This is a genomic window from Cryobacterium levicorallinum (genome assembly GCF_004402405.1).
In the GTDB taxonomy this organism is placed as follows: Bacteria; Actinomycetota; Actinomycetes; order Actinomycetales; family Microbacteriaceae; genus Cryobacterium; species Cryobacterium levicorallinum.
The window spans coordinates 1-53,283 of the sequence record NZ_SOFE01000030.1 but is presented as its reverse complement, the minus strand read 5'-3'; the positions used below and the strand labels follow the sequence as shown (position 1 = coordinate 53,283).

At 63.3% G+C, this 53,283-nt stretch carries 47 protein-coding genes; 25 read left to right on the top strand and 22 right to left on the bottom strand.

Annotated features, from left to right (window positions below; all coding sequences use genetic code 11):
* Positions 1–266 precede the first annotated feature (266 nt).
* From E3O11_RS16615 to E3O11_RS16595, 5 genes are read left to right on the top strand one after another with little or no spacing between them, the layout of a single operon-like run.
* Positions 267–500: a hypothetical protein gene (locus E3O11_RS16615; protein ID WP_092452553.1), complete on the top strand. Its 234-nt coding sequence runs from the start codon at positions 267–269 to the stop codon at positions 498–500.
* 2 nt (positions 501–502) lie between these two features.
* Complete coding sequence (locus E3O11_RS16610) at positions 503–1,261, top strand: SDR family NAD(P)-dependent oxidoreductase (RefSeq protein WP_092452556.1); 759 nt, start codon at positions 503–505, stop codon at positions 1,259–1,261.
* The gene (locus E3O11_RS16605; RefSeq protein WP_092452559.1) at positions 1,258–1,899 is read left to right on the top strand and encodes an acetyltransferase; all 642 of its coding nucleotides are present in this window, start codon (positions 1,258–1,260) and stop codon (positions 1,897–1,899) included. The genes E3O11_RS16610 and E3O11_RS16605 overlap by 4 nt, the downstream gene beginning before the upstream one ends.
* Positions 1,896–2,906 carry a 3-oxoacyl-ACP synthase III family protein gene (locus tag E3O11_RS16600; protein WP_092452562.1) on the top strand — a complete coding sequence of 337 codons (1,011 nt, stop codon included), beginning with the start codon at positions 1,896–1,898 and terminating at the stop codon, positions 2,904–2,906. The genes E3O11_RS16605 and E3O11_RS16600 overlap by 4 nt, the downstream gene beginning before the upstream one ends.
* Positions 2,884–3,921, top strand: a complete 1,038-nt coding sequence (locus E3O11_RS16595; RefSeq protein ID WP_277871293.1) for a 3-oxoacyl-ACP synthase III family protein — start codon at positions 2,884–2,886, stop codon at positions 3,919–3,921. The genes E3O11_RS16600 and E3O11_RS16595 overlap by 23 nt, the downstream gene beginning before the upstream one ends.
* 12 nt (positions 3,922–3,933) lie before the next feature.
* Here E3O11_RS16595 and E3O11_RS16590 read toward each other — a convergent pair whose 3' ends face one another.
* Genes E3O11_RS16590 through E3O11_RS16560 form a run of 7 tightly spaced genes read right to left on the bottom strand, consistent with a single transcriptional unit; the run spans position 3,934 to position 12,048 of the window.
* Entirely contained in the window at positions 3,934–5,124 is a 1,191-nt protein-coding gene (locus tag E3O11_RS16590; RefSeq protein WP_092452568.1) for a hypothetical protein, read from the bottom strand.
* Positions 5,121–6,251: a glycosyltransferase family 4 protein gene (locus tag E3O11_RS16585; RefSeq protein ID WP_170851600.1), complete on the bottom strand. Its 1,131-nt coding sequence runs from the start codon at positions 6,249–6,251 to the stop codon at positions 5,121–5,123. Before E3O11_RS16585 ends, E3O11_RS16590 begins: the two co-directional genes overlap by 4 nt.
* A gap of 53 nt (positions 6,252–6,304) precedes the next feature.
* Positions 6,305–7,258 carry an NAD-dependent epimerase/dehydratase family protein gene (locus E3O11_RS16580; RefSeq protein ID WP_092452574.1) on the bottom strand — a complete coding sequence of 318 codons (954 nt, stop codon included), beginning with the start codon at positions 7,256–7,258 and terminating at the stop codon, positions 6,305–6,307.
* 14 nt (positions 7,259–7,272) lie between these two features.
* The gene (locus E3O11_RS16575) at positions 7,273–7,944 is read right to left on the bottom strand and encodes a sugar transferase (protein WP_092452577.1); all 672 of its coding nucleotides are present in this window, start codon (positions 7,942–7,944) and stop codon (positions 7,273–7,275) included.
* Positions 7,941–9,074 (bottom strand): DegT/DnrJ/EryC1/StrS family aminotransferase, encoded by a 1,134-nt coding sequence (locus E3O11_RS16570; RefSeq protein ID WP_092452580.1) that lies wholly within the window; start codon positions 9,072–9,074, stop codon positions 7,941–7,943. The genes E3O11_RS16575 and E3O11_RS16570 overlap by 4 nt, the downstream gene beginning before the upstream one ends.
* A gap of 5 nt (positions 9,075–9,079) precedes the next feature.
* Positions 9,080–10,897, bottom strand: a complete 1,818-nt coding sequence (locus E3O11_RS16565; RefSeq protein WP_092452678.1) for a polysaccharide biosynthesis protein — start codon at positions 10,895–10,897, stop codon at positions 9,080–9,082.
* Between the two features lie 53 nt (positions 10,898–10,950).
* A complete protein-coding gene (locus E3O11_RS16560) occupies positions 10,951–12,048 on the bottom strand; it encodes an AAA family ATPase (RefSeq protein WP_166787615.1) in 1,098 nt (365 codons plus the stop codon).
* A 352-nt stretch (positions 12,049–12,400) separates the two neighbouring features.
* Between E3O11_RS16560 and E3O11_RS16555 the strand changes: the two genes are divergently transcribed.
* The 3 genes from E3O11_RS16555 (at position 12,401) to E3O11_RS16545 (ending at position 17,657) form a co-directional block, all read left to right on the top strand.
* Entirely contained in the window at positions 12,401–14,884 is a 2,484-nt protein-coding gene (locus E3O11_RS16555; protein WP_092452586.1) for a glycosyltransferase, read from the top strand.
* Between the two features lie 82 nt (positions 14,885–14,966).
* A complete protein-coding gene (locus E3O11_RS16550; RefSeq protein WP_134495663.1) occupies positions 14,967–15,545 on the top strand; it encodes an acyltransferase in 579 nt (192 codons plus the stop codon).
* A gap of 180 nt (positions 15,546–15,725) precedes the next feature.
* Positions 15,726–17,657 (top strand): DUF7657 domain-containing protein, encoded by a 1,932-nt coding sequence (locus tag E3O11_RS16545; protein ID WP_139226685.1) that lies wholly within the window; start codon positions 15,726–15,728, stop codon positions 17,655–17,657.
* Here the strand turns inward: E3O11_RS16545 and E3O11_RS16540 are convergent.
* Positions 17,654–18,565 carry a glycosyltransferase family 2 protein gene (locus tag E3O11_RS16540; RefSeq protein ID WP_092452594.1) on the bottom strand — a complete coding sequence of 304 codons (912 nt, stop codon included), beginning with the start codon at positions 18,563–18,565 and terminating at the stop codon, positions 17,654–17,656. The two genes, E3O11_RS16545 and E3O11_RS16540, sit on opposite strands and share 4 nt — an antisense overlap.
* Positions 18,566–18,635: 70 nt before the next feature.
* Here E3O11_RS16540 and E3O11_RS16535 point away from each other — a divergent pair, with 70 nt between their 5' ends.
* Genes E3O11_RS16535 through E3O11_RS16525 form a run of 3 tightly spaced genes read left to right on the top strand, consistent with a single transcriptional unit; the run spans position 18,636 to position 22,075 of the window.
* Complete coding sequence (locus E3O11_RS16535) at positions 18,636–19,901, top strand: lipopolysaccharide biosynthesis protein (protein ID WP_134495659.1); 1,266 nt, start codon at positions 18,636–18,638, stop codon at positions 19,899–19,901.
* A gap of 30 nt (positions 19,902–19,931) precedes the next feature.
* The gene (locus tag E3O11_RS16530; protein ID WP_092452600.1) at positions 19,932–21,101 is read left to right on the top strand and encodes a glycosyltransferase family 2 protein; all 1,170 of its coding nucleotides are present in this window, start codon (positions 19,932–19,934) and stop codon (positions 21,099–21,101) included.
* Complete coding sequence (locus E3O11_RS16525) at positions 21,101–22,075, top strand: glycosyltransferase family 2 protein (protein ID WP_092452603.1); 975 nt, start codon at positions 21,101–21,103, stop codon at positions 22,073–22,075. The genes E3O11_RS16530 and E3O11_RS16525 overlap by 1 nt, the downstream gene beginning before the upstream one ends.
* A gap of 40 nt (positions 22,076–22,115) precedes the next feature.
* On the opposite strand, the gene E3O11_RS16520 is transcribed toward E3O11_RS16525, so the two are convergent.
* The 7 genes from E3O11_RS16520 to E3O11_RS16490 form a co-directional block, all read right to left on the bottom strand.
* Positions 22,116–22,523, bottom strand: a complete 408-nt coding sequence (locus E3O11_RS16520; RefSeq protein ID WP_092452606.1) for a type II toxin-antitoxin system VapC family toxin — start codon at positions 22,521–22,523, stop codon at positions 22,116–22,118.
* Positions 22,520–22,771 carry a type II toxin-antitoxin system Phd/YefM family antitoxin gene (locus E3O11_RS16515; protein WP_092452609.1) on the bottom strand — a complete coding sequence of 84 codons (252 nt, stop codon included), beginning with the start codon at positions 22,769–22,771 and terminating at the stop codon, positions 22,520–22,522. Before E3O11_RS16515 ends, E3O11_RS16520 begins: the two co-directional genes overlap by 4 nt.
* 61 nt (positions 22,772–22,832) lie before the next feature.
* A complete protein-coding gene (locus tag E3O11_RS16510; RefSeq protein ID WP_092452612.1) occupies positions 22,833–24,116 on the bottom strand; it encodes an O-antigen ligase family protein in 1,284 nt (427 codons plus the stop codon).
* 22 nt (positions 24,117–24,138) lie between these two features.
* On the bottom strand, positions 24,139–25,710 hold the full coding sequence (locus E3O11_RS16505; RefSeq protein WP_198415615.1) for an O-antigen ligase family protein: 1,572 nt from the start codon (positions 25,708–25,710) through the stop codon (positions 24,139–24,141).
* 101 nt (positions 25,711–25,811) lie between these two features.
* Positions 25,812–26,249, bottom strand: a complete 438-nt coding sequence (locus tag E3O11_RS16500; protein WP_092452615.1) for an SRPBCC family protein — start codon at positions 26,247–26,249, stop codon at positions 25,812–25,814.
* Between the two features lie 85 nt (positions 26,250–26,334).
* The gene (locus E3O11_RS16495; RefSeq protein ID WP_092452618.1) at positions 26,335–27,792 is read right to left on the bottom strand and encodes a phytoene desaturase family protein; all 1,458 of its coding nucleotides are present in this window, start codon (positions 27,790–27,792) and stop codon (positions 26,335–26,337) included.
* A 177-nt stretch (positions 27,793–27,969) separates the two neighbouring features.
* Complete coding sequence (locus tag E3O11_RS16490; protein ID WP_092452621.1) at positions 27,970–29,148, bottom strand: acyl-CoA dehydrogenase family protein; 1,179 nt, start codon at positions 29,146–29,148, stop codon at positions 27,970–27,972.
* Between the two features lie 125 nt (positions 29,149–29,273).
* Between E3O11_RS16490 and manA the strand changes: the two genes are divergently transcribed.
* Positions 29,274–30,557, top strand: a complete 1,284-nt coding sequence (manA, locus tag E3O11_RS16485; protein ID WP_092452625.1) for a mannose-6-phosphate isomerase, class I — start codon at positions 29,274–29,276, stop codon at positions 30,555–30,557.
* 167 nt (positions 30,558–30,724) lie between these two features.
* Here manA and E3O11_RS16480 read toward each other — a convergent pair whose 3' ends face one another.
* Positions 30,725–31,681, bottom strand: coding sequence for a GlxA family transcriptional regulator (locus E3O11_RS16480; RefSeq protein ID WP_092452628.1), 957 nt, complete (start codon positions 31,679–31,681; stop codon positions 30,725–30,727).
* A 99-nt stretch (positions 31,682–31,780) separates the two neighbouring features.
* Here E3O11_RS16480 and E3O11_RS17780 point away from each other — a divergent pair, with 99 nt between their 5' ends.
* The 7 genes from E3O11_RS17780 to E3O11_RS16450 all read left to right on the top strand — a co-directional run bounded on the left by E3O11_RS17780 (position 31,781) and on the right by E3O11_RS16450 (position 40,813).
* On the top strand, positions 31,781–31,921 hold the full coding sequence (locus E3O11_RS17780) for a hypothetical protein (RefSeq protein ID WP_166787614.1): 141 nt from the start codon (positions 31,781–31,783) through the stop codon (positions 31,919–31,921).
* 46 nt (positions 31,922–31,967) lie between these two features.
* Positions 31,968–32,933 carry a UDP-glucose 4-epimerase GalE gene (galE, locus tag E3O11_RS16475; RefSeq protein ID WP_092452631.1) on the top strand — a complete coding sequence of 322 codons (966 nt, stop codon included), beginning with the start codon at positions 31,968–31,970 and terminating at the stop codon, positions 32,931–32,933.
* A gap of 204 nt (positions 32,934–33,137) precedes the next feature.
* Positions 33,138–33,455 carry a WhiB family transcriptional regulator gene (locus E3O11_RS16470; RefSeq protein ID WP_092452634.1) on the top strand — a complete coding sequence of 106 codons (318 nt, stop codon included), beginning with the start codon at positions 33,138–33,140 and terminating at the stop codon, positions 33,453–33,455.
* A gap of 225 nt (positions 33,456–33,680) precedes the next feature.
* Complete coding sequence (locus tag E3O11_RS16465) at positions 33,681–36,686, top strand: glycosyltransferase family 2 protein (RefSeq protein WP_092452637.1); 3,006 nt, start codon at positions 33,681–33,683, stop codon at positions 36,684–36,686.
* Complete coding sequence (locus tag E3O11_RS16460; protein WP_092452640.1) at positions 36,676–37,911, top strand: DUF5719 family protein; 1,236 nt, start codon at positions 36,676–36,678, stop codon at positions 37,909–37,911. Before E3O11_RS16465 ends, E3O11_RS16460 begins: the two co-directional genes overlap by 11 nt.
* Before the next feature lie 489 nt (positions 37,912–38,400).
* Complete coding sequence (locus E3O11_RS16455; RefSeq protein ID WP_092452643.1) at positions 38,401–39,477, top strand: MTAP family purine nucleoside phosphorylase; 1,077 nt, start codon at positions 38,401–38,403, stop codon at positions 39,475–39,477.
* Positions 39,478–39,565: 88 nt separating this feature from the next.
* Positions 39,566–40,813 (top strand): NAD-dependent epimerase/dehydratase family protein, encoded by a 1,248-nt coding sequence (locus tag E3O11_RS16450; protein WP_092452646.1) that lies wholly within the window; start codon positions 39,566–39,568, stop codon positions 40,811–40,813.
* Positions 40,814–40,923: 110 nt separating this feature from the next.
* Here the strand turns inward: E3O11_RS16450 and E3O11_RS16445 are convergent, their stop codons facing one another.
* Positions 40,924–42,072 carry a sensor histidine kinase gene (locus E3O11_RS16445; RefSeq protein WP_092452648.1) on the bottom strand — a complete coding sequence of 383 codons (1,149 nt, stop codon included), beginning with the start codon at positions 42,070–42,072 and terminating at the stop codon, positions 40,924–40,926.
* Positions 42,069–42,902, bottom strand: a complete 834-nt coding sequence (locus E3O11_RS16440) for a response regulator transcription factor (RefSeq protein WP_198415614.1) — start codon at positions 42,900–42,902, stop codon at positions 42,069–42,071. The genes E3O11_RS16445 and E3O11_RS16440 overlap by 4 nt, the downstream gene beginning before the upstream one ends.
* Before the next feature lie 264 nt (positions 42,903–43,166).
* On the opposite strand from E3O11_RS16440, the gene E3O11_RS16435 reads away from it, so the two are divergent.
* Genes E3O11_RS16435 through E3O11_RS16425 form a run of 3 tightly spaced genes read left to right on the top strand, consistent with a single transcriptional unit; the run spans position 43,167 to position 45,558 of the window.
* Entirely contained in the window at positions 43,167–43,925 is a 759-nt protein-coding gene (locus tag E3O11_RS16435; protein ID WP_092452651.1) for a glycosyltransferase family 2 protein, read from the top strand.
* Positions 43,922–44,722: a TIGR04282 family arsenosugar biosynthesis glycosyltransferase gene (locus E3O11_RS16430; protein ID WP_092452655.1), complete on the top strand. Its 801-nt coding sequence runs from the start codon at positions 43,922–43,924 to the stop codon at positions 44,720–44,722. The genes E3O11_RS16435 and E3O11_RS16430 overlap by 4 nt, the downstream gene beginning before the upstream one ends.
* The gene (locus tag E3O11_RS16425; RefSeq protein ID WP_241991174.1) at positions 44,719–45,558 is read left to right on the top strand and encodes a class I SAM-dependent methyltransferase; all 840 of its coding nucleotides are present in this window, start codon (positions 44,719–44,721) and stop codon (positions 45,556–45,558) included. The genes E3O11_RS16430 and E3O11_RS16425 overlap by 4 nt, the downstream gene beginning before the upstream one ends.
* 117 nt (positions 45,559–45,675) lie before the next feature.
* On the opposite strand, the gene E3O11_RS16420 is transcribed toward E3O11_RS16425, so the two are convergent.
* Entirely contained in the window at positions 45,676–46,212 is a 537-nt protein-coding gene (locus E3O11_RS16420; protein ID WP_134479010.1) for a hypothetical protein, read from the bottom strand.
* Between the two features lie 89 nt (positions 46,213–46,301).
* The gene (locus tag E3O11_RS16415) at positions 46,302–47,579 is read right to left on the bottom strand and encodes a molybdopterin-dependent oxidoreductase (protein ID WP_092452661.1); all 1,278 of its coding nucleotides are present in this window, start codon (positions 47,577–47,579) and stop codon (positions 46,302–46,304) included.
* Positions 47,580–47,689: 110 nt separating this feature from the next.
* Between E3O11_RS16415 and E3O11_RS16410 the strand changes: the two genes are divergently transcribed.
* Positions 47,690–49,072, top strand: coding sequence for a glycosyltransferase family 87 protein (locus E3O11_RS16410; RefSeq protein ID WP_092452663.1), 1,383 nt, complete (start codon positions 47,690–47,692; stop codon positions 49,070–49,072).
* A 255-nt stretch (positions 49,073–49,327) separates the two neighbouring features.
* Here E3O11_RS16410 and E3O11_RS16405 read toward each other — a convergent pair whose 3' ends face one another.
* The gene (locus E3O11_RS16405) at positions 49,328–50,014 is read right to left on the bottom strand and encodes a hypothetical protein (protein WP_092452666.1); all 687 of its coding nucleotides are present in this window, start codon (positions 50,012–50,014) and stop codon (positions 49,328–49,330) included.
* Positions 50,015–50,372: 358 nt separating this feature from the next.
* Positions 50,373–50,819, bottom strand: a complete 447-nt coding sequence (locus tag E3O11_RS16400) for a metallopeptidase family protein (RefSeq protein ID WP_092452669.1) — start codon at positions 50,817–50,819, stop codon at positions 50,373–50,375.
* A 40-nt stretch (positions 50,820–50,859) separates the two neighbouring features.
* On the opposite strand from E3O11_RS16400, the gene E3O11_RS16395 reads away from it, so the two are divergent.
* Entirely contained in the window at positions 50,860–51,084 is a 225-nt protein-coding gene (locus E3O11_RS16395) for a DUF3499 family protein (protein WP_092452672.1), read from the top strand.
* A 274-nt stretch (positions 51,085–51,358) separates the two neighbouring features.
* Positions 51,359–52,846, top strand: coding sequence for an adenosylhomocysteinase (gene ahcY, locus E3O11_RS16390; protein ID WP_092452675.1), 1,488 nt, complete (start codon positions 51,359–51,361; stop codon positions 52,844–52,846).
* The last annotated feature ends 437 nt before the right edge of the window (positions 52,847–53,283 follow it).

Below are 53,283 nucleotides of genomic sequence, written 5' to 3'. Positions count from 1 at the left end.
TCGAGCTGAGTCCTGTCATTCCTGCGTTCGTCAAGGGGAACTCCTTCCCCGCCCTCTACGACACTATTCGGGACGATCCCGGTGCCTTATCCAAGGTTGACAGAGAGGGCGAGAGTTCATGAAGCACCTGGTGACGTCTGTTGGGCGTGTCGTCGGCGCTGTAAGCGAGTGTTCCGCGCGGCGCAGGCCAAAATTTAGCACGAAGTGCACCTCGGCAGTAGTCTAGAAAAACAGAGTGTTGTTGATCAAAGATTGAGGTATGTAGCGTGGAAGTACACGATTTTATTCATCTCGTCGAGGAAACGCTGGAAGTTGACGCCGGTACGGTTTTGCTCACGGACAGATTGGCCGACATTGACTGGGATTCACTGGCAAACATTAGTTTCATTGCGGCCCTCGACATGAGCCACAACGCGGTAGTTGATGCGGACGCCCTCGGTCGCTGTGAAACTGTGCAGGATCTGTTTGCTCTCGCCGGGTCAGCGATCAAGGGCGAGTAGCTATTCCTGATTTTCTGAAGCTTGGTGGCAAGACCCTGCTGGTTACAGGTGCATCCAGCGGGATTGGCCGTGCGGTGGCGATCGAAGCAAGTAGATACGGTGCGCGTGTAGCGCTCGTGGCCAGAAACGAATCTCAACTTGAGGAAACTCATGCACAGATGTCGGGTGATGGGCACGTTAAGTTTTCGTTCGACCTGAGCAATTTGGATGGGATTGCGGACGTCGTGCGCAGCGCTGCCGTGGAGCTTGGGGGGCTTGACGGAGTCGTTCACGCCGCGGGGATGCATAAGACGGCTCCACTACGCGTCGTTCAGTCGTCGGATTACCATGAACTATTTGATCTCAACGTTGGTTCTGCCGTTATGGTGGCCAAGGCATTCCGGCACAAGCAGGTGCGGCGAGCGAATGGGTCTTTAATCCTCCTGTCTTCTGCAGTCGGAGTCGTGGGCCAACCGGGAGTGAGTTTATACGCCGCGAGCAAAGGTGCCATTTTGGCTTTGACGAAGTCGCTTGCCCTTGAGCTGGCCCGTGAGGGTATTCGGGTCAACTGTGTAAGTCCAGGAGTCGTCCAAACTGCCATGACGATGTCTTTGGCGGAAGCGATCGGAAGCCAAAACTTCGAGGAAGTTCGGGCGGCACATCCGCTCGGTCTGGGACTTCCAGAAGACGTCGCCGCTGCTGTGCTCTATTTACTCTCCCCGGCATCGAAGTGGGTCACAGGCGCATCGTTAGCCGTCGATGGAGGATATACCGCGCAATGAGCAGAATTGTTATCGTCGGCGCCGGGGGTTTTGGGCGAGAGATTTTCGCCTGGCTGCGGTCGTCGCCTAAATTTCTTGAGCGTGAAAAAATTGACAGCATCGTGTACATCGATGATCGAGACCATGTCAGCGGGCTGCCCGCACCGTGTATCGGCACGATTGAGGAATATGTGCCGTCCGGGAATGACAAATTGATCTGCGCTATTGGTTCACCGGAGGCACGGCAGCAGGTAGTCGAGAAGATTGAAGCACGTTCGGGAGTGTTCGTTCAGTTCCTTCACGATCTCGCTCTTGTAGGGATTAACGTAGTTGCAGACGCTGGCCTGGTGGTGTGTCCCAACGTCGTCATATCTTCAGATATCAGAATAGGACGCCACGTGCACATTAATTCAAATTGCACCATTGGCCATGACGTGGTGATCAGTGATTTTGCTACCCTCAGCTCCTCGTGCAATTTGACGGGCGCCGTGGAAGTTGGAGAGAGCGCTTTTCTCGGTACGGCTGTAACCGTCATACCGGGAAAGACGATTGGGGCGGGGGCCCTTGTCGGCGCGGGGAGTGTTGTCCTCCGTGATGTTCCTCCAGGGGTCACGAGTTTTGGGAATCCGAGCAAGTCTTATGGATTGAGGAATGTATGAACTCTCACCTGAATGGCATTGACTATTTTCTTCCGTCAGCGGTGTTGACGAATGCTGAAATAGATGCTGAATTTCCTGATTGGAAGATAGACAAGGTCGCCGCGAAAACGGGAATATTGGAGCGGCGCATTGCGGACAGTGAAGAATTCACGTCGACCCTTGCCGTCAATGCCGCACGGCGTTTATTCGCCTCAAAGGCGATCCACCCAGACGTTATTGAATACCTGATCGTTTGCACCCAAACTCCTGATTATTTTCTGCCCACGACGGCGTGCCTCGTTCAAGATGAGCTGGGCCTACGCACGGAAATCGGTGCCGTCGATGTCAATTTGGGGTGTTCTGGGTATATCTACTCGCTAGGATTAGCTAAGGGGCTCATTGAATCAGGGCAAGTCGCGAACGTACTTGTCATCACCGCTGAGACGCACAGCAAGCTAGCGAACCCCTCGGACAAGAGCACTCGTCCTATCTTCGGGGATGCGGCCACTGCGACCCTAGTGACTGGGGGTGCAGGTTCGTCACAGCTATCCGGATTCACCTACGGCACTGACGGTCGCGGGGGCCCGAGTTTGGTCATACCCAACGGGGGCTTGAGGCCAGGCGCGTCGTACTCTCCACGGTCTCCGGTGTCCGTTCGTGGTTTAGAAACTAACGGCTATGACATGTACATGGACGGCATGGAGATATTTAACTTCACTCTTCGAGTCGTGCCTGACTGCGTGGCGCAAGTCCTTGACCGAACCGGTTTGGCTCTAGAAGAAATCGACTATTTCGTCTTTCATCAGGCCAATGGATATCTGATCGAGCACCTCCGAAAGAAGTTGGGCATCGATAAGTCGAAGTTCGCAATAGAAATCGCTGACGTCGGGAACACTGGCTCGTCGACCATACCCATTGCGCTTGCTCGAGCAAGCGCAGGAGAGAAAATCAGAAAGGGCAGCAAGATCATGATTTTAGGATTCGGCGTTGGCCTGTCTTGGGGAGGTGCTGTCATTGAGTGGAGCTAGTGTTCCTTTGAAGGCGCGAATAGCCGCAGTGAGCTACTTTCTTCCGGAACAGAAGCTGACGAATGATGTCTTAGCTGCAGAGTTTCCCGAATGGACCGTAGAGAAGATCGCGTCTAAAACGGGTATTCGTTCACGAGGCATTGCAGGTGAGAACGAGTTTGCGTCCGACTTGGCAACGCAGGCTGCGGAGAAGCTCTTCGTGGAACATAGGATAGATCGTAGCGTCGTCGACTACATCGTCTTGTGCACACAAAGCCCGGACTTTTTTATGCCGGCGACGGCGTGCATTGTGCAGGGAAATCTGGGCTTGTCGACCCGTGTCGGGGCAACAGATATAAGTCTTGGTTGTTCCGGTTATATCTATGCACTGGGTCTTGCCAAGGGGCTGATTGAATCTGGCCAAGTTGAAAATGTTCTGGTCCTCACCGCTGATACCTACAGCAAGTTCATTAATGACAAGGATAAGTCGGTTCGGACGATCTTTGGAGACGGTGCTTCTGCGACTTTGGTTACTCACGGTGCGCCAGCGGAAGGTCTATATGCTTTCGCTTACGGTACCGACGGGTCGGGCGGGAAGAACCTTATCGTGCCTGGAGGCGGACTTCGGCCCGGTGAGGCGGTTGCACCAAAGGCGTTGCCCGAATCGCGAGGTCTGGTTTCCAACGGGTTAGACCTATTTATGGACGGACCCGAGATCTTTAATTTCACGTTACGTGTCGTTCCTAACGCGGTACAGGCTGTTCTGGGTAAGGCGTCTAAGTCGTTGGCAGACGTAGACCTATTTGTTTTCCACCAAGCCAATCAGTACATGCTCGAGCATTTGCGCAAAAAGCTTGGGGTGGATGAGGAGAGGTTCTATGTCTCCCTGGAAAATTCTGGAAACACAGTCTCATCAACCATTCCGATTGCCTTGAGAGAGGCAGAGGAGGCGGGCGCACTGAAGCCAGGAATGACCGTAATGCTGTTGGGATTCGGCGTCGGTTATTCTTGGGGCGGGATGATCGTTCGTTGGTAGACGTAGCTTAAATTAAGCTTCTTGGGTTTTTTCTTCTTTTCCGTCGTCGGTTTCTGAACTCCGACCGGCCATGCGTGGAATCAACGAGGTGTACCCAGCTGCGGCTACGGGGATGAGCAAGAACGTCGACTGGATGCGTAACCGCTCCATCGTGCCATAGTTGCCGCTTCCCACGATGAGGGCGGCAAGAAGGGCAGCTGCTGGAAGGAGGAGTATCACTACGCGCCGGTCCTTCAGAACTAAACAGCCTCGTATGGTGAGACCGAGAATTACGAGCCAGACGAGCCCGTCGAGTGCGAACGGGACGGGCATGGAGGGCCATTCCCATGGATACGGGCCGAACATTACGCGGGGGAATGCTACGAGAAATGCTTCCCAGGCCGAGCTCAGCCCATGGACTTCCACGGTAGGCCAACTCGTTGCGGCCGCGCGGCTTAGAGCAGTGCGAGATGTATTGAATGTCTCGATGGTGATGCCGCCGATGATGTCATTTAGACGGGCTCCTAACGGGCTTGTTACGACAATAAGAGCGCAGGCTAGCGCCCCAAGAAGAAAGGACAGGTAGCGCCGTCGAACGTACGCGATAGCGATAAACCCGGCAGCTGCTACGGCGATTGCAGCGGTGCCCCGCACGAGCAAGAGACCGGACAGGGCGGCTAGAACGAGGGCAATGTCCAGTAACCTCACCCTTCCGCTGGCGAGGCCCGCGAATGCGAGGGCGCACAAACCGATGAGGAGCCAGCTTACTGACTCACGAAGAAGGAGTGAGCTCCAAAAAATTCCGGAAGGGAATGCGGCGGTGATCCATGCAGTGACGCTCACGGGGAGGCTGAGCTTCGCCGCTATTCTTCCGGCGATGCAGACAGTGAGGGCAGCAAAAGTGGCATTCAAGACGAGGCCGAGTTCTGGGACGTGGCCGAGCCGTGAGTAGACGGCTGCCAGAAGCAAGACCCACCCCTCCTTGCCGGCGGTCACACTGACCTCGGGTCCCCCTAATGCGAGCGATGAGGCTGCTCTGTCGTAGTATTCTGCGTCTGGTGCGCCCAGTCCAACTGTGTGGTAGATCGAGAGTGCGGCGAGTATGTGTATGCCGAAAGAGAAGACCGTTGGAGCAAGCGTTCTGGAAAAGTGTCCGGCCAGGGTGACAGTTCCAAGCCCGACGACGATAAAAGTGGCAATTGCCAGCGTGGCTATAAAAGTCACTTAGCCCGCCGAACTTGCGAGGGGGGGGAGGTCCTTACCGCTAGGGCACTATAGTAATCGGCCAATCGGTCCCAGACAAGGGTTCGATCGAAGCTCGAAACGACGTGAGCTCTGGCCGCCCGGCCCATATCGGATCGTAACTCAGGGTGGAGTAATAATTGCTCCAGCTGGGTCGCGAGCGATTTGGGATCACCAGCAACGGCAACGAGGCCAGTTTGGCTGTGGATAACGGAATCCACTGCGCCGGTCGCATCTGTGGTCACTGTGGCCAAGCCAGAGGCGCCGGCTTCGAGAACGACGTTTGGGAAGCCCTCCCGATGAGTGGGCAAGCACAGCAGATCCATTAAATGATAGTAAGCCCTTGGGTCTGGGACGTACCCGGTCTTGATGACCGGCCGGCCAGCGGAGCTTAGTCTCGACAGAATATCTTGCTGCTGGCCTTCATCCACCTCGCCGACGATAAGGATTTGATGGTCGACCTTGTGCTTCTCAAGAATCGACCGGGCTTCTGCGAGGTCTGCCAAACCTTTGTCGAGTGTCAATCGACCAACGAAGCCGACGACTGGTATGTTTTTCAAAAGTCCAATTTGTGTTGCCAGATCGGCCAAGTGCTTTTTTGAGAAGTTCTCGGCTGTGAAACCGGCCAAGTCGACGCCATTTGAACTTCCGTGACCGAGGACTTTGATTTTTTCGGGCGCCACGAGACCGAGGGAAATGACACGCTGTTGCAAGCTCGGGCTAACGGAAAGGACTTCCGTCGCCATCATCAACGAGAGTCTCTCAAGCTTCGTGAGGATCCAGCGCTGGAATCCATGAGCCGTTTCGAGGCGGAGACCTCTCAGCAAATAGATGCGGTTGGGAACTCCGGCCAGCAATCCCGCTGCTCCCCCAAGGAGACCGGCCTTGGGCGTACCTACGGAGATCACGTTCGGTCGAACTTGGCGCAATAAGCGGAACCACGCAAGAAGTGCACGCAGATCTTTCAGCGGCGACGGTTGACGTTCCATGGGAACGGCGTGCGTGAACAGACCGGCTCCGCGTGACATTACATCGAGCATTGGCCCTGGTGTGGAGACTACGTGGACTTCCCAACCCCTGTCGCGCAGGAACTCGGGAAAACCGCGCATAAGTGTCAACGAGACGTCTGATGTGACGCCGAGAAGTATCCTGGGTGGTCGTGTCATGCCTTCTCGGTCGATCCAGCCCGAGATTCTTGGAACCAGACGACAGTTTTGGCGAGACCGGATCGGAGCGTGACCGGTACCACTTTCGGGAAGAGCGCTCGTACGCGGATGCCATCAGACTGCGAAGCTCTTACGTCGCCGACGCGTGTGGCCTGATGCTTTGTCTCGACAGGGTGACCAAGTTCTTCTTCGATCCGAGAAATCAAGTCCATAAGAGTGGTGTTGGTGTTGAATGCGAGATTGACCGGGTCGTTCGAGTGAATCCCCTCAGCAATTGCTGTGGCAATGATATCGCACACCGTGCCGACGAAGGTGAAGTCGCGGGACTGGAGCCCGTCACCATGCACGACCAAAGTCTCGCCTGAGAGGGCCGCATCGAGGAACTGAGGAATTACAGCTGCATACGAGTGTCCTGCGGCCTGTCCGGGGCCGTATACATTGAAAAATCGAAACGCGAGGTTCTTCATTCCATAGGAAAAGTTATAGGCGAGCGGGTACCCTTCAGTTGCCTGTTTACTCACCGCGTAGGGACTCATCGGTCGGGTCCAGTCGAACTCAGACTTCGGAAGTGCGGGATTGCTGCCGTAGACGGAGCTGGACGAAGCGACGATTACTTGTTCGATGCCTTCCGTTCGTGCCGCTTCCAGAACGTTCAGAGTACCTGTTGAATTGGCATCGTGAGTGGGGCGGGGCGCGGCGACGGATCGGGGCACGCTGGGGATCGCGGCAAGGTGCACCACAGAGTCGACTCCGGCGACTGCGGCGGCAAGAAATTCAAGGTCCAAAATGCTGCCCTCGAAGAATTCAGCATCGATACCGGCTAGATTCTCACGGTATCCGGTGCTGAGGTCGTCGATTATATGCACATCCCAGCCGGGGTATTGCGCGTTGATGTGGCGGGCGAGATTCGATCCGATGAAGCCGGCGCCGCCGGTGATGAGAACCTTCATTTTACTACCTATTTCTAATCTGATGCGGGAAAGCGCTCGCGGTCTTGGTCTAAGGCTCCGGTATGCCCTGATTGACCTGACTGGAACTCTGGCATGGTTGCGTTATCCGCTGCACTGATGCCGTCACGTTTGACCACGGCGCGAACAGTTTTGAACAGTATGAAGACATCCATGGCCAGGGACCTGTGATCTACGTAGTAGACATCCAAAGCGAACTTCTCCGCCCAGCTCAAAGCATTACGTCCCATGACCTGCGCTAGACCCGTAACGCCAGGGCGTACGTCGTGTCGTCTGGCCTGTTCTGCGGTGTATCGGTCCAAGTAGGCGACCAGCAGCGGGCGGGGACCGACAAGGCTCATGTCGCCGACGACGACATTGATCAGTGTGGGGAGTTCGTCGAGGCTTGTAGCGCGGAGGGCCATTCCGAATGGAGTTAACCGCTCGGCGTCTGTGCGCAGATCCTCGGCAGAGTCGACATTCTTCATTGTGCGGAACTTGTAGAGGGTGAATATTCTGCCGCTGAGCCCCGGCCGGGGCTGGGCGAACAAGACCGGACGCCCGAGTTTCACTGCAACCAGAGTGGCGATCACGATTTGTACAGGGAACGAGATGACTAGAGCGATGGTGGCGAATAGAACGTCTCCGCCGCGTTTTGCAAAGTCATATCCAGCAGAGTCGCGGTTCATTTCGTGCTCAAGAATGCTCGAATGCCAGTTGTGACTCTACTCAGATCCGCATCAGTGAGCACAGATCCGCTTGGAAGGGTGATCCCTGTTTCGAACAATCGTTCCGATGCACCATTCACGAGCGCCCGAGCCTGAGCAAAGACTGGTTGGAGGTGCATGGGTTTCCACAGCGGACGACTTTCGATGTTCTGCTCTGCCAGTGCGGTGGAGAGCTCATGCGCGGGCCAGCCGGTGACGTTCGGGTCGACGGTTATGGACGTCAACCAGAAGTTATCCCCCGAATCATTGTCGCCCCCGAATATTTCAACTCCGGCGACCGGCGTGAAGAGCTTCCGATACAAATCTCGAACGTGCCTGCGACGCGCAATCATTTCTGGCAGGCGTTCCAGCTGGGCACGGCCAAGGGCAGCCAAGATATTGCTGAGGCGGTAGTTGTAGCCGATTTCCGTATGTTCGTAGTGCGCGACCGGCTGCCGAGCTTGGGTGGCTAAATACCGCACCCGCGCGGCGGTCTGGGCGTCGTCGGTAAGGAACATCCCTCCACCTGACGTCGTCATAATCTTGTTCCCGTTGAAGGAGATCGCTGCCGCTGCTCCAAAAGATCCTGCGGGGTGGCCCGCCAGGCTTGCTCCAAGAGATTCCGCTGCATCGGAGATGATGGGCACGTCAAAGTGATCGGTGAGTGCACGGATCGCGGTGTAGTCGGCGACTTTTCCGAGGAGATCCACGGGGAGAACGGCCGCAGGGCGTTCTCCCCGTGCGTAGAGACCAGACAATGCCTCGTCCAGCAGCGCCGGGTCGATGTTTCCGGTGGAGGCGATTGAATCGATGAAGTACGGCTCAGCGCCCACATATCGAATCGCGTTGGCAGTGGCCGCGAATGTCATCGTTGAGGTCACAACTATGTCGCCGGGTTTCACCCCATGAGCCAGCAGAGCAAGGTGAAGCGCCGCAGTTCCGGAACTCAACGCAACTGCATGGGAACGTTGTGTGAACTCCGCTATCGAACTCTCAAAGGCATCGACATCTGGGCCGAGGGGTGCGATCCAACCGGAGCGAATCGCATTCGTGACGTATGTTTCCTCAAGAATCCCGACGTCGGGTGCGGACATAAAGATACGTTTGGTCATAGTGTTCAATGCTCCGACACGCTTTGGTAGGGAGAATTGACCCCGGCACGGCGATCCCATTCAGGCTTATCCAATTTGCTGGGCTCAAGGGCAGCCACTAGTGCATGAGAGATCTTCGGATGCAGCGGGCGCGAATCGGATTCGCTATCCCCGAGAAGTTCTTCGTGGAGCTTCTCTCCTTGGCGGAGGCCGGTATAGACGATCTCGATGTTCTTGCCCGACATGGCGATCATGCGCTCTGCAATATCCAAAATACGCACGGGAACACCCATATCAAGAATCAGGACCTCACCCGGCCGTCCTATGCCGCCAGCCTGAACGACAAGCTGGCAGGCTTCGGGGATGGTCATGAAGAATCTGGTGACATCGGGATGCGTAATTGTGAGGGGGCCACCGGACTCGATGAGCGCCGTGAATGTCGGAAGCATCGAGCCTCTGCTTCCTATGACGTTGCCAAAACGTACGGAGAGGTAGGTTTTGCCAGTCTCCTGAGCCGCCCACGAAGTCAACTTCTCGGCGACTCGTTTTGAGTGACCGAGGATACTCGTAGGGTTGGCAGCTTTGTCAGTTGAGATGTTGATGAACGTTCCGACGCCGACAGCGCGTGCAGCCTGCAGAACGTTCAGCGTACCAATCACGTTTGTTTTCCACGCTTCGTCGGGGTACTGCTCCAGCATCGGCAGGTGTTTGAGTGCGGCCGCGTGGAAAACGACCTCAGGTTGACGTTCGTTGAATATCTTTAAGATTGCCTCAGGGTCTCTGATGTCCGCGAGAATAACGTCTCTGGTATCAAGGAGCCCATTTCCATCAATTGCGAGTTGGGTGGACTGAAGGCCGGATTCGTCTCGGTCGAGCATCATGAGTTCGGCCGGAGCAAATTTCGCGATTTGTTTGCACAGAACTGAGCCGATCGACCCACCGGCACCGGTAACCAAGATCTTCTTACCGGTCAGATAATCGGCGATCGATTCAATTTCCGTGTCAACTGGGTTGCGCCCGATGAGGTCCTCAATTGACACGTCTTTGAGGTCTCCGAGCCCAAATCCGGTCTCCAGCAGTTCGTCCATAAGCGGAAGCACAAGCACACGGAGTTCGGCCTCACTCGCGGCGTCGGTGACACTCCGAATGAGTGCTGCATTGGCTCGTGCGATACACACGATGAGCACCGTAGCTTCGGTGCGCGCTGCGACAATCTTAAGATCATTGCCTGTGCCCAATACTTGAATTCCATGTACGGAGAAATTTCGCTTTGTGGGGCTGTCATCAACCAGAGCCACCGGGAGATATTTTGAACGGCGGTCAGTGAGCATTTGCGGAACGAGATGACTGGCTAGGTACCCAGCGCCATAGATGATTGTTCGTTGTGCCGTCTCGTCGGGCTTTGCGTTCTTCTCGGCGCGTAGACGCCGTAGATATCGCGCGGCACCCATGAGTACCAGGACGATTGGCAAGGCAACCAGGACAGCGCTGCGCGGAATCTGCAGGATGATGCCAAAAAGTAGAACTGGCAGTCCGATTATGACTGCGACGATTGAGGCGGTCAATGCGAGCGACTGTACCTCGTGGAACGTTCCGACCTTGAATCTGCCGCGGTACAGGTGAAGCATGCGGCCCGCTAGCCACTGCAGAACGATCGCGGCTGCGCAGAGGCTGAGGAGAGGCAACCACGAGACGTACTGAAGCGCAAACTCGTACCGGAAGATGGTGGCGAGGATAAGGGCGGCAGCCCAAGAGGCAGAGTCAAAGAAGAATTGTCCACCAAACAAGATCCGCAACGGTGCCAAGCGTTGATGTAACCGTGTTCTCGATTTCTGACTCGTCATTGCTTCGATTCTCTCCACGACCGGTTGTTTTCTTCGAAAGACACATTCATCGGCTAAGCAGCGCCTGTTGCGACAAAGCCAATCGGCAGTTTCCCAAGTTGATCCAGAGTAAGAACAGTCTGAACGAGTTCCTGGCGATGGACGACACCGACCCCGGCTATAAGGAGAACAGCATCAGCTGCAGGCAAAAGAGAAAGCGTGTCTGAACGGGATAGAACGGGTGGAGCGGCAATTACTGTGATGTCAAACTCGGATGTCAACTCTGAGAGCTTTTTCAGAACAGCACCGTGCGACATGAAATCGGAACCATCGTCGGTCTTTGACCCCGATGTTAGAAGGCTCAGAGAACTAGTGCCGACTTGGTGAAGTAGTTCTTTCGAAGACGCTGCTTCCGCCACTAGGTCGACGAGACCCCCGTTATTGTCGAACCCAAAGTGGGTGCCAATGTTGCGATCACAGAGATCTGCGTCGACGAGCAGTACGCGCATCCCAGTCTCAGCAATCGACGATGCAAGGTGGATTGCGACTTCAACGGCATTCTCGCCTTCCTGGGCAGAGGTGATGAGAATGTTTCGCGCACCAGCTACTTTCATTCGCTCCAGCACAACGGCTCTGATGCGGCGAAAAGAGTCGGCCAGCAATGCCTCCGAGGGAGGCTGATGCCGCTGGTTCGCCTTAATGCCGAGGGGAAGACGTGCCACAAGATTGAGGCCGGTCAAATCTTGGGCCTCCCGGGGGGTCCGGAGATGGCGATCCAAGAAATATCTTACGAAGGCGAGGCCCAACCCGAGTGCGAGACCGAGCGTGAGCCCTAAGGCGACTGCGGTGGTGGCTGATTCAGTGAGCTTTTGCGTGCCAAGAGCAGGATCTGAAATGAACAGCTCGACGTAGGAACTGTCTCCGCTGACGCTGTCGATTGCTGCGCTTCGATAATCCATGATCGCGGCTGAAACAGCGTTTGTGAGCGCCGCGGATTGCGCCTCAATCGGCCAGTCAATGCTGACCGTGAGTTGAGGATTTCCCGTTCGGGCTGCAGCAGTAATTGCGGCCGCTAATGCTCGTGCGTCTACTTCGAAGTCAACGCTTGCTGCTGTTTGACGCACGACTGGATCTGACGCTGCGAGATCCGCGTAGATAACCGCGCGCTGCACGGCGTACGCCGTTCCTCTCACGGGGTCGCAGCCAGCGCCGTCTTCGAACGTTACACAGGCAGCGACTGACAGAGTTGCGGTTGACCGGAAGACCGGTGACTGCAGCGAGTTCAGACCTAAAGCGAGCGCACCCACCGAAAGGCAAAGGATGAGGATGAGGGCCCAGCTGGTCCGTAGAAGTCTTAGATAGTCGCTTAGTCGCATCATCGGTTCCGTCATGAGTTCAGTTCAGGCTCGGCTGGCATAGACCCTCATTCTACAGAAAACGCGGGGCGCTAGAGCACCTTTGAACGCACCCGTAGTGTGAATTGGTAGACTGCGGGCTGCACTAGTTCCCCTCAGAGAGGCCCGCATGACCAAGCTCCGACCGGGTGTCGTTTCCGTTGTACTCGTGAATTACCGAGGCACCGACGACACGATCGAGGCGCTTGAGCACCTCAAGAAATTGAATTGGTCGCAGGACCAGCTCGAAATCATCATCGTCGAGAACGCGTCGGGTGACGACAGCGAGGCTCGTTTGCGAGCCGCTGCGCCGCACGTCAAATTGGTTGTCTCGAAGGAGAACCTCGGGTTTGCCGGCGGCTGCAACCTGGGCGTGGCAGCGAGCTCCGGGCAGTACCTGGCGTTTCTGAACAACGACGCCAAGCCGGATGCGCAGTGGATCGCCGCGGCCGTGGCGACCTTCGAAAAATCCCCTCGTATTGGCGCGGTTGCCAGCAAGGTTGTCGACTGGGATGGCCTTCTGGTGGACTACATCGGGTCGGCCATGACCTGGTTCGGCATGGGCTACAAGCCCCTCACCGGGCAGCCGCTACCGACAACGCCGGATGTTGAGCAGGACGTGCTGTTCGGCACTGGCTCGGCCATGTTCGTTCGCCGGGATGTCTATGACGAGCTCGGCGGCTTCGACGAGCGCTACTTCATGTTCTTTGAAGACGTCGACCTGGGTTGGCGGCTCAACCTCAAGGGATACCGCTATGCGTATGCGCCGGCATCCATCGCCTTCCACAAACACCACGCGTCCATGGGCTCGTACGGTTCGTTCAAGGAGACTTATCTTCTTGAACGCAACGCCCTGTTCACGCAGTACAAAAACCTCGGCGACGAAGCTCTGGCCAAAACGTTCCCCGCCACACTGGCACTGGCCGTGCGCCGCGCCGTGGCGCGCGGAAGCCTCGACTCCACCGAATTCGATCTGCGCAAGGGCGCTGACAACGGGCCAGACACCACGGTGGCCAAAGAGACCGTCGCCGGAATGTACGCGATTGATCAGTTTGTCGAGAACCTCCCGTCTCTGCTGGTGTCGCGCAACGAAATTCAAGCGAGCCGGGTCGTCGCTGACAACCGAATCTGGCCGCTCTTCGTTGAAACGGATGCCCCCTCCTACCCGACCGAGCACTATCTGGAGGGCTACGACAAGATCATTCAGGCCTTCGGAGTGACCGAGGTGCCCGTGCTGAACCGGGTGCTCATTATTACCGGCGACCCGATCGGCGCCAAGATGGCGGGTCCGGCCATTCGTGCCTGGCACATGGCCGAGGCGCTTTCCAAGGACAACGCCGTGACTCTCGTGACTCTGGCGGGAGCCGAGCCGGTCTCTGCCCCATTCGAGATCGTGCACGTGCGACCGGGCGATGACCGGGCCATGCGCAAACTGGAATCGGCCAGTGACGTGATCGTCTTCCAGGGCCTCGCCATGGCGCTGTTTGATTCCCTGCGCAAGAGCGACAAGATTATCGTCGCCGATATTTATGACCCGATGCACCTGGAGCAGTTGGAGCAGGGCCGGGAGCAGGGTACGGAGCAGTGGAAGCGGCAGGTCTCCGACGCCACCGACGTGCTCAATGAGCAACTCGCGCGCGGAGACTTCTTTCTCTGTGCGTCTGAACGTCAGCGCCACTTCTATCTGGGACAGCTCGCAGCGCTGGGTCGCGTTAATCCGGCAAACTACGCCGACGACCCCGACCTCACCGAGCTCATCAACGTCGTGCCGTTCGGCCTCAACCCCGTCTTTCCGCCAGCGACCAGCCCGGTGCTCAAGGGCGTGCTGCCCGGAATCGGCACCGACGACAAACTGCTGCTCTGGAGCGGTGGGCTGTACAACTGGTTTGACCCGAAGACACTGATTTCTGCCGTGGCCGATCTGTCAACGCGCCACGACAACGTTCGACTGTTCTTTCAGGGCACCAAGCACCCGCACCCCGGCGTGCCCGAGATGGGAATCGTCGCCGAGTCCCGCGCCCTGGCCAGTGAGCTCGGCGTGCTGGATCGTGCCGTCTTCTTCAATGCCTCCTGGGTTGACTACGCCGAACGGCACAACTACCTCGGTGAAGCGGATGCCGGCGTCAGCACGCATTTCGCGCACGTCGAGACCACCTTCTCCTTCCGCACCCGAATTCTCGACTACCTGTGGGCCGGGCTGCCGATGGTGGTCACCGAAGGCGATCATTTCGCGGAACTCGTCGCCGCGGAGAAGCTCGGCATCGTCGTTTCCTCTGGCGACGTCGCGGCGCTCACGGATGCCCTGGAAAAGGTGCTCTTCGACGAGACGTTCATCAAGGCCGCACGCAGAAACATCAAGCGGGTTCGCGCTGAGTACGAGTGGCAGACGGTGCTGGAACCGCTGGTCAGTTTTGTTGCTGATCCTCGCCATGCTCCCGACCTGATTGAGAGCGGCGTCGTGGCAGCCGGAAACGGCGTTGTGCGTCGTACCTTCGTGCGCCGGCCGAAACATGGCATTCGGCACGACATCGGTCTCCTCGTGCACTACCTGCGTGCCGGTGGACCGCGCGTGGTCGTCAAGAAAGTTCAGAGCAGACTGCGCCGCCGCAAGTGATCGACATATCCGCGCGCGGAGTCATCATCTTTCGGGAGGGCTCCGGTACAGTCAGGTCGTGGGAAGGAACGCTGCCTCGAGTATGAGATTCTTCAACAGGACCAAAGTGGTGCACGAGCCTTCTTATTCGCAGAATTGGGAGTTAGGGCACGGAACGAGCGTGGTTACAGACGGAGTTTCCGAAACCGTTCTGGCTCGAATTTCTATTACCAGCGGTTCCAATTGTTCGATTGACCTTTCCGGGCTTGCCACCTTGAATACGTCATTGCAAATATTTATGTCCGACGGCTGCCACCTGATCCTTGGCGAAGGGATGATGGTCAACGGTGCACTCCGGCTATTCATGCACGAGCCGTCTTCTATCACCATCGGAAGTCACTGTCTGTTTGGCGGGGGTGATGTGTGGACGTCCGACATGCACTCCATCCTCGACAAGGACACTGGCGAGCGACTGAATCCTGCCGAAAGTATCGTCATTGACGACAGAGTTTGGTTGGGCGCCGAGGTGCTGATCTTGGGAGGGAGTCGCGTTGGACGTGACTCTGTGGTCGCTGCCAGGTCGCTCGTAACGGGCAAGACCTTTCCCGACAACTCCGTTATCGGTGGGCAACCGGCGAAGGTGCTGCGCAGCAATGTCGTCTGGGATATTCGAATCCGATAGCGGAATCGATCGCTTACTGTTGAAACTTGGGTTCACCGCGTCTCCTCGCGGATCTCAGGCTTGATCGAGCAAGGGGAAAATGTGTCATCGTTTCAGACGGGGGGAGCACCATCAGCTTCGGCTGAGTGGTTCGCCCGATATCGCCGGTTCATTTCACCGAAAAGCGACAATCTGCCTCGGGTGCGAGTGCTTCTGGCTCTGCCGGCATTACTCGTGCTGGTGGGAATCGTGCTGGTGGCGCTCGGGATCAATGGATCTTCCTCGGGAGTCTTCCACGACCAGATCTCGTACGGGAGTGACCCTGACCTGATCGCCGGCCAGCCCCAGGCCACTCGATCCGACGAGTGGAACGTACAGACCGTGTGGGCGATCGCCCAAGTAGAGCAGGGCCTTCCACTCACCAATGAGACGTTTCCGGGCGGGATGGATGCCACCCTGCCTCAGGACCTCCCGCGCGTGGACTGGACCGTTGCCTTTCGCCCGCACCTATGGGGTTTCATGGTGATGGACGTGGACCACGCCATAGCCTTCAAATGGTGGCTGCCGGGATTGGCGCTCATCGCGGCTGCGTACGTGTTTCTTGTGTCGGTCATTCCCCGTCGTCCAATCGTTGTGGCCATGATTTCCGTCGGGTTTTTCTTTAGCCCGCTCTTCCAATGGTGGTATTTATCCACGACTCTTTGGCCCGCAGTGTGGGCTTTGACAAGCATGGCGGCCTTAGTTTGGGCGTTCAAGAGCTCATCGGTGGCATCACGATGGATCTGGGCAAGCATTGTCGGATATCTGACTGTTGTAATGGCGACGGGGATCTACGTTCCATTCATAGTGCCTGCCGTTCTGGTGGTCGTCTTCTTTGCCGTTGGTCAGCTCGTAGATCACCTTCGACAGAGGCCCTTCCGAGGTGGTGTTTTCAAGCGCATAGCTCCACTGCTGGCCGGGGGCCTCGTCGCATCCGCGGTTACCGGTCTCTGGCTGTATTCCAAGCGCACTGTTGTGGATGCGTTTCTTGGAACGGCCTACCCTGGAGACCGCTCGTCGCCGCCCGGAATGGGCGATCTGCCGAGTTTCATGTCAGCTGTCGGATCGTCGTTCACACAATCACTCAACGACCAGCGCGCGGGGCTTTTGGGCGCCAACTCTTCCGAGGCATCCACTTTTTTCTATATTGGGATCTTTCTGCTGCCAGTCGTCATTTGGATCATTGCCCGGGAGATGAAAGCAAAGAGGTCCGTACCGTGGACCCTGGTCGGCCTGATTCTCGTTGTGGTGCTGTTTCTTGCCTACCTTTTTCTCCCCGGCTGGGACGGTCTGTCGAAGCTCCTTCTGCTCGACAAAACAACCGGAAACCGTGTTCGCTTAGGCATGGGGCTGGCCTCAATCGGGCTGCTGGCTTACGTTGTCAGCTATCTGGACAAGTACCGGTTGCGGGCCGGTTGGTGGCTCGCAATTATTCCTGCGGGGTTGTTTCTAGCATCTCAATTGCTCATCGGATACGTGGCTCTTCGCGGGCTCCCCGCGATGTTGGAGACGGCGCAACTGTGGTGGGTTTGGGCCACCTTGTCCGCTGCATCAATTTTCTTCTTCGCCCGGCGACAGCCGCGGCTCGGTGCTGCGGCATTTCTCATCGTCACCGTAGCTGGGAGCGGACTCACCAACCCGGTGTACCGCGGCGTGCTCGACCTGCGCGAAACAGACGTCTCGCAGGCCATCAGGGCCATTGATGAAGCAAACCCGCAGACCTGGGTGGGGGTCGGTAGCGGGTTGACAACCGCAATGCTGCTTGAATCTGGTGTGCGCGCCTATAACGGTTTTCAAGGCGCGCCTTCACAGCAAATGTGGTCGGCTATCGACCCAGCGGATGCCTACGAGTTTGAATGGAACCGACTCGCCGGGGTGAGCTGGACGGCAGCGCCAGGGGAGCCAGTCGTATCCAATCCCGCGGCAGACCAAATCAGCGTTACGTTCGACGCATGCTCACAGTTCGCCCAGGAAAATATTCAATACGTGCTGTCGACAGACCAGCGGATTGACCAGGCCTGTTTGACCACAGAATCCGGCTTCAATCTGCCGAAAACTCAGATGTCGATCCTCAAGGTGGTGCCGAGAAGCTAGGGGTTCTGTGATGCCGCGCTCACCTTGAGGCCTAATATGTGACGGACGAGAATTCGCAGGCCGTCCGAGTTGCGTGCCGCTACCGCCTCGGGGATCCTGGTCATCGCATTAATCCGCGATGAAGCATGCGTGCGCGCCACCCGGGCGGCACGTCGCCAGCCTCGATTGGAAAATTCTCGTGTAAGACCCCGAAAAAACGCCTGCTCTTCGGCAAACCGGCTGCCCTCGGCTGCACGCCACGACGACACGCTGCCTGAGTGACGCCGATACTCGAATACCACTTGATCATCGACGACCAGTCGTGCACCCGCAAATGCTAGATCGATGGCGAGTGCGAGGTCTTGAACAACTTTGTAATTGGGGCGGAATCCGATACGACAAATAGCATCCCGCTGCCACGCTATGGCCGGGAAGTTCATCCAGTTGCCTCGGGTGAGGCTGAGCGCCATCCGCTCACCGGAAAGCTCGAGGGAACCGTGGAAGCGTGGGCGATATACCGCCTTCATTCGATCAACGAGGTTCATCGTGACATCGCCATTTTCGTCAATTACCCGCGTTCCCGGGTGGATGAAGGTGGCCTCGGGGTGCATGTCGATCAATTCTTTGATACGCGCAACGTAACCGGGGAGCATGACGTCGTCACAACCGAAAATCGTAAGCCAAGGAGCCTCAGCTAGGTCGATGGCGCTCTGAAAGTTTGCGTTGATGCCCACATTCACCGTGTGACGGACATACCGGATTCGCGGGTCTCCAAGCTCGACCAGCCACTGTCCGGGAGCCTCCTCGGGGTTGTGATCGTCAATGACCAACAACCTCCAGTCAGGGTCAGTCTGGGCGAGGATGCTGTCGACCGCGGCGCGAAAATGGTCCGCTCGGCCGTAGAAGGGCATCATGATGTCCAGTGTCACGTTGAGGCTCCTTTGTCGGGCGGCACACCGAATGGCTCGTGCCTGCACTGCTGCCGGGTAGCATTTGTAGGTGAATCGATCCGCACTCGCGTCCCAGGCCGCTGTCTCCACAGTAGGCGTACTTGTGCTGGGTCTGTCTCGCTTCGGATACTCCGTGCTGATCGGGCGCTTCATGGGGCCCGGCGATCTCGCGCACGTGTCGGCCTGGTTGGCTCTGGCGCTCATCCTGTCCCTGCTGTGGCCGACGGGAGCCGGGAACGCGGCATCACATTTTCTTGCACACGCGCGTTCGTTAGGTCACACCCCTGTCCATTCCATGCGACTCATCCTGCGAACATTCTGGATCTCGTGCGTCGTGATGCTTGCCATCGGGATACCCATAAGCATCCTGGCTTTGGGAGCGGGGCTTGCCGACGTCGTGATGATCGCTGCCCTGATCGTTTCCTATTCTGGGTACATCTTGGCGCGGGGAATTGAAGTGGGCCTCGGGCGAATTGAACGAGCAGCCATATGGGACGTCGTGGCGGCGCTTGCCACCATGACGTTGCTTGCTGTCGTGCTCTGGGCCGGACTGTCGTGGGCTCTTTTGTGGCCGATCACCATCGGTTATGCAATCTTCGGTATTCAGACCTGGCTGCGGGCGCAGCATGGACACGAGGGATTGCGACAAGAAAGTATTGTTGAACCGACGAGCATTTTGAAGCTGACGTCGTGGAATTCCCTGGGGCTGCTGGCTTCAAACGGTCTGATTCAATTTGCGATGGTCTACGTATTTATTGTTGAATCGCCGGTTAAGGCGGGCTTGTTCGCTGCGGCGATGTCGCTCGCGACTCCCGCCTCGATGCTGAGCCAGGCAGTCACTCAAGTTCTAATTCCCCGTTTCTCAGAATGGTTGGCAACGGATCCAGCTGGAACCCGCCGTCGATATGTTCTGGTCTTGGCGGGTATGGCGGCTGGACTTGCGGCTGTTTTTGGCGCGGTTGCCCTCGCGAGTCCCCTCATCGTGAACGTGGTCTTCGGAAGCCAATATGACGGCGCATCCACAATCATGTCCATGCTGTTGGCAGGTATTTTTGCATTCTCCATCGGGCTGGTCGCGACCGCGTACCTTCTCACCAGCAATCGTGTTGTCTCTGCCACGGTCTTCTCCATCACGGGACTGGCCGTTGGACTCGGAACTATGATCGTTGTTACGCCCCTGTGGACGGGAACTATCGCGGCCTCGATCGGCGTCACTGTCGGCTATACCGTGACTGCACTCGGGGTTGTGGTGGTGTCGCTCCTGCCCCAGAGAATGCCCACCCTGCGGGCGACGACTTATGATCCGATAGGCTGAAAAGCCGTCTTCGCAACACAAAAGGATGCAATGCTCGACACCAGCAGTATTGAACTCTCGATTGTCATGCCTTGCCTCAATGAGGCCGAGACTTTGGCAGTATGTATCGACAAAGCGATGGGGTACCTCAAGCGGTCCGGCGTTGTTGGTGAGGTTGTCATTGCTGACAATGGCAGCACCGATGGCTCGCAGCTGATCGCGGAAGAGCGCGGCGCTCGGGTCGTCGCGGTCGAAGCCAAGGGCTATGGCAGTGCGCTAATGGGGGGCATTACCGCGGCGTATGGCACCTACGTGATCATGGGCGACGCCGACGACAGCTACGATTTCGACAACTTGGAGCCGTTCGTTGAACGCCTGCGCGCGGGCGATGAACTCGTGATGGGTAACCGTTTTCGTGGGGGTATCGAGCCGGGAGCTATGCCGCCGCTACACAAGTACCTCGGTAACCCCGTTCTGTCCACGATCGGACGTATGCTGTTTCGTTCCGAGATTCGTGACTTCCACTGCGGGCTTCGAGGTTTCAATCGTGAGTCCATCCTGAGTCTGGGATTGGTCACGACCGGCATGGAATTCGCCAGCGAGGTCGTCGTCAAATCGACTTTGGGGGCGCTCCGCGTCAGTGAAGTTCCGACCACTCTCAAGAAGGACGGCCGGAGCCGCCCTCCTCACCTGCGCAGCTGGCACGACGGATGGCGCCACCTGCGTTTTCTGCTGATCTTCAGCCCCCGCTGGCTGTTCTTGATTCCGGGGACGGCCGCATTCGTGCTTGGTTTTGTCGGCGTGATGTTGCTGGGATTCGGCCCCGTCGTTGTTGGCCGGGTCGGCTTCACCTATTCGTCGCAGCTTTATCTCGCTGCGCTCACCGTGGTGGGCTACCAGTCGGTGCTGTTTGCCATTCTCACGAAGATCTATGCGCAGCGCGAAGGATTTCGCATCCCTCGCAGCCGCAACTTCGATCGCTTGCAGAAGCGCATTAGCCTCGAGAGTGGCGCTATCGTCGGCCTTTTGCTCTTTGTCGTCGGACTCGGCGTAGCTGTTGCTCAGCTCGTCGGTTGGGCCTCGAACGACTTCGGCCCCCTCGAGGCGGGTGCCACGCTCCGAGCGGCAATTCCGGCAGCATTGCTCATGATGCTTGGGGCGCAGACGATCATGGCCGGTATGTTCCTTGGTGTCTTGTCGGTTGGTGTGAAGCGTAGCTAATGGCCGCGCGTGTCTCAGTCGCATTGTGCACCTACAACGGCGCCGCCTATCTTGAAGAGCAACTGCTCAGCGTTTTGGGGCAATCGTTGCGACCCGACGAGATTGTGGTTTCCGACGACGGTTCGACGGACGAGACGTTGGACGTCGTTCAGCGAGTCATCTCAGCCGCGCCTGCCGTCGAGGTTCTTGTGCTGACGAACGCAACAGCCCTCGGGGTAACGGCTAACTTCGAGAAGGCCCTCGCGGCCTGCACGGGCGATCTCATCGCGCTCTGCGACCAGGACGACGTCTGGTGGCCCGACCGGGTGGAGCGCATGGTGGCCGAGTTCACCAGTCGACCGGCATTGCAGATGGTGCACGCCGACGCGCGGCTCGTTGATGCTGCCGGCGCTCCTCTGGGTCTCACCTTGCTGCAAACCTTGGGTGTGTCGGATGCCGACCGCGCGGCTGTGCACGCGGGGCACGCGACTGACGCTTATCTTCGCCGCAATATCGTTACCGGCGCAACGATGATGGTTCGGCGAGAGCTGGTCGAGCGCTCACGGCCGTTCCCCGCCGCGTGGGTGCACGATGAGTGGATGGCCATGGTCGCCGCAGCGACCGGTCTGGTCGACCTGCTCGAAGAGCCACTCACCGACTATCGGCAGCACGGAGGCAACCAGATCGGCGTGACCACGCTCGACGCCTCCGGCAAGCTCGGGCGGCTGCGGGCACCGCGCACGGCACGCAACGCGCGGCTGTTGGCGCGAGCCGCCGAGCTGCAGCGTCGGGCGGCGACGTTCGAGCCGGAGGCATCCGCTTCGGTGTTGGCGCTGATTGATGCGAAGCTCGCGCACGAGACGCGGCGCAGCGCGCTGCCGGTGGCGCGGTTGCTGCGGGTTGGGCCGATTGTGCGCGGATGGAGGTCGGGGGACTACTCCCGGTTCGGTCTGGGGCTACAGGATGTGCTGCGGGATCTTGTGCAGCCGGTCTGACGTACCTTCGGCCCAAACTTCGAACGCTGTGACGTAGCGCCTAGTCGGTGCTGCGCCCGGGGGTGCGTACGCGCAGGCCGACGGCGTCGGCTGCCGTCTGCTGTCGAGCATCGTACGTGATGAACTCGTTCGCTCCCGCTTGAAGCGCCGCGGCGATGTGGAGGGCGTCCAGGCTCCGCAAGCTGGCGCCGCTGAGGAGTCCGGCTTCGCGAAAGACGCTGCGGTTCATGTCCATCAGGGCTAACCGTGAGAGCACGTCAGTGACCGCGGTCTGCGGGATTCCTGTTCGCGTGGCTATGCGCCGTAATTCGGTTTCCACGAGAAAGGCCGAGACCAGATCGGCGTCCCCGCCGGCGACCCTGTCGTCCAGGTGCTTCCGGAGAGCACTGCTCTCTGCCTCGTCTCCGAGCAACTTTGCGACGGCAGAGGTATCCAGGTAGGTAATCAACGCTCGGCGCGCAGCTCTTCCAGAGCGGACTCGGTGCTCACTGCAATCTTGAAGAGCGGCAGGGCTGAAAACCCGCCGCGGATCAGTGGCGGGCGGTGTCGAATCCCGCCGAGCGGCACTACGGGCGGTGGGGACAGTACGGCGACGACCTCGCCGTGATTGGTGACCTGGAGAGTCTCGCCATCCCGGACGGCCCGGAGCACCTCGGCACTGTTGTTGCGTAAATCGCGATGAGCGATTGTTCTCATGCCGTCACTGTAGCAGGCGTAGCAGTTGGGACCAAGGGGTGGAGCTGCCGAATCGATCGCGTTACGGGGCGTCGGGGTGCGGTTTGTGCGGCAGGGCGCTGCGCCAGCTCAGGCTCTGCGCGGCCTTGACCGAACAGATCACCAGCAGCAGCCAGCCGAACTCGAACAGAATCGTGCTCTCCGCCGCGCTGCTCACTAGCAGGGTGACGAGTATGAGCGGCGCCCAGACGTAGACCAGCGAGCGCTTGTTCGAGGCGAGCAGCCAGGAGCGCACAAAGGCCAGCAGTACCAGGGCGAGAAAAGCGAGAAAGCCGATCAATCCAACCTGAAAGTACACGTCCAGGTAGGCGTTGAGGCCGGTCTGGTGCATCCGTCCGGTGGTGAATTCGAGCCAGCCGTAGGGTGTGACGTCTTGCGGCCAGAATCCGGCCCAGCCCCAGCCCTCAAGCGGATGCAGCTCCACCAGCCTCCACATCTCCCTCCAGAGCGAGGACCGCGCTTCGAACTCGCTGCCCGCGTTGAGGGTATCGATGATGGCCGTGCGACCGAGCCAGGCCGCGCCGGCGGCGACGAGGGCCGCGCTCAGGAGGCCGAGCTGCAGCATCCGTCTGCCGGCAACGGGGGTGCGACGCAACCGGTAGAGCGCTAGCGCTGCGACGGTGACACAGATCGCGACGACGACCACGACGGGGGAGCGGGTGAGTACCAGGCAGATGCCGGCCAGCCACATCGAGCCGAGGCCGAGGCTGCGCGGAATCGACCGGGCGCGCAGCTCGACGTAGAAGGTGACGGCGGCGATGAGCGCGATGAGTCCGAAGACGTTGCGGGAGCCGAAGATGCCCTGGATCGGGCCGAGCTGGTCGATATCGCCGACCACGTCGAGAAAGGCGATCGGCAGGTCGAGCAGCAGGCCGGAGAGCACTTCGAGCACGATTGAGAGGCCGAGCAGCACGCGCAGCACGTCGCCGGTGGCGCGCACCACCTGAAAGGTGTCGCGCACGAGGGCCACGTAGATGGCGAGGAATCCGACGGTGACCTGGTAGCTGACGCCGATGATGGTCGAGGCTGTGTAGCCGCTCCACACACTGGACAGCGCGCACCAGGCCACGAATACGATGATCGAGATGGGCAGCAGGCCGTGCCACTCCACGATGGGGCGGCGGGCGAGCAGGGAGAGCACGGCGAGAACGACCAGGCCGCCGAGAATGCCGATGAGCCCGGCCCAGCCCATGACACTGCGCAGCAGATGGGTGCTGAACGCGGTCGCCAGAATAATGAGCGTGAGTGCGGCCGCGAATTTCGGCGACGCGAACACCCGGCGCAGGTCCTCAGGCAGGGTGGTCATCCTTTAATTTACCGCGCGCAGGTCACGGCATCGGCCTGGGCGCGTGCTGCTGCCGTTTGGTGACGACGGCGAGCACGATGAGAATCACCCAGCCGCTCTCGATCAGCAGCCGGCTCTCGGCCACGCTCTGCGCAATCAGCGCGGCGAGCAGCAGCAGGGGCAGCAGCGCGGAGACGGCGAACGGTTCGGTGTCCTCGATGCCGAGGCGCGGCCGGTCGACGGCGAGAAACCAGGCCCGCCACAGGGTCGAGAAGACCAGGGCGGCGAACAGAATCACGCCGACGATGCCGAGCTGCAGCCACACGTCGAGCCAGGCGTTATGCGCCTGCAGGTAGGTGACGCCCTTGCGCACGGCGAGGTCGTTGAACGGTTCGACCCACGGCACCCAATAGCTCACCCAGCCCCAGCCGAAGACGGGGCGTTCCTGGGCGAGATTGGTGACGCTGGCCCAGATGTCGAAGCGACCGGTGAGATCCTCGCTGCGGCCGAGCAGCCCGAACAGCTGCGACGAGAACAGCGCGAGGGCCGCTGCCACCGCCAGAACGGATGCCGCGGCCACGAGATACAGCGGCCGCCGGTGCTGGTCGTGTAGTCGTCGGGCCCAGAGCGCGAACAACAGGGCTGCGACGACCGCGACCAGCGAGACGGTGACCGTGGCGGAGCGGGTGAGCAGCAGCATCCCGACGGCCAGGCCCAGCCAGACCAGGCCGGCGCCGCGCTTGACGAGGCGGGCTCTCAGTTGCACGATGAAGACGATGATGGCTGTTAGCGCGATGAATCCGAGCAGGTTGCGGTTGGCGACGATGCCCTCGATGGGGCCGCCGGCGAGCAGCAGGCCCTGTGACCAGTAGAAAGCGTCGGGAACCTTGGCGTTGCCGTAGTCAACGAAGAACGGCAGTACCGGATTTCGGATGACGACGGCGACGAAAAGCTCGAATACGAGGCTCAGCGCGAGTATCCAGCGCAGGGCGCCGGCCAGGGTACGCAGCAGCTCCGGCCAGGTGAGGGTCACGGCCAGGAACAGGGCGGCGAGGGTCGTGATGAGTTGCAGCGTGATTCCCAGAGCGGATGCCCCCGGGTAATACGACCACGCGATCGACAGGGTGGCCAGCAGCAGGAACGCGGTGATGGTCTTCGGAAACTTGCGCCAGTTCAGCGCGGGGGCGAGGGCGGCCTGGTAGGTGTTTCCGCGGGCGATGTCGCGGTCGGTGGGGGTGTCGTCCTGGGCCGGTGTGGGCGCTGCGGTCGTTGAAACCGCGGCTGCGCCGTCGGCATGTACCGGGACCGAGGCTTCCGTGTCAGCGTGCGAGGAGACTGCGGACGCGTTTGCGGGGGCTGCGTTTAGGCGGGTGGCTGTGGCTGTGGCTGTGGCTGTGGCTGTGGCTGTGGCTGTGGCTGCGTTGGCGGTTGCCCGGCGTCGGGCGTTGTGGCGCTGGGTGCTCAGGCCGATCACGCTGCCGATGACCACGATCACGGCGATGGCGCCGAAGCCCCACCAGCCGCCGAGGTTGCGCCAGAACTGGCCGGCCAGAACGGTGAACCAGACGAAGGTCGCGAAGAGTCGAATGACGAGGCGACTCTGCACGGCGGACATGGCTTCAGATTACCGGTGTTGTTCTCACCCCTATCGCGAGAGCGCAAAAAGTGCCCGATTGGAGGGCTCAATCGGGCACTTTTTGCGCTCTCGCGGGACAACTAGTCGGCGTGGCCCTCGGCGAGGTAGGCGAGGCGGCGCAGGGTCTCCGAGTTGCGGTAGCGGATGGCCAGATCGCTCAGGGTGGTGGGAACCAGGCGTGCCGGGCCGGCGACGACGTCTTCGGTCATGCGCACGAGGCATCCGTTTGGGTGATCTTGAATGTCGAAAGACACGTGGGCCTCGCCAATCGGCCAGCCGCGGGCCTGCAGCAGGGCGTGGCGGGGCGCCTGCCATTCGAGTACGGATGTGCTGTCGTCGAGCAGGGCCGGCCAGACTCCGACCGAGTGGTGCAGACGGCTGCCGACCGCGGGCCAGATCGTGTCGACGTCGCGCATGCGGCTCGCGCCGACGACCCAGGTGGGGTAGAGCCATCCGTTGTGCAGCACCGCGAAGACCTGCTCGGGAGTGCAGCGGAATTTTCGATAGTTCACAGCCATCGGGTCTCCTTCGGTTTGTCGCGAGAGCGCAAAAAGTGCCCGATTGGAGTGCCCAATCGGGCACTTTTTGCGCTCTCGCGGGTTGTTAGGGGGAGAGGTCGGGGGGCGTCGTGATGTTGTACTCGTGGCGGAGGGCGCTGAGGGCGGCGCGGTAGCCGCACATTCCGTGCACGCCGGGGCCGGGCGATGTCGACGACGAGCAGAGGTAGACGCCGGGCAACGGGGTCTGCCACGGATCGCCCGAGAGCACCGGACGACGCAGCAGCTGCGCGAGGCTGATCGCGCCGGCCGCGATGTCACCGCCGACATGGTTGGGATTGTGGTTCTGCATCTGCGCGGCGGTCTGCCCGGCCGAGGCGAGAATGACATCGCGAAAGCCGGGGGCGAAGCGCTCGATCTGCCGGGTGATCTGCTCGGTCTGGTCGCGGGTCGAGCCAGCCGGCACGTGTGTGTAGGCCCAGAGCACGTGCTTGCCGGCGGGAGCGCGGGTGGCGTCGAGGATGCTCGGCTGCGCGGCGAGCACGTAGGGGGAGTCGGCGTGCCGGCCGCGGGCGACGGCGTTTTCGGCGCGGGCCTGGTCGGCGCGGGTGCCGCCGACGTGCAGGGTCGGCGCTCGCCGCAGGTCCGCGGCGGTCCAGGGCACCGGTTCGGAGAGCGCGAAATCCACCTTGGCGACGGCGTTTCCGTAGCGAAACCGTGTCATGGCGGCCGCGTAGCGGTCGGGCAGGGCGCCGGCGGCGAGGCCTACGAGGGCGCGGGGGGTCACGTCGAGCAGCATCACGCGTGCCGGCGGCAGCTCTCGGAGACTTACGATGTCGGCATCCGTTATTATTTCGCCGCCGTGCGCGAGCAGGTCGTCGGCGAGGGCCCGCACGATGGCACCGCTGCCGCCGGTAGGAATCGGCCAGCCGCCGGCGTGCGCGTGCGCCGCGAGCGTCAGCCCGGCGCCGGCGGTCGACGGGCTCGGCAGCCGCCCGATCGAGTGCGCAAACGTGCCGGTGAGCAGCGCCGGGGCGGTTTCCCCGGTGAAACGCCAGTTCCAAACCGGACTGCCCTGCTCCAGCGTGCGCAGCCCGAAGCGGGCCAGCGTGAGCGGATGCCGCGGCACGCGCAACAGCGCATCCCCGGTCAGCTCGGCGATGGCTCCGATCTGGTCGACGAGCGGCCCGAGCAGGTTCAGCCAGGCCGGGCCGTCACTGCCGAGGCCGGCGGCGGTGCGTTCGATGTCGTGCCAGGACACGCCGGCCCGGCCGCCGGGCAGCGGATGCCCGTAGGAGATCTCCGGAACCCTGAGCTCGATGCGATCCTTGAGGCCGAACTTTTGAAAGAACTCGGAGGCCAGCGCGAGCGGGTGCACGGCGCTCCCCACATCGTGGTGAAACCCGGGCAGGGTGAGCTCGGCGGTGGCCGCCCCGCCGCCGATCTGAGGATTGCGCTCGTAGACCCGCACTTTGAGCCCGGCGCGGGCGAGCGTGACCGCCCCGGCGAGTCCGTTCGGGCCGGATCCGACGACGATCGCGTCGAGCTCCTGGTCGGTCGTCACGCCGGTCCGTGCTCGTCAAGTGTCATTCCGACACCGTAGCCCGAGTCGGGCGGACGCACACCCTGCGCGGGCATCCGCTCGCGTAGCCAACGCCGGTAAATTTGCGACACGCTGTCTCAAACGGATTGCGGTGACCCGGCGTGTTGCAAAATTCACCGGCATTACGGACGGCGCGACTCAGACGAAGGCAGCCTGGCCCGTGATGATGCGACCCACGATGAGCGTGTTCATCTCCTGGGTGCCCTCGTAGGAGTAGATGGCCTCGGCGTCGGCGAAATGGCGGGCCACGTTGTATTCGAGGGTGACTCCGTTGCCGCCGAACAGCTCCCGGCACCAGGCCACGGTCTCGCGCATACGGCTGGTCGTGTAGGCCTTGGTCAATGCGGAGTGCTCGTCGCGCTGCACGCCCTGATCCTGCAGCTGCGACACCCGCACCACCATGCCGAGGCTGGCGGTGATGTTGCCGAGGCTCTTCACCAGCAGGTCCTGCACGAGTTGGTGCCCGCCGATGGCCTTGCCGAACTGCACACGTTCGTGTGCGTAGGCGACGGCCGCGTCGTAGGCGCCGATGGCATTGCCGACGGCCGCCCAGGACACCTCGGCGCGGGTGGCCCGCAGCACCTTCGCGGTGTCCTTGAACGAGTTGGCGTTCTGCAGGCGCAGGCTTTCGGGAACGATCACGTCGGTCAGCACGATGTCGGCGTTCTGTACCGCGCGCAGGCTGATCTTGCCCTCGATTTTGGTGGCCGTGTATCCGGCGGTGTCGGTAGGAACGATGAAGCCCTTCACCTGATTGTCGGCCGTGTCCTTGGCCCAGATGATGGTCACGTCGCTGAAGGTGGCGTTGCCGATCCAGCGTTTGGCGCCGTTCAGGGTCCAGCTGTCGCCGTTGCGCGTCGCGGTGGTGCGGAGGCCCTGCGCTGCGTCGGAGCCGCTCAACGGCTCGGTCAGCCCGAACGCCCCGACGATCTCGCCGGAGGCCAGGCGCGGAATCCACTCGGCGCGTTGCTCGTCCGAGCCGCACGCTTCAAGGGTGCCGGCGGCGAGACCGTTCTGCACACCGACGAAGGTGGCGACGGATGCATCCACTCGCGCCAGTTCCAGCGCCACGAATCCCCGGAACACCGCCGAATTCTCAAACGGTTTCGTCGATTCCCAGCCGAAGGAGTACATGCCGAGCTCGGCGAGGGGCTTGATGACCTGGGTGGGAAATTCGGCGCGATCCCAGCATCCGTTTGCGATCGGCCGCACCTCCTTTTCGAGGTAGGCGCGCAGCTTGATGATCGCGGCTTGCTCGGGCTCGGTGAGCAGGTTTTCGTAACCGAAGAAGTCGCTGCCGAGTAGTTCAAAGGTCATGGTTGCTCCGTTGAATAGACTGCGGCCGACAGGCGACCGGTGAATTGCCGCCAGCCTAGGGGGCTTGTCTGAGCGCCCCAACCCGGTTGGTAGTTTGGTCTAAACAGTTGTAGAAGGAGCCGAACATGTTTGTGGGCATCACCAATACCCCGCGCAATTACGCCTGGGGTTCCACTCGCGCCATCGCCGACCTGCTCGGCCGCACGCCGTCGGGCGGGCCGGAGGCCGAACTGTGGTTGGGAGCCCATGCCGGGTCGCCGTCGGTGATCGAGGATCCGGCCCTGGTCGGCGGGTGTGACACCCTCGCCGAGTGGATTGCGGCGGCACCGGAGGTAGCACTCGGCGCTGATTGGGCCAGTCGAGAAGCGGATGCGGCCCCACGCCTCCCCTTTCTGCTCAAGATTCTCGCGGCCGGTCGCCCGCTGTCGCTGCAGGCGCACCCGACGAGCGCGCAGGCCCGCGCCGGGTTCGAGCTCGAGAACGAGGCGGGTGTGGCCATCGACGCCGGCAATCGCAATTACCGCGACCCGTTCCACAAGCCCGAGCTGCTCGTTGCGCTCAGCGACACCTTCGAAGCGCTCTGCGGTTTTCGGCCGCTCGCCGAGGTGCGCGGCATCATCGCCGAGTTGAGGCTGCTCGATCTCGCGACCGATGATTCGCAGGCCGCGATCATCGACCTGCTCGAGAGCCACCTGACCCGGGGCCTGCCCGACACCGTCGACTGGCTGCTGCGCGACGGTCGCGGCGGAGACTCTGGCGAGGTGGAATGGCTGGTCGAACGGGTCGTGGCGCTCGCCGAACACGCCCAGTTTCTGGCTGAGGGGGGAGCGGCCATCGGCTATGCCCGCGAACTGGCGGCGGTACGTGTGCTCGCTGCCGAGTACCCCGGTGACCCCGGAATCGTGCTCGCCCTGCTGCTGAACCGGGTCTCCCTGCAGCGCGGCGAGGCGATGTATCTGCCGGCCGGCAACATCCACGCGTATCTGTCCGGGCTGGGCGTCGAACTCATGGCCGCCTCCGACAACGTGTTGCGTGGTGGGCTGACCGCCAAGCACATCGACATCGAGGAGCTGCTCGCGGTACTCGACTTCTCTCCGGCTCCCTCGCCCTACCTCGCGCCGATCGTTCTCGGCGATGGTGTCTCGCTGTATCGTCCGGACGTGCCCGACTTCGAACTCGTGCACATTGAAGCGGATGCCGATGCTGCGTCGTCGTCGCCCGTTACGATGCGACAGATCACCCTCACCGGTCCGGCGATTGCCATCTGCACGGCTGGCGGGTTTCTGGTGGCCGGGGCCGCGTCGTCGCGGCCGCTGAAGCGCGGCCAGGCTGTCTATGTCACGCCCGACGAGGGCACGCTGACCTTCGCTGGAACTGGCGAGGTGTTTCTGGCGACGACGGGCGCGTAAGCCGGGTTTCGCAGGCAGTCAAGCATTGGTCGATTGCGGTCTCGACAAGCTCGACCAGCGGACTGTCTGGGTCTCGTAGGCGAGTCGGGAGCAGCCTCGGGGAGGCAACCATTTCTCGGCGGTCGAGCTTGTCGAGACCGCCGTACGAACGACGTGAGGCCGCGCGGTTAGCCGGCCTTGCGGGGGCCGAAGGCCCGCCGGTAGGCGGTGGGAGTGGTCTGCAGAACCTGCAGAAAATGATGGCGCATCACGGCCGCCCCGCCGAAGCCGGTGTCGATGGCGATCTCCTCGAGGCTGCTTGAGGAGTCCTCGAGCAGTTCCTGCGCCCGAAGCAGCCGCTGCCGGTTGAGCCAGCGGGTCGGCGTGGTGCCGATTTCGGCGCGAAACCGGCGGGCGAAGGTGCGCGGTGACATGAGCGACTTGCGGGCGAGTAGATCGACGGGCAATTCCTGGTCGAGGTGGCGCAGCATCCACTCGGTGACGGCGGCGAAGGATTCGTCCTGGCAGTCGACGACCGATGCTTCGATGTACTGGGACTGGCCGCCATCGCGCTGCGGCGGCACGACCATGCGGCGTGCGATCACGTTCGCGACGGTCGCGCCCAGTTCCTTGCGCACGATGTGCAGCGCGGCGTCAATGCCGGCGGCGGTGCCGGCTCCGGTGACGACGTGATTGTCTTCCACAAACAGTACGTCGGGGTCGACGGTTGTATTCGGGTAGGCCCGGGCGAGGGCCTCGGTGTACATCCAATGGGTCGTACTGCGGCGCCCATCGAGGATGCCGGCCTCGGCCAGCACGAACGCGCCGCTGCACACGCTGAGCACCCAGGCACCGCGAGCCTCGGCGTCGCGCACGACCTGCAGCACGCGCGGGTCGATTGCCACTCCGATAGCGTAGGCCGGGATTGCGATGAGGTCGGCGTCAGCGGCGGCGGCGAGGTCGTCGTGCACGACGATGTCGAAGCCGATCTTGGTGCGGATCGGGCCGGGTTCGGCGGCGACGACGTGAAAGTCGAACGCCGGCCCTCCGTGCACGCTGCGGTCGATGCCGAACACCTCGCAGATGACGCCGAATTCGAACGGCGCCAGACCGGGGAGGGTGACGCAGACGATTTTCTGAAGCATGGGCATCCGTTCTGCTGAGGTTGGATATGGCAGAAATGTGTCGAACAACGTCAACTGTGCCACTCGCGGCAGAAAAGCACAATACATAGAGTTTCTGCCATGTTCATTCTTATTTTTCTCCTCACAGTCCTCGCGATCGCCGGTGTTGTGGCCACGATTCGCTCTTCCGGGCGCGACGGTTACGGTCGCCAAAGCGTTCGAGCAACCGACGACGATGACGCACTGATTCGCTGGCGCTAGCCTGAAGCGGTGGCACATCGGTGTCACCGCGAACGAGCGGGGCAGTATGGCGTGGTTGGTAACCGGCGGAGCGGGCTATATCGGATCCCATGTGGTGCGCGCTTTCCAGGCTGAAGGGCTCGACGTGGTTGTGCTCGACGACCTCTCGAGCGGCCACGAATCTTTCGTGCCGGCCACAGTGCCGTTCGTGCGGGGCAGCGTGCTCGACGGCGATCTGCTCGTGCACACCTTTCGCGAGCACGACGTGCACGGCGTCGTCCACGTCGCTGGATTCAAGTACGCCGGCGTCTCGGTGCAACGCCCCCTGCACACCTACGAACAGAACGTCACCGCGACGGCCACGCTGCTCGCCGCCATGGAGGGGGCGGCGATCGACCGCATCGTGTTCTCCTCGAGCGCTGCGGTCTACGGCACGCCGCACACCGACCTCGTCACCGAAAGCACCGCGAAAAGCCCGGAATCGCCCTACGGCGAATCCAAACTCATTGGCGAGTGGCTCCTGCGCGACCAGGGCGTAGCGACCGGCCTGCGGCACACATCGCTGCGCTACTTCAATGTCGTCGGCTCGGGCGACCTCAGCCTGAGCGACACCAGCCCGCACAACCTCTTTCCGCTCGTCTTTGCGGCGCTGCTAGAGGGTCGCACCCCGCGCATCAACGGCGACGACTATGCCACGCCGGACGGCACTTGCGTGCGCGACTACATTCACGTCGCCGACCTCGCTCTCTCGCACGTCGCCGCGGCACGCCGGCTCGACGCTAACGAGGCGATCGAGCCGGTCTACAACCTCGGCAGCGGCGACGGCGTCTCGGTCGGCGAGATCATGGCGACCGTGCGTCGGGTCACCGGCATCGACTTCGTTCCGGAGCTCGGACCGCGACGCGTGGGCGACCCCGATCGTATCGTCGCGTCTGGCGCGCTCGCGGCCCGCGACCTGCGCTGGAGCATGCGCCATACCCTCGAGCAGATGGTGCAGAGCGCCTGGGACTCGTCACGCGCGGCCGTTCATTGAGGGTCGACACGCCGCTGAGGGCGCATATCGTGCTCTGTTCGCAACGTTCAGACGCCCCCCAAATGGCCGAATTTGTCGCCATGGGCGCGTCGCAACTCTCTAGCCCATATTGAGGGTTTACGATTCGCGACTTGACGATATCGAATTACACGGGTGTAATTAGGTGCGGCACTGATTGGTGCGGATCGAGCGCTGGGAGACGATATGGCATTACCTGACTATCGTTCCGGAGTACCAGAGGACTGGTTCATTGACCCCGTCGCCCTCGGTGTTCCGGGAGTACGACAAGACCACGGCGACGAGAACCTATTGGCCTGGCAGGCCGACTCCCTCTGCGCGCAGACCGACCCTGAGGCATTCTTCCCCGAAAAGGGCGGCTCCACCCGCGACGCGAAGAAGATTTGCTCCGGTTGCGAGGTGCGCAGCGAATGCCTCGAATACGCGCTCAGCAATGACGAGCGGTTCGGAATCTGGGGTGGGCTGTCCGAGCGCGAACGGCGCAAACTGCGCAAGCGCGCCTAACCCGTTCCGCGCAGTTTTTAAGCGGATGCTGTCGGCTGGCTCGGTCCGGGCGCAGCTTTCTCGGCCCTGACGCGGTGGGAAGCGAGCCAGGTTGCGGCCGCGCTACGCCTGGGCGAAGGGGAAGCGGATGCTGACGCATCCGCTTCGCTATTGCCCTGCCAATATTTGAGGCGCGCCCTCTCGGTTGAGGGGCAGCGACCGATCCCGACCTAGGCTGGTGCTGTTATGCAACCGAGAGTCACCGCCATCCTTGTCGCCCGAAACGGTGCGAAACACCTTGAGCGAACTCTCAAGGCGTTGTCGTTGCAGACCCGCAAACCCGACAGTGTGATCACGGTGGACTGCGGATCGAGCGATGCGACAGCCAAGATGCTGGCCGATTTCGGGCCGACCCAGTTCATTGCCGCCGATGCCGACCTGAACTTCGGGCAGGCGATTACCGCCGCCGTGCGCGTGACCACGCCGCCCACGCACGACCGGGAGCTGCTCTGGCTGCTCGCCCAGGACAGCGCCCCAGACCCGACCGCCCTCGAAGTCCTGGTCGACGCGCTCGAGATTGCGCCGTCCGTTGCGGTGGCCGGGCCCAAGGTGATGGAGTGGATCGCCGGCGAATACATCCACAACTTCGGCGAGTCGATGACGCCGTTTGGCGCGACCGTCACCCTGGTGGAGAGCGAACTGGACCAGGGCCAGCACGACGGATTGAGCGATGTGCTCGCCGTCAGCGCCGGCGGCATGCTCGTGCGCCACCAAGTGTGGGAACAGCTGGGTGGTTTCGACCCGGCGCTGCCCACCGTCGACGATTCCCTTGACTTCTGTGTGCGGGTGCGCCTCGCCGGGTATCGCGTTTCGGTGGTGCCGGCCGCACGGGTGGCTTCGGCCGGCGACGGCGTGGCCGGCCCGAACCAGTCCTCCCGCGGGCGGCTGCGCCGCCGCCGGGTGCGAGCCGAACGCTCGGCGCAGCTGCATCGCCGCCTGGTCTATGCGCCGGCCGGAGTGCTCGCCCTGCACTGGCTGACCCTGCTGCCGCTCGCCTTCATCCGCTCGATCGGCCAGCTGCTGCGCAAGGAGCCCGGAGCGATCGTGGGCGAATTCTCGGCCGCATTCGGCGCTGCCTTCAACGGCCTGCGCGTCAGCAGCGCCCGTCGCATGTTTACGAAAACCCGCACCCTCGGCTGGGATGCCATCTCCACCCTGCGCGTTCCGTCGGCCGAAGTTCGCCGGCGGCAGTCACTCAAGCGCGAGGCAAGCCTGTTCGGCCTGCACGGTGAACGCTCCGAAATTCGGTTCTTCTCCGGCGGCGGAGCCTGGACCATGCTCGCCGCCGCGGTGGTCGGCATCGTGATGATGGTGCCGCTGCTTGGCGCCGACACCCTCATCGGTGGTGGGCTGCTGCCGCTGTCGCCCAGCCTGCCCGAACTGTGGGCAAGCGTCGGCTACGGCTGGCGGGACCTCGGACTCGGCTTCGTCGGCGCCGCAGACCCGTTTGCCGCTGTGTTGGCCGTGCTCGGCTCCATCGCGTTCTGGTCGCCGTCCTTTGCCTTCGTGCTGGTCTACGCGCTCGCCTTTCCGCTCGCTGCGGTCGGCGCCTGGATGGCGGCGACCCGCCTGACCGACCGGGGCAGCCTGCGCGCCCTGGCCGCCGCCCTGTGGGTGCTGGCGCCGAGTTTTCTGGCCGCCCTGGCAGACGGCCGCCCGGCCGCCATCCTCGTGCACCTGCTGCTGCCGTGGCTGTTTTTCACCTGGTTCGCGGCCGCGCGCACCTGGTCGTCCTCCGCCTCGGCTGCACTGTTGTTCGCGGCGGTCGTGGCCTGTGCGCCCTCCCTCGCCCCGGCGCTGCTCGTGGCCTGGCTGCTCAGCGTGGCCATTGCTGGTCGCCGGGTAATGCGTTTCATCGGCATTCCGCTTCCGGCGCTCGCCCTCGCGCTTCCACTTATTGCCGACCAGGGCCTGCGCGGCACCTGGCTGAACCTCGTCGCCGACCCCGGCCTGCCGGTACCGAGCGATCACGCACCGACCCTGCAACTGCTGCTCGGGCTGCCCGGCGGCAGCGGTTGGGCCGGTGTCCTCGATCGGTTCGGGGTGCCTGGTCTCGACCCGCAGCTGTTCGTTCCCATCCTGCTCACGCCCATCGCCGTGCTCGCACTGCTGGCGCTGTTACTGCCGGGCGCCCGGCTCGCGGGCGGCGCCTGGCTGGTCGCCCTGCTCGGATTCGGCACCGCCCTCGCCGCCAACCAGCTCGTTCTTGCCGCCATCGGTGCCGAACCGGTGCGGGTGTGGTCGGGCGCCGGGCTCAGCCTGTACTGGCTCGGCCTGGTCGGCGCCCTCCTGATCGGCCTGCGCGCCCTGCGCCGATTTGCGCCGGCGCCCGGGGTCGTCGCCGCGCTGGCCTTGGCCGTCGTAGTGCTGCCGCTTCTGGGCACCCTGCACCTCGGTACCGCCGCCGTGCGCGAGGGAACCGGGCGAACCCAGCCGGCTTTCGTCGCCGCCGAAGCGCAGATCGATGACCGGGTCGGCACCCTGCACCTCGTTCCGCAGGCCGACGGAGGCCTGCTCGCCACGATCGAGCGCGGTGTCGGCGCCACGCTGAACCAGCAATCCACCCGCGGCAGCACCGACCAAACGCTCAGCGCCCGCGAGAAAGCGCTGGCGGAGCTCGCCGGTAACCTGGCCTCACGCAGCGGGCTGGACACCAGCGCGGATCTGGCCGAATTCGGCATCCGCTTTATCGTGTTGCAGCCGGCCGGCGCTGATGTTCTTGCCGGTGACACCCAGCTGCGCACCGAAACCGCCCTGGACGGCAATGCCGCACTGGCCCCGGTGGGCGACACCGAATTCGGCCGACTGTGGCAGTTCGGCGAAACGGATGCTGCCGGTGGCGTTCCAGCGCCGGCTCGCGCCGGCGGCGTCTTCGGCCTGGTCACCCTGCTGATTGCCGTTGCCGTGGTGGGCAGCGCCGTTCTGCTGTCGCTGCCGATCGGCGCCGGCCGTGAAGCCGTGCGCCAAGCCAACCGTGATGCGATTCGCCGTGCGGCCAGGGCCAACGCCAAGCCGAAACCGAAACGAACCCGCCGGGGCAAGAGCATGGTCGTTTCCGACCTGGACGCCGATCGGGAACCGCCGCTCGGTACCGATCTAGAGGCCGACCTGGCCATGGACCAAGAAACCGGCGTCGGTACCGGGCTGGAATCGTCCACGGAAGACACTGTGGAGGACGATCATGCCCGCTAGAAGCACTCTCGTCCGCATTGGTGGTCGGGCCGGTCGCGGCGTGCTCGGTCTGGTCGGCATCGCCGTCGTTGTCGCTGTCGGCGCGGCCTCGACCCTCGTAACGCTGCCGACCGTTGAGAACGAACCCCGCTCGAGCGAGATCGTGCCGCTGCCGAGCGAGCAGCAACGGGTCTGCCCTGGACCGCTGCTCACCCTCGCCGAGGATTCGACGCAGGCCCAGTCGGCGTCGAGCGTCGGGTTCGCTGCAGCCGTGTATGGCGCTATCGACGCTGCCGGGAGCGACTTTGACCAGATTCGCCCGGACGTCACCGAGATCAGTGCGGTCGACGACTCCAGCAGCCGGCAGCCGCCGCTGTTGCTGACCGTTCCCGTGCAGGATGGCGCCACCGTGCCGCCGCTCGTCGCCGGCAGCCAGTCGCAGGTCGTCGGCACCGACACCCTGGGCGGGCTCGCCGTCGCGTCCTGCACCGAAGCGGCCAGCGAGAGCTGGCTCGTTGGGGGATCCACCGATATCGGCGGCAGTAGCCTGCTGCTGCTCAGCAACCCGTCGACCGTGCTCGCGACCGTCGACGTCACCGTCTACGGTGAGAGCGGAATCGTCGACGCGCCCGGCGCCTCCGGCATTCTGGTGCAGCCCGGCGAGCAGCGTGTCATTTCGCTGGCCGGCCTCGCCCCGAACCTGAAATCCCCGGTCGTGCGCGTGTCGTCGCGTGGTGGGCAGGTGGCGGCAGCATTGGAGCAGAGCAGCATCCGGGGGATTGAACCCGGCGGAGTCGAGATCATTGGCGCCACCGCCACGCCGGCACTCAACCAGACAATTGCCGGGGTGCGTGTCACGTCGGCGGTCGCCGCGGACACCGTCACCACCGGCGAAGGGTTCAACGCCGATACCCCGTCGATTCGGGTGTTCGTGCCCGGCACCGAGGCGGCGACCGTGCAGATCGGCGTCACGAGCGCCGACGGGGCTGCTGACGGCACCTCGACCCAGGTGGAGATCGAGCCCGGAGTTGCGACCGAAATTCCGCTGTCGCCGTTGACCGTGGGCAGTTTCTCGGTGAAATTGCGTTCCGACCAGCCGATCGTCGCGGCCGCCCGTACCTCCAGCGCGGGCGCTGACGGCCGGGACTTCGGTTGGTTCGCGGCCTCGGCGTCGCTCGAGGGTTCGTTCACGGTGGCCGTTGCCGAGGGGCCGTCGCCGACCCTGCACCTCGTCAACGGCGGGTGAGCGGATGCTGCGCTCACCCTCACGCCCGACCGCGGCTCTGCCGTCGACCTGCAGATCGATGCCGGGGCGAGCGCGACGGTTCCGCTGCGGAGCGGGGCTCGCTACCTGGTGAGCGGCGGGGAGTCGGTGTGGGCGCTCGTGGACTACTCCAGCGACGGCCTGCTGTCGTCATTCACCGTGAACCCGCCCGGACCGCTCGCGTCGTCGATCCGCGTCTACACGCACTAGCCGGTTGTCGTTCCGGGCGTTCCTCATTTGGGGCTTCGTGCGCGTTCGGGGCATTCTGTGCGGACGGGGCCATTCTTTGCGGACGGGGCCCGAGCCCGGAACACCTGGGGCCGCCGTCCGCGGCGCGGGCTCGTCGGCCATTTAGGACCGGGCCGGGTCAATCGGGGCGGGGGCATCCATTTTGGTACGGCGGGCTTTCGAGGGCACGCAGCTTTCAATGGCAGACTGAACACTCGACTCGTAACCCGCTGGGAGCCGCTAGTGACGATTGACCCTGTGCTTGACCCGACCGCGCGCGCGGACGTCGCCGTGATCGGCGGATCCGGCCTCTACGAACTCGTCGACCCCGCAACCGCGGTCACGCATCGGATTCCGACGCCGTACGGGTCGGCGTCGGTCACGATCGGCCTGCGCGCGGGTCGCCGCGTCGCTTTTCTGCCCCGGCACGGCAGCGGCCACAGCGTCGCGCCGCACCTGATCAATTACCGGGCCAATCTGTGGGCCCTCGCCTCGATCGGCGTGCGGGCGATCATCTCCTCCTCGGCGGTGGGCGGGGTCACGCCGGAATATCCACCGGGTCTGCTCGTCGTCACCGACCAGTTCATCGACCGCACGTCGGGCCGCCCCGACACGTTTTACGACCGGGAATCGGTGCAGCACCTTTCCGCCGCGGACCCGTTCGACCCTCAGCTGCGCGGGTACGCCCGGCGCGCGCTCGAGGACCTTGGCGAGAACTTCGCTGCCTCCGGCACGGTCGTGGTCATCCAGGGTCCACGGTTTTCCACCCGGGCGGAGTCGGTCTGGTTCCGTTCGATGGGCGCGCACATTGTCAATATGACCGCGTACCCCGAAATCGTGCTGGCCGGTGAGCTCAACATGGGCACGGTCAACCTCTCCTTCGTGACGGACGCCGACGCGGGACTCGCGCCGACGCCTTTTGCCGTCGAGGTTGGTCTCGTGGTCGATGCCTCCGGTTCCGCCGCTCCTGGCTTGCCTGTGCCCGGCGTGGCCGCTGCGGGCTTGGCCGTGTCCGGGTCACCGGCTTCAGCGTTGTCCGCGCCCGGGACTTCCGGCGGCCCCGTAACGTCTGGCCCGACCGCGACCAGCGAAACGGATGCCGTCACCGCATCGGTCGTGTTCCGTCGCCTCCGAGAGGCCCAGCCGCGCATCCTCGCGGCCATCGACGGGATCTTGCGCGCCTTGCCGACCGACTTCACCCCGCGCGAGCTCATCGACCCGGCCCAGGTCGACGCCGTTCTGGCGCGGGCAGTGAGTTTGGACCCCGCGCCCGATGCTTCCCCGCCCGTGCTGTCCGCCCCAGCCGGGGATCTCACGTGACGACCGGTCGGTCCGAGCCTCGTCGCAGGTTCCCCGGTGCGTCCTGGCCGACCAACCGACTAGCTCGTGCCTGTTACCGAGGCCTCGCATGAGCGGCGTCCGTCTGCTGATCACCGGCGGCGCCGGATTCATCGGTTCCGCGATCGTTGAGGCAGCCCTCGCCCGCGGCTACGAGGTGCGCGTGCTGGACTCACTGCGCGCCGACGTGCACGGCCCCGCGGCAGAGTCCACAACTGGTCCGGGCCCGGGCCCAGAAAGTGGGCCCATGATAGAACATGGGCCCCGTTTCCGGGCCCGGGCCCGGAACGTCAGGCCGGCGGGACTGGACCCGCGGGTCGAGTTCGTGCACGGGGACGTGACCGACCCGGCCACCGCAGCCGGCGCCCTCGCCGACATCGACGTGGTCTGTCACCAGGCAGCCAAGGTCGGCCTCGGTGTGGACTTCGCCGACGCCCCCGACTATGTGCACAGCAACGAGGTCGGGACGGCCGTGCTGCTGGCCGCGATGGCCGCGCGGGGCATCCGTCGCCTGGTGTTGGCGTCATCCATGGTCGTCTACGGCGAGGGGAGCTACCGGGGCCCGAACGGCTTCACCCGGCCCGGCCCCCGCTTGGCCAGCGACCTCGATGCCGGACGCTTCGATCCCCGTGACCCGGCCACCGGGGAGCCGCTCGAGCCCGTTCTGGTCAGCGAATCCGATCCGCTCGACCCGCGCAACGTCTACGCGAGCAGCAAACTCGGCCAGGAATATCTTGCGACCGCGTGGGCCCGCTCGACCGGCGGACGCGTCGCAGCCCTGCGCTACCACAACGTTTACGGGCCGGGCATGCCGCAGAACACGCCCTATGCCGGAGTCGCCTCACTATTTCGCTCGGCACTCGAGCGTGGCGAGGCTCCCCGCGTGTACGAAGACGGCCGGCAGCGCCGCGACTTCGTGCACGTACGGGACGTCGCCGCGGCCAACATCGCCGCGCTTGACTTCACCGGGCTCGACTACAGGCCGCAGGCTGCCGGCCTTGGCCGAGCGCACGCCGACTCTGCAGCTGCTGAAATCGCACCCACCGGCTCAATGAATTTCGATGCCGGAATATTTCGTCCGTTCAACGTCGGCAGCGGAATCGTTCACACCATCGGAGACATGGCGACCGCCCTTGCCGCGGCGGCGGGCGGCCCGGCACCCATCGTGACCGGGCAGTATCGGCTCGGCGACGTGCGGCACATCACGGCGTCCTCGGAGCGTTTGCGACGAGAACTCGGCTGGTCGGCGCAAATCTCCTTCGACGACGGAATGCGCGAGTTTGCGACTGCCCCGCTGCGCGCCGCCGTGCGCCCCTGATTGGTCGTCCCGGCGCATCCGTGAGGTGCCACCTTTTGGCCCTTGGGCAGGCCCCGCGGTGCCACCCCTGAGCGGGTGAATGGTCGCAATCGGCGCCGCATCAACACCGCTCAGCCAAGCGGATGCTGCGGCAGCAGCAAATCAAACCGACACCCATTCCCCACATTGGTCACCGTCACCAACCCGTGATGGGCCTCAGCGATCCCCTGAACAATAGCGAGTCCGAGCCCGGCGCCGCCGCTGCGACCGCCGGTTCCCCAGGCAGACACGGTCCGCGGCTCGCTCGCCCGCCACCCGGCCTCGAACACCCGGCCGAGGTCCTGTTCGGGGATACCGCCCGCCGCGTCAACGACCGAGATGATGGCCCGCCCGTCGACGTGCCGGGTTGCAGAGACCACGATCACACTGTCGGCCGGCGAATGTTGGATGGCATTCATCACCAGGTTGCCCACCGCGCGGGCCAGCTGGCGGGCATCCGCTTGCAGCATCAGACCGCGTTCACCCTCGAAGCGCAGGTCGAGCGATTTCGCGAGGGCAACCGGCGCCAGATCGGCCACCGTATCGCTCATCAGGTCATACAGGGAGACCCGTTCGAGCGACAGCTGCAGCGCTCCCGAATGGATTTTGGACAGCTCAAACAGGTCGTCGACCATTCCGCTGAGTCGGTCGACCTGCCCGCGTATCTGCACGTAGTACCGCTCGGGATCTGGCGCCATGCCGTCTTCCAGCGCCTCGGCCATGGCGCGGATTCCAGCCAGCGGGGTGCGCAAATCGTGCGAGATCCAGGCCACGATTTCGCGTCGGGACGCCTCAACGCGTTCTTCCCGCTCGCGGGATTCGGTCAGCCGATCGGCGGTTGCGGCGAGCTCGCCGGCCAGCGCTGCGAACTCCAGACTCGTGTGCCGATCCGGGGAGAGAACCGATTCGCCTCGACCGATGCTCGCCGCGGCGGCCCGAAAATACTTGTTGTCGCGTGCCAGTGAGCGTCCGAGCACCGACGCCATCACAAGCGACACGACACCCGCCACTGCAGCGACCGCGTAGAACACGATCAGATCGTGCGCCGACAGGTACATCAGCGAGGCGACCGCAGCTGTTCCACTGACCACCGATGCGACGGTGGCGAAGGCGACGACGACGATCTGGGCTACCAAAGACCCGCGAGACAGCAGCCGCAACGCAAGCAATCCGAGCGCGCCCACGACCAGCGCGCAGCCGAGTGCGATGCCGGCGACCGCGGCGAACACCGAGGCGGTCATGTCGTGCCGCCGGCATTCTTCGGGCCATCCGCGCTCTGTGCGCCCCGCGCAGTCCCAGCGTTCTCCGCCGACACCGTGCCATCCGCAGCCCCCGCGCCCAGCGGCACAGGGTCGAACCGGTAGCCAACCCCCCAGACCGTGTTCAATACGAGCGGATGCGCCGGGTCGGCTTCGATCTTCTCCCGCAGCCGCCGCACATGCACGGTCACCGTAGACAGGTCACCGAATTCCCAGCCCCAGACCGAGCGGAGGAGTTCCTCGCGGGTGAGCACCTTGGAGGGGCGCCAGATCAGGTAGGCGAGCAAATCGAATTCGCGCGCGGTGAGCACGAGGGGGGTCCCGCGCAGGCGAATCTGGTGCGCGGCCAGGTTGAGCGTGAACTCGCCGGCCTCGAGAATCCCCTCCGGAATCGACTCCGACCGGCTGCGCCGCAGCACCGACTGCACCCGCAACACAAGTTCCCGCGGCGAGAACGGTTTCACCAGATAGTCGTCGGCACCGGCCTCGAGTCCGGCGATGCGGTGCTCTTCCTCGCCGAGCGCGGTGAGCATGATCACCGGAAGGGCGCCCCAATTTTGCCGAATGCGCCGACACACTTCGATGCCGTCGAGCAGCGGAAGCATGCGATCGAGCACGACCAGGTCGGGCGGCACCGCCTCGGCTCGGCGCAGTCCGGCGAGCCCGTCGACGGCTTCGTCCACGACGAATCCGGCGGAGCGCAGGTATTGTCCGACCACCTCACACACCATCGGATCGTCCTCGATGACGAGCACGCGGCGCCCGGCCAAGGCATCGGCTTGCGGCGGCGCGAAATATTGGGAGGGGGACACCCCCTCAGACTAGGCGCGCGGTCGCGTCACCGCGCGGTGCCGCGCGGCCGATCTGTACGCCTGGTCAACGGATGCCCCGCCCCATGCCGCCACTAACCGTTCGGGGACTGGGCCCGGAACGCGGGCCCAGTCTGCAAACTGGGCCCCGGTTCATAGGGTGGGCCCGGTCGATGGCTTGGCTTGCTGTGGAGCTGCTCGGTATCCTTCCCAGGTTCGTAACCACTTTCGCCCTGAACACTCAGACCCTGTGCATAGGGTCGAACGATGACGAGTATTCGGGTTGACGTGGTGCTGCCCTGCCTGAACGAGGCACAGGCGCTTCCGTGGATTCTCCAGCGGATGCCCGCCGGCTACCGGGCGATCGTGGTTGACAACGGATCCACGGACGGTTCGGCGGATATTGCCCGTGCCCTCGGTGCCGAGGTCGTGCACGAAACCCGTCGTGGATTCGGCGCCGCAGCCCACGCCGGGCTCCTTGCCGCGACCGCCCCGATCGTTGCGTTTTGCGACGCCGACGCCTCGATGGACCCGCGCGACTTGCCGCTCGTGGTCGACCCGGTCGCTCAAGACGACGCCGATCTCGTGCTCGGAAGACGCCGCCCAACCACCCGAAATGCGTGGCCGCCGCATGCCCGGTTAGCAAATACCTATCTTTCCTGGCGACTGCGCCGAATAACAGGTGTGAACATTCATGACCTCGGCCCCATGCGGGCCGCCCGCCGCGACCACCTCCTCGCCCTCGATTTGCGCGACCGCCGCAGCGGGTATCCGCTGGAGATGTTTCTCGGCGCTGCCGCGGCCGATTGGCGCATTCGTGAGGTCGACACCGGCTATGCGCCGCGGGTCGGCCGCAGCAAGGTGACCGGAACCGTGCGCGGCACCCTCACCGCCATCCACGACATGTCCGCTCTGCTTCGCGCCAGCAGCGTCGTCCGGAACGAGATTGACGACAGCCCACGCCGGAATGACAGCGACGCCAGTGGCAACGCTGCCCGCGCCAGCCGCATTGGGGACCGCTCATGACCGCCATCGTCGTCATCGCCAAGGAATGCCTGCCCGGCAAGGTGAAGACCCGTTTGCACCCGCCGTTGTCGCTCGGGCAGGCCGCTCTTCTCGCCGCATCGAGCCTCGCCGACACCCTAGCGGTCGCCGCCCAGCTACCCGCGACGCGCCACATTCTCGCCTTCGATGGTGTCACGCCGCCCCCAGAAGCATCCGGTTGGCAGATTCTGCCGCAGACCAGCGGCGGACTCGATGAACGCCTCGCCGCCATCTTCGACCACCTAGACGAGCCGACCCTGCTGCTCGGAATGGACACCCCGCAGGTCAGCGCCGAGCTGCTCGCACCAGTATTCCAAAACTGGAATGAAACGGATGCCTGGTTCGGCCCCGCCAACGACGGCGGGTTCTGGGCGCTCGCGCTGAAAGACCCGAGCGGTGCGCTGCTCCGAGGCATCCCGATGAGCCGCTCCGACACCGGCGCACACCAGCTGGAACGTCTCGATCAGGCCGGCCTCACCGTGCGCCTGCTGCCCGCGCTCACTGACATCGACACCATAACGGATGCCCAGACCGTCGCCTCGATCGCCCCCCACACGCGCTTCGCGCGTGCCTTCGCGGGGGTGCGGGCATCCGCTCAACCCGGTGATGCAAACCAGCCCGCGACCGAACGGCGCTCGCCGGATCGGCCCCCCGCGGAGGGGCGAGCTGTCGACGCGGGTGCCCCCGACCTGCACCCGGTGGCCCCGTACCCGGCCGACCTGCACTCGGCGGCCACGCGCGCTGCCGACCTGCTCACGCTGACCGGAACACGCTCGTGACCCTCGTCTCCCCGCGCCTCTGGGACCAGCCGGCGAAATGGCCGGTCAGCGAGGGTCCGAATGCCGCTGACCGATTCACTTCGGAACTCGTCGGGGAATTGGCCGAGCATGGGGCCGCGAACCGTTCGGCTGCCGACCAGACGACGGCCGACCGTTTTCGGCGCCCTACTACCTTCGGTGCCGGCGGATCCGAACCCTACGCCCAGGCACTGCAAAGCGACGACAACGTGCTCTACCTGCACGGCCGCCGCCACGACGCCGATCCGGAAACGGCCGCCCGCGTTTCCACCATGCACGCCGGACGGTGGAGCGCCGGAGCCGATGCGATCGACCGTTCCCTGCTGGCGGGCGTCGCCGGACCGGTGCTCGATATCGGCTGCGGACCGGGCCGAATGATCCGGGCCGCGATGGACGAAGGCCTCGACGCACTCGGCGTCGACGTGTCACCGACCGCCGTGCGGATCGCCCTGGCCGCCGGACTTGCCGTGCTGCACCGCTCCGTCTTCGATCACCTTCCGCTCGAGGGAACCTGGGCAACCCTGCTGCTCGTCGACGGCAATATCGGCATTGGCGGCGACCCCGACGCGCTCCTCGAACGCTGCGCCGCGCTGCTCGCCCGCGACGGCATGCTCGTCGTCGAGGTTCACCGCGACCCCGAACACGACCTCGCCTATGTGGGCACCCTGCACGACGCCGCCGGACATATGAGCGACGCCTTCCCCTGGGCTGAACTCGGTGTCAGCGCCCTGCGCCGCCGGGCCGCACAAGCAGGCCTGACCCCGGTCGCCGAATGGTCCCGCGGCGGCCGCACCTTCGCCCGCCTGGCTCGCGCCTAGTCGTTTATCTTTCCGGGCCCGGGCCCGGGAATCGGGCCCATGCTGGATCATGGGCCCGGTTCCCTAAGGTGGGCCCGGACCAAGGTGCTTAGGAGTCTGACCGTGCACCGATGATCTTCAACGTCTGAGCGAGACGCGGATGACCCGCTGGCGCCGCTCCCGCAGCAGCGCCCACACCGACAACCCCGCCGTCAAAACCGCCAGCACGAGCCAGAAAATCCCCAGGTTGAGCCCGTAATCCAGCGGCAGCACGGTCGGATTCGCCGGAGCAAAATTCTTCGCCACCATCGTCGGCACCGCGATCAGCGACACAATAGATCCGACCACAATTGCGCCCTGCACGATCGCAATGACCGTGCCGGTCGTCCGCCGCCCGACTCGGCGCAGCGCAATCCCACACGCAAACACGATCGGCGCCAAAATCGCATCGTGCAGCACGATCGCCGCCGCAATCCAGAGCGCCACCCCGGGAATCCGGGTCAGCCGCACCGAATCGAACATCACAAACGCGCCCCAGGCCAGCAGCAGCACACCAGCACCCACCAGCACCAAACGGATGCTCCGCATCCGCCGGCTGGTCGACGCCGCGATCCCGGCCGGTGGCGGAAACAGGCCAGTCCCGGCGTTCTCGGTTGACGTGGTGGCCGAACCCATCGGGGCACCCCTGCCGGTCACCCCCACTCCGGTGTCGACACCGACGTCACCGCCGGCCGTCTCGCCGCGTGATCCGCGCGCATCCGCTCTCATGATTCGATCGCCTCGATTCGGCTCAGCCATTTGGTTTGCAACACCCCGGGCCGCCCCGGCGCGATCATGCGGGCCGGATACCCATGCTCGAGGTCGAGAGTCTCGCCGTTGAGCTCGAGAGCCACGAGCGTGAGCGAGTCGCGCACATATTCCTGGCCCATCTGGGTTTTGCTGAAGCTGCCGCGTTCTTCCAGGCTGATCAGACGAAACGAGGTCTCCGGGTCGGCTTTCATCAGGTCGGCGAGGTCGCGCAGCCGCACACCGCGCCACGTCGCCATCTGACTCCAACCCTCGACGCAGGCGATCGGCAGCCGAACCTCGGTCTGAGGCAGCGCGAGCAGTTCGGCCCGGGTGAAGGAGCGCTCGGTGCCGGCCACCGCGAGGGTAAGAGTCCACGATGAAGCGAGGGCGGCATCCGCCACCTGCGCCTGCTCGCTGGTGCGATTCACCGGAACCCCCTGCTGGCCGACGCCCTTCTTGCGCGGCGCGAACAGGTTGACCGCGTTCAGCGGCGTGAAGGTCTGGCCGGCGGTCAGGGCCACGACGGCCGTCGTGGCGACGCCGACGGTGGTGAGAAATCCGCGCCGGCTGACCCGCGAAGACGGACGCGGCGTCGCATCGATATAGTCGAGCAGTCGCCCGGTGAGGCCCCCCGGCCGAGTCGTGCCCCACAGTCGCACCGCCTCCGCATCAGCCGCCCGGTCGGCCGACACCGCGTCGACCAGATGATCGCCGTCGCCCGAGTCAGAACCCGAACCCGACGACTTACTCCAATACCGCGTAATCACCGGCAGCTTGACCGCAATGTGAATCACCAACAGCCCGATCAGCACCCAGCCGAGCGCAAAGTGCACCTGCCGAAACGGAAAGGGCCACGGATACCACTGAAACGTGTTGAGCAGTCCGATCGTGATCTGCACGAGCGAGGCCCCCACAAACAGGGCGATCGAGGCCCGTTCGAGAAAATGCACGAAACCGCGCACCGGGGGATAGGCGAACAGGTCGGGAAAAACGATGTACAACTTGGCCAGCAGCAGTGGAAAACAGGCGATGCCGGCGATGATGTGCGTGCCCTGGGTTACCTGATACAGAAATTCCGGCCGGGTCGCGAAGCGCATCCAGTCGAGCGGTTCCTGCAGAAAATGGCTGTACAGGCCGGTGCCGAAGCAGATCAGAAAGGCGGCACCGAGCAGCCGCCCGATCACGGTCGCCATGCGCGGATTGCGCACCGGTGACGCCAGCGCTCGCTGGGCCTCATACATCAATTGCCGCATACTTCTATTGCATCACCACAGCGCGTTGCAAACCGGAAAAATTCCTTACGATGTGCGGGTGAGTTGGGGAACGATCACGGGCAAACGAACACCGTACGAGAGACTGAACCGTGCGCATAACGATCATCGCGGTCCTGCTGGTGCTCAGCGCTGCCCTCACCGCATTCAGCGTGACAACCCTCGACCTGTTCCCGCCCGAGCGTGACGAAGTGCAATTGGTGTTGGTCACGGCTGCGCTCTGGTTTGTCTTCGGCCTCGCCTGCTGGCTGCTGCATAAAATCAACGGCAAAGCGGTGGTTGCCCTGATCCTGGCTGGCTCCGCCCTGATCGGCGGCGCGGCCATGGTCGGCCCGCCCAACACGAGTACCGATTCGGCCCGCTACGCCTGGGATGGCATCGTGCAAAACGCAGGAATCAGCCCCTACGCCTTCACCCCAGCGGATGCCCGCCTCGATTCCCTGAGACCAGGCTGGCTGTTCCCGACGCCCCAGAGCGAGGCGGGCGGGGAGGAGAAATGTGTCGGCGAACGCATCGCCACCGCACGCACGACCGACGGCGACCTGCTCTGCTCGTCCCTGAACCGTACGGCCCTACCCACGATCTACCCTCCGGCCAGCGAAATCTTCTTCGCCGGCGTGCGTTTCCTCACCGGACCCGAGCCGGCCTACTGGCCGTTGCAGCTCGCCGGGCTGCTGCTCAGCCTGGGCACCACGGTCATGCTGCTGGTCGGCACTCGCCGCCGAGGCCTCGACCAACGCAACGTCGCCCTCTGGGCCTGGTGTCCACTCGTAGCGACCGAGGCGATCACCAACTCCCACGTGGATATGCTCGGCGTCATCTTCGTCGTCGCGGCCGTATTTCTCGTGTCCACGAAGAAGGTCTGGCGTGGCGGCATCGCCCTCGGGATCGCGATCGGCACCAAGCTCATCCCGGTGCTCGCCGCGCCAGCGCTGCTCCGGCGCGGTGGCTGGCGAATGGTGACGGCATCCGTTCTGAGTTTTGCCCTGCTCTACGTTCCCTATGTGATCGCGACCGGCATCGGGGTCCTGGGTTACCTGCCCGGCTACCTGAGTGAAGAGGGGTATCAGGACGGGTCGCGGTTCGCGCTGGTGTCCCTGGTGGCGCCGGGGGCATCCGCTGTGATCGTCGCTGGCCTGATTCTGGCCATCGTCGCCGTGCTGGTGATTCTCAAGACCGACCAGAACCAGCCGTGGGTCGGCCAGCTCGTCATGATCGGCGCGACCCTGCTCGTACTCAGCCCTCGATACCCCTGGTATGCGCTGCTGCTGCTGCCGTTCGTGGCGCTCAGCGGCCGCTGGGAATGGCTGCTCGTGCCGATGGCGCTCACGCTGCGTCTGCTGGTGCCGAGCGTTCCGCTCACCCGAGCGTCGATCGCGATCGCGATCATCGTGATCGTGGCGGTTTCCCTGCGTCGCGCTGGTCCAGGCTCAGTCAAGCGGATGCTGCGCCCCCTGCGCGCCCGCCGGTCCTGACCTCGCCGCTTGGCAGCCCTGCCTGACCGCCCTGCTGTCTGACCGCCGTGCCTGACCGCCTTGGTGCGGCAGCCCGCCTCAACCCGCTCGCGGCACTCGTTAGAGTTCGTGGCATCCCTAGCACCGGGCGCCCGTTTCGCTAACGAGTGCCGCGAGGCGCACACGTGCCGCAAAGGCCCCCGGGCACGCAACAAACGGGGCCCGCCGTGTGGCGAGCCCCGTTTGTGCTGTACAGCCGAAAGCTGTGGAGAAGAACTACTTCGTGGCGGCGGTGATGGTTGCGATGCCAACGAGCATCTGGTCGGCGACGGCGTCGGTGCTGAAGGTGGAGTTCAGCAGGCCGGCGGCGACGGAAGAGATGTGAACCGTGGTGCCGGTGAGGATGGCGTTGTCGCCGTCCATCTTGAGCGGCTCAAGGGTTCCACCGTAGAGGTCGAACAGCAGGGCCTGGGTGGCAGCGGACTCGCCGTTGACCGAGACGTCACCGAAGAGCTCCGAGGTGCCCGGGTCGATGGTGAAGTTGGTCAGCTCGACGACGATGTCGCCGGCGGTCAGCGAGAAGCCGGATCCCTCGTGCTCAATGGAACCCTGAACGAAGGGGCGGTAATCTTCGGCCGGGTCGTAGTAGTCCACGTTTCCGCCGGTGATCGGGAAGTGCAGGCTGCCCTCTTCCAAGGTGGCCGTTCCCACGGTTCCGGCGGCCAGGCCGAGGCTCGTCAGAGCGGCGCCGAAGTCGGCGTCGAGCAGCACGGCGGTGTCCACGCCGGACAGGCTGGGGATCGAGGCGAGCGGCGTCGGGTCAGCGGAGGCCGAGTCGGAGGAGCTGGAGCTCGAAGCGGGCGCCGGGGTCGTCGTGCCGGCGTCCGACGAGCAGCCGGCGAGACCGGCGATGAGAATTCCGGCGGAGGCGAAACCAATGGTGGCCTTGGTGAATGTGCGCATGGGATGAATCCTTTTCTGTCAATCGAGCAGGTGGTGTTGGGGTCTGCATGGTGTTCGGTTCCACCCTTGAAATGGTTTGGAATTGCCTCAATCCGTTACCGTTCTGTTACTTAATTCAGCAAACGTTCAGACAATACTGGCGCGCCAAACACCCCTCAATCCCGCTCCTGGACAGGGATCGACGCTGATCAGCCGAGCGGATGCCGCCCTCGCTCGCGGTCCACGTTCTGACCACATGCGAGCTTTTCAAGCGCGCGCCGCGCCGACCTGCGCAGCGGTTTGGCATCAGCGGATGCCCGACTTGGGCGCAGCACGGCTTGCGCAGCCCAAGCGGTGACGGCCGAGAAGTGGCGGCGGCCTAGAAGTGGCGGAAGCGATCCGGTGCGAGATCCCACGGGTCTTTGCCGAGCAGCTCGGCGACTCCGCGAAAGACGCAGGTCTCGATCATCATGCGCTGGTGCATCTCGTCGTTTTCGTGCAGGCGGGACAGTCGCTGAATTGGCAGCCGGTAGAACACCACCCGATTCGTCGCCGGCGTGACCATCCAGCGTTCCACGCCGATGCCCGGCTTCACCGAGCGCGGACCGGAGGCCACCTCGAACACGGCGTGGCCGAGTTCTTCCGGCCAGACGCCGCGCAGGTATTCGATCGTGGAGGCGACCGTTATGTCGAACAGGTCGATTCGGGTGCGCAGCGGCGGCAGAAACGGACCGGTCGCCGAGCTGCGAATTCCGCGGCCGTGCCGGTCGCGCCCGCGACCGCGTACGGTCGGTTCGGGCGCTGCAGAACGTCGAGATCGGGCCATGCTGCCATCCTAGGCGGGTCGACGGGTACCCTGAGAGGCAATGACATTCCGTCCGTGTTCCCGCGTTGCCTGCCTCGAACCCTCGGTGGCCACGCTCACCTTTGACTATCGAGACTCGCTGGCCGTACTCGGCCCACTCGCCGGCCGCAAAGAACCGCACACCTTCGACCTCTGCGCACGGCACGCGGAGCGAACGACCGCTCCGCAGGGGTGGCAGCTGATGCGGCACCGCCTCGTCGCCGACGAGTCCGACCCCGTCGAGTAGCCAGCTCCGACTTGCCCCGGCCGCCTCGTCCCGCGGTCGAACCCCTGACCCGGCCCGCTGCCCTGCTCGTCTATTGGGCCGTTTCGGCCTCGCCGACTGGTGGCCGTTTCGGCCTCTTGGAATTACTTCGTTGACAAAACCTGGCCGTCTCGTCCCGCAGGCCGTCTGCCCACGGAAGTGGGCAGCATCCGTTCCGCCGCTGCTTAGCATTATCAGCGTGCGGTCGAACCAATTTTCGTCGGGGGCGTTCAGGCGGAAATGGCAAGATAGCACCATGACTGTCGCTTCGGCCACCGCGCCCCCCACGTTCACCTATAAGATCGCCGATTTGTCACTCGCCGAGGCTGGACGCCACCAGTTGCGCCTGGCCGAGAACGAGATGCCCGGGCTCATGGCCCTCCGCACCGAATTCGGCGAATCGAAGCCGCTCGCCGGAGCCCGCATCGCCGGATCCCTGCACATGACCGTGCAGACCGCCGTGCTGATCGAGACCCTCGTCGCGCTCGGCGCCCAGGTGCGCTGGGCCAGCTGCAACATTTTCTCGACGCAGGACGAAGCCGCCGCCGCGATCGCGGTCGGCCCCACCGGCACAGTGGATGCCCCGGCCGGCGTTCCCGTGTTCGCTTGGAAGGGCGAAACCCTCGAGGACTACTGGTGGTGCACCGCGCAGATCTTCGACTGGAGCACTGAAGCGCAAGCCGCCGGAACCAGCTGGACCGGCCCGAACATGATCCTCGACGACGGCGGTGACGCCACCATGCTCGTGCACAAGGGTCGCGAGTTCGAATTGGCTGGCGCCGTACCAGCGGATGCTGCCGGTGACAGCCACGAATACGGCGTCATTCTCGCCGCCCTCCGTCGCTCTCTGGCCGAGTCAACCGACCGCTGGACCCTGGTCGCGGCCGACCTCATGGGCGTCACCGAAGAGACCACCACCGGTGTGCACCGCCTCTACGAGCTCGCAGCGAGCAAGGAACTGCTCTTTCCGGCCATCAATGTGAACGACTCCGTCACCAAGAGCAAGTTCGACAACAAGTACGGCATTCGCCACTCGCTGCCCGACGGCCTCAACCGGGCAACGGATGTGCTGATCGGCGGCAAGGTCGTCTTCGTCGCCGGTTATGGTGACGTCGGCAAGGGCGCCGCCGAAGCGCTGCGCGGCCAGGGTGCCCGCGTCATCGTGAGCGAAATCGACCCGATTAACGCCCTGCAGGCGGCGATGGATGGATTCCAGGTCGCCCGCCTCGACTCCGTCGTCGAACAGGTCGACATCTTTGTCAGCGGCACCGGAAACTTCAACGTCATCGGTGTCGACCACATGCTGCGCATGAAGCACCTCGCCATCGTCGCGAACGTCGGTCACTTTGACAACGAGATCGACATGGCCTCGCTCGAGTCGCTGCCGGGCGCCGTCAAGGTTCAGATCAAGCCGCAGGTCGACGAATGGCGTCTGCCGAGCGGGCGCAGTGTGCTCGTCCTGTCCGAGGGACGCCTGATGAACCTCGGCAATGCCACCGGACACCCCTCGTTCGTGATGAGCAACTCGTTCACCAACCAGGTGCTCGCGCAAATCGAGCTGTATGTCTCACCGGAGAAGTACCCGGTGGGCGTGTATGTGCTGCCGAAGCTGCTCGACGAGAAGGTAGCGCGCCTGCACCTCGACGCCCTCGGGGTGGAGCTGACCGTGCTGACCCCCGAGCAGTCCGCCTACATCGGTGTTCCCGCCGAGGGCCCGTACAAAGTAGCCCACTACCGCTACTAGCCCCCGTCCGGACCGGGCCCATGTTCTATCGTGGGCCCGGCTCCATAAGGTGGGCCCGGTCGTTCGAGTCGGGGAGCGGTTTCGTGGTTCTCGCTGGTCGAGGAGTGGGCCCGTTTTGGCCCGCGTCTCGGCGCGGAGCCGGGCGACACGCCCGGGTGGGGGGCGTTTTGACGGGTGGGTGGTCTGGCCGTAATGTATCTATACGTACCCCAAAGGTGCGGAAAGCCGCAGTGCTTTCCGGCCTCATGTGGGACCATCTTCTAGCCAGATCAATGTAGGGTGCTTGTTTCAAGTGCGTCTGTGTTGGGCTAGGATTGTAAGTCCTTCTTGCTGTTTCTGGTTGGTTGAGTCGCGTGGTTTTGGTCGCTGTTTTGCGCCTGAAACTGGGTGTTTCCTCGATTTGACAGGGACTGGTTAGAGGGTCTAAGTTAGACAAG

What these genes read in the sequence shown, in the direction of transcription:
- E3O11_RS16605 (WP_092452559.1), top strand. Translation starts at nt 1,258, where the DNA reads ATGAGCAGAATTGTTATCGTCGGCGCCGGGGGTTTTGGGCGAGAGATT.
- E3O11_RS16600 (WP_092452562.1), top strand. Translation starts at nt 1,896, where the DNA reads ATGAACTCTCACCTGAATGGCATTGACTATTTTCTTCCGTCAGCGGTG.
- E3O11_RS16585 (WP_170851600.1), bottom strand. Translation starts at nt 6,251, where the DNA reads ATGCGCGGTTTTCCCGAGTTCCTGCGCGACAGGGGTTGGGAAGTCCAC.
- E3O11_RS16580 (WP_092452574.1), bottom strand. Translation starts at nt 7,258, where the DNA reads ATGAAGGTTCTCATCACCGGCGGCGCCGGCTTCATCGGATCGAATCTC.
- E3O11_RS16575 (WP_092452577.1), bottom strand. Translation starts at nt 7,944, where the DNA reads ATGAACCGCGACTCTGCTGGATATGACTTTGCAAAACGCGGCGGAGAC.
- E3O11_RS16570 (WP_092452580.1), bottom strand. Translation starts at nt 9,074, where the DNA reads ATGACCAAACGTATCTTTATGTCCGCACCCGACGTCGGGATTCTTGAG.
- E3O11_RS16565 (WP_092452678.1), bottom strand. Translation starts at nt 10,897, where the DNA reads ATGACGAGTCAGAAATCGAGAACACGGTTACATCAACGCTTGGCACCG.
- E3O11_RS16555 (WP_092452586.1), top strand. Translation starts at nt 12,401, where the DNA reads ATGACCAAGCTCCGACCGGGTGTCGTTTCCGTTGTACTCGTGAATTAC.
- E3O11_RS16550 (WP_134495663.1), top strand. Translation starts at nt 14,967, where the DNA reads ATGAGATTCTTCAACAGGACCAAAGTGGTGCACGAGCCTTCTTATTCG.
- E3O11_RS16530 (WP_092452600.1), top strand. Translation starts at nt 19,932, where the DNA reads ATGCTCGACACCAGCAGTATTGAACTCTCGATTGTCATGCCTTGCCTC.
- E3O11_RS16525 (WP_092452603.1), top strand. Translation starts at nt 21,101, where the DNA reads ATGGCCGCGCGTGTCTCAGTCGCATTGTGCACCTACAACGGCGCCGCC.
- E3O11_RS16515 (WP_092452609.1), bottom strand. Translation starts at nt 22,771, where the DNA reads ATGAGAACAATCGCTCATCGCGATTTACGCAACAACAGTGCCGAGGTG.
- E3O11_RS16510 (WP_092452612.1), bottom strand. Translation starts at nt 24,116, where the DNA reads ATGACCACCCTGCCTGAGGACCTGCGCCGGGTGTTCGCGTCGCCGAAA.
- E3O11_RS16505 (WP_198415615.1), bottom strand. Translation starts at nt 25,710, where the DNA reads ATGTCCGCCGTGCAGAGTCGCCTCGTCATTCGACTCTTCGCGACCTTC.
- E3O11_RS16500 (WP_092452615.1), bottom strand. Translation starts at nt 26,249, where the DNA reads ATGGCTGTGAACTATCGAAAATTCCGCTGCACTCCCGAGCAGGTCTTC.
- E3O11_RS16490 (WP_092452621.1), bottom strand. Translation starts at nt 29,148, where the DNA reads ATGACCTTTGAACTACTCGGCAGCGACTTCTTCGGTTACGAAAACCTG.
- manA (WP_092452625.1), top strand. Translation starts at nt 29,274, where the DNA reads ATGTTTGTGGGCATCACCAATACCCCGCGCAATTACGCCTGGGGTTCC.
- E3O11_RS16480 (WP_092452628.1), bottom strand. Translation starts at nt 31,681, where the DNA reads ATGCTTCAGAAAATCGTCTGCGTCACCCTCCCCGGTCTGGCGCCGTTC.
- E3O11_RS17780 (WP_166787614.1), top strand. Translation starts at nt 31,781, where the DNA reads ATGTTCATTCTTATTTTTCTCCTCACAGTCCTCGCGATCGCCGGTGTT.
- galE (WP_092452631.1), top strand. Translation starts at nt 31,968, where the DNA reads ATGGCGTGGTTGGTAACCGGCGGAGCGGGCTATATCGGATCCCATGTG.
- E3O11_RS16470 (WP_092452634.1), top strand. Translation starts at nt 33,138, where the DNA reads ATGGCATTACCTGACTATCGTTCCGGAGTACCAGAGGACTGGTTCATT.
- E3O11_RS16465 (WP_092452637.1), top strand. Translation starts at nt 33,681, where the DNA reads ATGCAACCGAGAGTCACCGCCATCCTTGTCGCCCGAAACGGTGCGAAA.
- E3O11_RS16460 (WP_092452640.1), top strand. Translation starts at nt 36,676, where the DNA reads ATGCCCGCTAGAAGCACTCTCGTCCGCATTGGTGGTCGGGCCGGTCGC.
- E3O11_RS16450 (WP_092452646.1), top strand. Translation starts at nt 39,566, where the DNA reads ATGAGCGGCGTCCGTCTGCTGATCACCGGCGGCGCCGGATTCATCGGT.
- E3O11_RS16445 (WP_092452648.1), bottom strand. Translation starts at nt 42,072, where the DNA reads ATGACCGCCTCGGTGTTCGCCGCGGTCGCCGGCATCGCACTCGGCTGC.
- E3O11_RS16435 (WP_092452651.1), top strand. Translation starts at nt 43,167, where the DNA reads ATGACGAGTATTCGGGTTGACGTGGTGCTGCCCTGCCTGAACGAGGCA.
- E3O11_RS16430 (WP_092452655.1), top strand. Translation starts at nt 43,922, where the DNA reads ATGACCGCCATCGTCGTCATCGCCAAGGAATGCCTGCCCGGCAAGGTG.
- E3O11_RS16420 (WP_134479010.1), bottom strand. Translation starts at nt 46,212, where the DNA reads ATGGGTTCGGCCACCACGTCAACCGAGAACGCCGGGACTGGCCTGTTT.
- E3O11_RS16415 (WP_092452661.1), bottom strand. Translation starts at nt 47,579, where the DNA reads ATGCGGCAATTGATGTATGAGGCCCAGCGAGCGCTGGCGTCACCGGTG.
- E3O11_RS16405 (WP_092452666.1), bottom strand. Translation starts at nt 50,014, where the DNA reads ATGCGCACATTCACCAAGGCCACCATTGGTTTCGCCTCCGCCGGAATT.
- E3O11_RS16400 (WP_092452669.1), bottom strand. Translation starts at nt 50,819, where the DNA reads ATGGCCCGATCTCGACGTTCTGCAGCGCCCGAACCGACCGTACGCGGT.
- E3O11_RS16395 (WP_092452672.1), top strand. Translation starts at nt 50,860, where the DNA reads ATGACATTCCGTCCGTGTTCCCGCGTTGCCTGCCTCGAACCCTCGGTG.
- ahcY (WP_092452675.1), top strand. Translation starts at nt 51,359, where the DNA reads ATGACTGTCGCTTCGGCCACCGCGCCCCCCACGTTCACCTATAAGATC.